At 63.4% G+C, this 56,567-nt stretch carries 58 protein-coding genes (1 of these 58 running past the window's edge); 28 read left to right on the forward strand and 30 right to left on the reverse strand.

The genetic code is table 11. From position 1 onward, the window contains the following. The first annotated feature begins 211 nt into the window (after positions 1-211). Genes KQ303_RS01945 through glnT form a run of 4 tightly spaced genes read left to right on the forward strand, consistent with a single transcriptional unit; the run spans position 212 to position 4,748 of the window. Entirely contained in the window at positions 212-1,477 is a 1,266-nt protein-coding gene (locus tag KQ303_RS01945; RefSeq protein WP_259729077.1) for an MSMEG_0569 family flavin-dependent oxidoreductase, read from the forward strand. A gap of 32 nt (positions 1,478-1,509) precedes the next feature. Then, entirely contained in the window at positions 1,510-2,478 is a 969-nt protein-coding gene (locus tag KQ303_RS01950) for a fatty acid desaturase (protein WP_399232621.1), read from the forward strand. Further along, positions 2,475-3,464 (forward strand): alpha/beta fold hydrolase, encoded by a 990-nt coding sequence (locus KQ303_RS01955; RefSeq protein ID WP_399232624.1) that lies wholly within the window; start codon positions 2,475-2,477, stop codon positions 3,462-3,464. Before KQ303_RS01950 ends, KQ303_RS01955 begins: the two co-directional genes overlap by 4 nt. Before the next feature lie 42 nt (positions 3,465-3,506). Then, positions 3,507-4,748, forward strand: coding sequence for a type III glutamate--ammonia ligase (glnT, locus tag KQ303_RS01960; RefSeq protein WP_259728932.1), 1,242 nt, complete (start codon positions 3,507-3,509; stop codon positions 4,746-4,748). Positions 4,749-4,750: 2 nt separating this feature from the next. Here the strand turns inward: glnT and KQ303_RS01965 are convergent, their stop codons facing one another. After that, positions 4,751-5,305: an antibiotic biosynthesis monooxygenase gene (locus tag KQ303_RS01965; RefSeq protein WP_259728933.1), complete on the reverse strand. Its 555-nt coding sequence runs from the start codon at positions 5,303-5,305 to the stop codon at positions 4,751-4,753. A 29-nt stretch (positions 5,306-5,334) separates the two neighbouring features. Between KQ303_RS01965 and KQ303_RS01970 the strand changes: the two genes are divergently transcribed. Both KQ303_RS01970 and KQ303_RS01975 read left to right on the forward strand, forming a co-directional pair. Continuing rightward, positions 5,335-6,522 carry an MFS transporter gene (locus tag KQ303_RS01970; protein WP_259728934.1) on the forward strand — a complete coding sequence of 396 codons (1,188 nt, stop codon included), beginning with the start codon at positions 5,335-5,337 and terminating at the stop codon, positions 6,520-6,522. Next, positions 6,519-7,787, forward strand: a complete 1,269-nt coding sequence (locus KQ303_RS01975; protein ID WP_259728935.1) for a chloride channel protein — start codon at positions 6,519-6,521, stop codon at positions 7,785-7,787. The genes KQ303_RS01970 and KQ303_RS01975 overlap by 4 nt, the downstream gene beginning before the upstream one ends. Before the next feature lie 5 nt (positions 7,788-7,792). Here the strand turns inward: KQ303_RS01975 and KQ303_RS01980 are convergent, their stop codons facing one another. From KQ303_RS01980 to KQ303_RS01990, 3 genes are read right to left on the reverse strand one after another with little or no spacing between them, the layout of a single operon-like run. Beyond that, positions 7,793-8,233, reverse strand: coding sequence for a hypothetical protein (locus tag KQ303_RS01980; RefSeq protein WP_259728936.1), 441 nt, complete (start codon positions 8,231-8,233; stop codon positions 7,793-7,795). Next, complete coding sequence (locus KQ303_RS01985; protein WP_259728937.1) at positions 8,233-8,544, reverse strand: DUF3721 domain-containing protein; 312 nt, start codon at positions 8,542-8,544, stop codon at positions 8,233-8,235. The genes KQ303_RS01980 and KQ303_RS01985 overlap by 1 nt, the downstream gene beginning before the upstream one ends. A gap of 25 nt (positions 8,545-8,569) precedes the next feature. Further along, a complete protein-coding gene (locus tag KQ303_RS01990) occupies positions 8,570-8,764 on the reverse strand; it encodes a hypothetical protein (protein ID WP_259728938.1) in 195 nt (64 codons plus the stop codon). Positions 8,765-9,015: 251 nt separating this feature from the next. Here KQ303_RS01990 and KQ303_RS01995 point away from each other — a divergent pair, with 251 nt between their 5' ends. Then, positions 9,016-9,816 carry an ARC6/PARC6 family protein gene (locus tag KQ303_RS01995; protein ID WP_259728939.1) on the forward strand — a complete coding sequence of 267 codons (801 nt, stop codon included), beginning with the start codon at positions 9,016-9,018 and terminating at the stop codon, positions 9,814-9,816. Positions 9,817-10,141: 325 nt separating this feature from the next. Here the strand turns inward: KQ303_RS01995 and KQ303_RS02000 are convergent, their stop codons facing one another. After that, the gene (locus tag KQ303_RS02000; RefSeq protein ID WP_259728940.1) at positions 10,142-10,531 is read right to left on the reverse strand and encodes a hypothetical protein; all 390 of its coding nucleotides are present in this window, start codon (positions 10,529-10,531) and stop codon (positions 10,142-10,144) included. Between the two features lie 612 nt (positions 10,532-11,143). Here KQ303_RS02000 and KQ303_RS02005 point away from each other — a divergent pair. The 5 genes from KQ303_RS02005 (at position 11,144) to KQ303_RS02025 (ending at position 19,316) form a co-directional block, all read left to right on the forward strand. Further along, a complete protein-coding gene (locus KQ303_RS02005) occupies positions 11,144-12,631 on the forward strand; it encodes a hypothetical protein (RefSeq protein WP_259728941.1) in 1,488 nt (495 codons plus the stop codon). A gap of 14 nt (positions 12,632-12,645) precedes the next feature. Continuing rightward, complete coding sequence (locus KQ303_RS02010) at positions 12,646-13,182, forward strand: hypothetical protein (protein WP_259728942.1); 537 nt, start codon at positions 12,646-12,648, stop codon at positions 13,180-13,182. Between the two features lies 1 nt (position 13,183). Next, a complete protein-coding gene (locus KQ303_RS02015) occupies positions 13,184-14,689 on the forward strand; it encodes a hypothetical protein (RefSeq protein ID WP_259728943.1) in 1,506 nt (501 codons plus the stop codon). Positions 14,690-14,750: 61 nt separating this feature from the next. Then, positions 14,751-18,044: a hypothetical protein gene (locus KQ303_RS02020; protein WP_259728944.1), complete on the forward strand. Its 3,294-nt coding sequence runs from the start codon at positions 14,751-14,753 to the stop codon at positions 18,042-18,044. A gap of 30 nt (positions 18,045-18,074) precedes the next feature. After that, positions 18,075-19,316: a hypothetical protein gene (locus KQ303_RS02025; RefSeq protein WP_259728945.1), complete on the forward strand. Its 1,242-nt coding sequence runs from the start codon at positions 18,075-18,077 to the stop codon at positions 19,314-19,316. A gap of 7 nt (positions 19,317-19,323) precedes the next feature. On the opposite strand, the gene KQ303_RS02030 is transcribed toward KQ303_RS02025, so the two are convergent. After that, positions 19,324-20,037, reverse strand: coding sequence for a hypothetical protein (locus KQ303_RS02030; RefSeq protein WP_259728946.1), 714 nt, complete (start codon positions 20,035-20,037; stop codon positions 19,324-19,326). 660 nt (positions 20,038-20,697) lie between these two features. Between KQ303_RS02030 and KQ303_RS02035 the strand changes: the two genes are divergently transcribed. The 6 genes from KQ303_RS02035 (at position 20,698) to KQ303_RS02060 (ending at position 24,492) form a co-directional block, all read left to right on the forward strand. Then, positions 20,698-21,864: a hypothetical protein gene (locus KQ303_RS02035; RefSeq protein WP_259728947.1), complete on the forward strand. Its 1,167-nt coding sequence runs from the start codon at positions 20,698-20,700 to the stop codon at positions 21,862-21,864. 2 nt (positions 21,865-21,866) lie between these two features. Continuing rightward, on the forward strand, positions 21,867-22,469 hold the full coding sequence (locus KQ303_RS02040) for a hypothetical protein (RefSeq protein ID WP_259728948.1): 603 nt from the start codon (positions 21,867-21,869) through the stop codon (positions 22,467-22,469). 1 nt (position 22,470) lies between these two features. Further along, on the forward strand, positions 22,471-23,133 hold the full coding sequence (locus KQ303_RS02045; protein WP_259728949.1) for a hypothetical protein: 663 nt from the start codon (positions 22,471-22,473) through the stop codon (positions 23,131-23,133). A gap of 95 nt (positions 23,134-23,228) precedes the next feature. Then, the gene (locus KQ303_RS02050; RefSeq protein ID WP_259728950.1) at positions 23,229-23,753 is read left to right on the forward strand and encodes a hypothetical protein; all 525 of its coding nucleotides are present in this window, start codon (positions 23,229-23,231) and stop codon (positions 23,751-23,753) included. After that, positions 23,750-24,013, forward strand: coding sequence for a MoaD/ThiS family protein (locus KQ303_RS02055; protein ID WP_259728951.1), 264 nt, complete (start codon positions 23,750-23,752; stop codon positions 24,011-24,013). Before KQ303_RS02050 ends, KQ303_RS02055 begins: the two co-directional genes overlap by 4 nt. Positions 24,014-24,018: 5 nt before the next feature. Then, positions 24,019-24,492: a molybdenum cofactor biosynthesis protein MoaE gene (locus KQ303_RS02060; protein WP_259728952.1), complete on the forward strand. Its 474-nt coding sequence runs from the start codon at positions 24,019-24,021 to the stop codon at positions 24,490-24,492. A gap of 9 nt (positions 24,493-24,501) precedes the next feature. Here the strand turns inward: KQ303_RS02060 and glp are convergent, their stop codons facing one another. Genes glp through KQ303_RS02075 form a run of 3 tightly spaced genes read right to left on the reverse strand, consistent with a single transcriptional unit; the run spans position 24,502 to position 26,866 of the window. Beyond that, positions 24,502-25,773 (reverse strand): gephyrin-like molybdotransferase Glp, encoded by a 1,272-nt coding sequence (gene glp / locus KQ303_RS02065; RefSeq protein WP_259728953.1) that lies wholly within the window; start codon positions 25,771-25,773, stop codon positions 24,502-24,504. 13 nt (positions 25,774-25,786) lie between these two features. Continuing rightward, positions 25,787-26,290, reverse strand: coding sequence for a cyclic pyranopterin monophosphate synthase MoaC (gene moaC, locus KQ303_RS02070; RefSeq protein ID WP_259728954.1), 504 nt, complete (start codon positions 26,288-26,290; stop codon positions 25,787-25,789). Positions 26,291-26,317: 27 nt separating this feature from the next. After that, entirely contained in the window at positions 26,318-26,866 is a 549-nt protein-coding gene (locus tag KQ303_RS02075; RefSeq protein ID WP_259728955.1) for a DM13 domain-containing protein, read from the reverse strand. A gap of 30 nt (positions 26,867-26,896) precedes the next feature. Here KQ303_RS02075 and KQ303_RS02080 point away from each other — a divergent pair, with 30 nt between their 5' ends. The 8 genes from KQ303_RS02080 to KQ303_RS02115 all read left to right on the forward strand — a co-directional run bounded on the left by KQ303_RS02080 (position 26,897) and on the right by KQ303_RS02115 (position 36,886). Continuing rightward, a complete protein-coding gene (locus KQ303_RS02080; protein WP_255141487.1) occupies positions 26,897-27,493 on the forward strand; it encodes a sigma-70 family RNA polymerase sigma factor in 597 nt (198 codons plus the stop codon). Beyond that, positions 27,490-28,209, forward strand: coding sequence for an anti-sigma factor domain-containing protein (locus tag KQ303_RS02085; protein WP_259728956.1), 720 nt, complete (start codon positions 27,490-27,492; stop codon positions 28,207-28,209). The genes KQ303_RS02080 and KQ303_RS02085 overlap by 4 nt, the downstream gene beginning before the upstream one ends. 13 nt (positions 28,210-28,222) lie before the next feature. Continuing rightward, positions 28,223-29,221, forward strand: a complete 999-nt coding sequence (gene arsS / locus KQ303_RS02090) for an arsenosugar biosynthesis radical SAM (seleno)protein ArsS (RefSeq protein ID WP_259728957.1) — start codon at positions 28,223-28,225, stop codon at positions 29,219-29,221. After that, on the forward strand, positions 29,218-31,488 hold the full coding sequence (locus tag KQ303_RS02095; RefSeq protein ID WP_259728958.1) for an FAD-dependent oxidoreductase: 2,271 nt from the start codon (positions 29,218-29,220) through the stop codon (positions 31,486-31,488). The genes arsS and KQ303_RS02095 overlap by 4 nt, the downstream gene beginning before the upstream one ends. A 43-nt stretch (positions 31,489-31,531) precedes the next feature. Further along, the gene (locus tag KQ303_RS02100) at positions 31,532-32,779 is read left to right on the forward strand and encodes an MFS transporter (protein WP_255100421.1); all 1,248 of its coding nucleotides are present in this window, start codon (positions 31,532-31,534) and stop codon (positions 32,777-32,779) included. A gap of 52 nt (positions 32,780-32,831) precedes the next feature. Continuing rightward, positions 32,832-34,976: a polyphosphate kinase 1 gene (gene ppk1 / locus KQ303_RS02105; protein WP_259728959.1), complete on the forward strand. Its 2,145-nt coding sequence runs from the start codon at positions 32,832-32,834 to the stop codon at positions 34,974-34,976. 219 nt (positions 34,977-35,195) lie between these two features. Continuing rightward, complete coding sequence (locus KQ303_RS02110; RefSeq protein ID WP_094511236.1) at positions 35,196-36,173, forward strand: RpoD/SigA family RNA polymerase sigma factor; 978 nt, start codon at positions 35,196-35,198, stop codon at positions 36,171-36,173. A gap of 5 nt (positions 36,174-36,178) precedes the next feature. Beyond that, complete coding sequence (locus KQ303_RS02115; protein WP_399232641.1) at positions 36,179-36,886, forward strand: diacylglycerol/polyprenol kinase family protein; 708 nt, start codon at positions 36,179-36,181, stop codon at positions 36,884-36,886. Here KQ303_RS02115 and KQ303_RS02120 read toward each other — a convergent pair. Together KQ303_RS02120 and KQ303_RS02125 are read right to left on the reverse strand one after the other, a co-directional pair. After that, positions 36,877-37,191, reverse strand: a complete 315-nt coding sequence (locus KQ303_RS02120) for a hypothetical protein (protein WP_311134101.1) — start codon at positions 37,189-37,191, stop codon at positions 36,877-36,879. The two genes, KQ303_RS02115 and KQ303_RS02120, sit on opposite strands and share 10 nt — an antisense overlap. A gap of 159 nt (positions 37,192-37,350) precedes the next feature. Beyond that, the gene (locus KQ303_RS02125) at positions 37,351-38,439 is read right to left on the reverse strand and encodes a 3-deoxy-7-phosphoheptulonate synthase (RefSeq protein ID WP_259728961.1); all 1,089 of its coding nucleotides are present in this window, start codon (positions 38,437-38,439) and stop codon (positions 37,351-37,353) included. A 154-nt stretch (positions 38,440-38,593) separates the two neighbouring features. On the opposite strand from KQ303_RS02125, the gene acnB reads away from it, so the two are divergent. Continuing rightward, positions 38,594-41,224: a bifunctional aconitate hydratase 2/2-methylisocitrate dehydratase gene (gene acnB, locus KQ303_RS02130; protein ID WP_259728962.1), complete on the forward strand. Its 2,631-nt coding sequence runs from the start codon at positions 38,594-38,596 to the stop codon at positions 41,222-41,224. Positions 41,225-41,249: 25 nt separating this feature from the next. Here acnB and KQ303_RS02135 read toward each other — a convergent pair whose 3' ends face one another. The 19 genes from KQ303_RS02135 to KQ303_RS02220 all read right to left on the reverse strand — a co-directional run bounded on the left by KQ303_RS02135 (position 41,250) and on the right by KQ303_RS02220 (position 56,294). Beyond that, positions 41,250-41,570: an NIPSNAP family protein gene (locus KQ303_RS02135; protein WP_259728963.1), complete on the reverse strand. Its 321-nt coding sequence runs from the start codon at positions 41,568-41,570 to the stop codon at positions 41,250-41,252. Positions 41,571-41,780: 210 nt separating this feature from the next. Further along, positions 41,781-42,062, reverse strand: coding sequence for a hypothetical protein (locus tag KQ303_RS02140; protein ID WP_259728964.1), 282 nt, complete (start codon positions 42,060-42,062; stop codon positions 41,781-41,783). Positions 42,063-42,304: 242 nt separating this feature from the next. Next, the gene (locus KQ303_RS02145; protein WP_259728965.1) at positions 42,305-43,147 is read right to left on the reverse strand and encodes an ABC transporter six-transmembrane domain-containing protein; all 843 of its coding nucleotides are present in this window, start codon (positions 43,145-43,147) and stop codon (positions 42,305-42,307) included. 40 nt (positions 43,148-43,187) lie between these two features. After that, on the reverse strand, positions 43,188-43,475 hold the full coding sequence (locus tag KQ303_RS02150; RefSeq protein ID WP_259728966.1) for a hypothetical protein: 288 nt from the start codon (positions 43,473-43,475) through the stop codon (positions 43,188-43,190). Between the two features lie 49 nt (positions 43,476-43,524). Then, complete coding sequence (locus KQ303_RS02155; protein ID WP_259728967.1) at positions 43,525-44,388, reverse strand: DNA alkylation repair protein; 864 nt, start codon at positions 44,386-44,388, stop codon at positions 43,525-43,527. Between the two features lie 53 nt (positions 44,389-44,441). Next, the gene (locus KQ303_RS02160; protein WP_259728968.1) at positions 44,442-45,308 is read right to left on the reverse strand and encodes an alpha/beta fold hydrolase; all 867 of its coding nucleotides are present in this window, start codon (positions 45,306-45,308) and stop codon (positions 44,442-44,444) included. Between the two features lie 366 nt (positions 45,309-45,674). Next, positions 45,675-46,418, reverse strand: coding sequence for a hypothetical protein (locus tag KQ303_RS02165; protein ID WP_259728969.1), 744 nt, complete (start codon positions 46,416-46,418; stop codon positions 45,675-45,677). Between the two features lie 40 nt (positions 46,419-46,458). Next, positions 46,459-47,031: a CPBP family intramembrane glutamic endopeptidase gene (locus KQ303_RS02170; RefSeq protein WP_259728970.1), complete on the reverse strand. Its 573-nt coding sequence runs from the start codon at positions 47,029-47,031 to the stop codon at positions 46,459-46,461. Positions 47,032-47,461: 430 nt separating this feature from the next. Next, the gene (locus KQ303_RS02175) at positions 47,462-48,205 is read right to left on the reverse strand and encodes a hypothetical protein (protein ID WP_259728971.1); all 744 of its coding nucleotides are present in this window, start codon (positions 48,203-48,205) and stop codon (positions 47,462-47,464) included. Between the two features lie 632 nt (positions 48,206-48,837). After that, a complete protein-coding gene (locus tag KQ303_RS02180; RefSeq protein WP_259728972.1) occupies positions 48,838-49,788 on the reverse strand; it encodes a hypothetical protein in 951 nt (316 codons plus the stop codon). A 68-nt stretch (positions 49,789-49,856) separates the two neighbouring features. Beyond that, complete coding sequence (locus KQ303_RS02185; protein WP_259728973.1) at positions 49,857-50,738, reverse strand: CPBP family intramembrane glutamic endopeptidase; 882 nt, start codon at positions 50,736-50,738, stop codon at positions 49,857-49,859. A 563-nt stretch (positions 50,739-51,301) separates the two neighbouring features. Beyond that, complete coding sequence (locus KQ303_RS14695; RefSeq protein ID WP_399232725.1) at positions 51,302-51,574, reverse strand: VanW family protein; 273 nt, start codon at positions 51,572-51,574, stop codon at positions 51,302-51,304. 1,093 nt (positions 51,575-52,667) lie between these two features. Then, entirely contained in the window at positions 52,668-53,042 is a 375-nt protein-coding gene (locus KQ303_RS02190; RefSeq protein WP_259728974.1) for a hypothetical protein, read from the reverse strand. Between the two features lie 292 nt (positions 53,043-53,334). After that, complete coding sequence (mazF, locus tag KQ303_RS02195; RefSeq protein WP_259728975.1) at positions 53,335-53,694, reverse strand: endoribonuclease MazF; 360 nt, start codon at positions 53,692-53,694, stop codon at positions 53,335-53,337. Beyond that, positions 53,694-53,936 (reverse strand): AbrB/MazE/SpoVT family DNA-binding domain-containing protein, encoded by a 243-nt coding sequence (locus KQ303_RS02200; RefSeq protein ID WP_259729081.1) that lies wholly within the window; start codon positions 53,934-53,936, stop codon positions 53,694-53,696. The genes mazF and KQ303_RS02200 overlap by 1 nt, the downstream gene beginning before the upstream one ends. Positions 53,937-54,083: 147 nt before the next feature. Next, a complete protein-coding gene (locus KQ303_RS02205; RefSeq protein WP_259728976.1) occupies positions 54,084-54,362 on the reverse strand; it encodes a BrnA antitoxin family protein in 279 nt (92 codons plus the stop codon). After that, positions 54,349-54,648, reverse strand: coding sequence for a BrnT family toxin (locus tag KQ303_RS02210; protein WP_259728977.1), 300 nt, complete (start codon positions 54,646-54,648; stop codon positions 54,349-54,351). The genes KQ303_RS02205 and KQ303_RS02210 overlap by 14 nt, the downstream gene beginning before the upstream one ends. Before the next feature lie 153 nt (positions 54,649-54,801). Next, positions 54,802-55,161, reverse strand: coding sequence for a DUF6232 family protein (locus KQ303_RS02215; RefSeq protein ID WP_259728978.1), 360 nt, complete (start codon positions 55,159-55,161; stop codon positions 54,802-54,804). 245 nt (positions 55,162-55,406) lie between these two features. Beyond that, a complete protein-coding gene (locus KQ303_RS02220; protein ID WP_259728979.1) occupies positions 55,407-56,294 on the reverse strand; it encodes an integron integrase in 888 nt (295 codons plus the stop codon). A 184-nt stretch (positions 56,295-56,478) separates the two neighbouring features. Here KQ303_RS02220 and KQ303_RS02225 point away from each other — a divergent pair, with 184 nt between their 5' ends. Beyond that, positions 56,479-56,567: the 5' end (the start) of a radical SAM protein gene (locus KQ303_RS02225; protein WP_259729082.1), read on the forward strand. Its footprint extends 1,471 nt past the window's final position; 89 of the gene's 1,560 nt are visible here — the first part of the coding sequence; it begins with the start codon at positions 56,479-56,481; its stop codon lies off the right edge, out of view.

Below are 56,567 nucleotides of genomic sequence, written 5' to 3' on the forward strand. Positions count from 1 at the left end.
CCTCTCCTTCTCTTCCTCTCCTTCTCTTCCTCTCCTTCTCTTCCTCTCCTTCTCTTCCTCTCCTTCTCTTCCTCCCCTTCGCCGCCTGCCCGTGGGGTCAGCCTCCACCTCACCCGCCGCTTCTGCCGCTGAGACCATCGCTGCATCTCCCGGTGGCACACCTGCGCAGGGCGCGGCAACCGACGGCGCTGCCGCCCCCGTCACGGCGCCGGTGGTGGTGATCGGCGGCGGCCAGGCGGGGCTGTCGGTGGCGAGCTGCCTGCAGCAACGGGGCATCGAGGCGCTCGTGCTGGAGCGCCACCGGGTGGCCCACGCCTGGGAGCAGCAGCGCTGGGATTCCTTCTGCCTGGTCACCCCCAACTGGCAGTGCCGCCTGCCCGGCTTCCCCTACGACGGCGATGATCCCGACGGCTTCATGGGCCGTGAGGCGATCGTCGACTACGTGCGCCGCTTCGCCGAACGTTCAGCCATCTCCGTGCGGGAGGGGGTGAGCGTGGAACGGCTGGTGCCCAGCAGCAATGGCTACCGCCTGCTCACCAGCGCCGGCGTGATCGACACCGAGCAGGTGGTAATCGCCACCGGCGCCTACCACCACCCGCGCCGCCACCCGATGGCCGAGCGGCTGCCCGGCAAGGTGCTCCAGCTCGATGCCCGTGACTACCGCCATCCCGATCAGCTGCCGGAGGGCCCGGTGCTGGTGGTGGGCAGCGGTCAGTCGGGCTGCCAGATCGCCGAAGATCTCTTCCTGGCCGGGCGTCGCGTGCACCTCAGCGTGGGTTCGGCGCCCCGTTCGCCGCGCCGTTACCGCGGCCGCGACGTGGTGGAGTGGCTGGAGCGGATGGGGGTCTACGACACCCCGATCGACGCCCATGACGATCCCCGCGCCGTCCGCCACAAGACGAACCACTACCTCACGGGCCGGGACGGCGGCCGCGAAATCGACCTGCGCCAGCGGGCCAGCGAAGGCATGGTGCTGCATGGCCGGCTGGAGCTGATCACCACAGCGGGCCTGAGCTTTGCCGACAACCTGGCCGCGAACCTGGATGCGGCCGATGCCGTGTACACCCGCATCCGCGCCAGCATCGACGCCTACATCGCCGCCAACGGCCTCGGCGCGCCGCTGGAGCCGCCGTACCAGCCCTGCTGGCGCCCTGCCCCGAGCCGCGAGCTCAGCTTGATCGACCTCTACAAGGAGCCGCTGGCCGCCGTGATCTGGTGCACGGGTTACCGCTCCGATTTCAGCTGGGTGGAAGTGCCGGTGTTCGATGGCAGCGGCGAACCGGTGCACCACCGGGGCATCACCCAGGCCGAGGGGCTCTATTTCATCGGCCTGCCGTGGCTGCACACCTGGGGCTCGGGCCGCTTCTGCGGCATCGGCGGCGACGCCGATCACCTCGCCCAACGGATCCAGCAGCAGCTGCAGCCTCGCGGCAGCCGGACGGAGCCGCTGGAATGCACGGCACTGCTCGGCTCATGACGGCTGTGGACCATCCAGCGGCGACCCCTTCCGTGGACGACCATCCAGGGGCGACCCCATCAAACGACGCCAGCGCCCTGATCCCCGCCGCTGAGCTGCGCGAGCTCAATGGCCGCTCCGATCGGGCCGGCTGGCTGCAGACCCTCTCCCATGCGGCGCTGATCCTGGCGACGGGCTGGGTGTGGGGCGACGAGCGGCTCAGCCTGCTGCTGCGCCTGCCGGCCCTGCTGCTGTGCGGCTGGGGCCTGGCCTTCGCCTTCTGCGCCATGCACGAATGCGGCCACCGCACCGCCTTCGCCAGCCGCGCCGTCAACGACGCCGTGGCCTGGTGGGCAGGGGTGCTGAGCTTCTACAACGCCGACTTCTACCGCCGCTACCACCAGTGGCACCACCGCTACACCCACCAGCCGGGTCTTGATCCCGAACTGGAAGACCAACCGCCGACCAGCCGCTGGGCCTACCTGCTTGAACTCAGCGGCCTGCCCTGGTGGAACGCCAAGCTGCGCGGCCATCTGCGCGGCCTGCGCGGTGAGTTCAGCGCCAATCCCTACATCCCCGCCGATGCGGCGCCAGCGGTGCGCAGCTCCCTGCTGAAGCAGGCGGCTGTCTACGGCGTGCTGCTGCTGCTGTCGGTGCCGGGGGGCAACGGCTTTCTGCTCTGGCACTGGCTGCTGCCGCTGGCGCTGGGGCAACCGCTGCTGCGTTTCGTGCTGCTGGCCGAGCACGGCGGCTGCGACACCGGCACCAACGGCCTGAGCAACACCCGCACCACCAGCACCCTGGCGCCGCTGCGCTGGCTGATGTGGAACATGCCGTTCCACGCAGAGCACCACCTGTTCGTCTCGGTGCCGTTCCATGCCCTGCCGGCGGCCCACCAGTGGCTGGCGCCCCAGCTGCGTCATTTGGATCCGGGCTACCTGGCAGTGCATCGCCGCTTCCTGGCCGATCCGTCGCTGCTGGAGCTGCCCGCCGCCCCCACCCTCCAACCGCAGCCGGTTTGAGCGCCCCGGCGTCCAGCGGCGACCGCCACTTCCCGCTGGGGCCGTTCCGCTTCCACTGCGCCCAGGCGCTGCCGGATGCCTGGCTGTCGTACCGGGTGTACGGCACGCTCAACCCGCAGCGCTCCAACCTGGTGCTCTACCCCAGTTCCTACGGGGCCTGGCCGGAGGACATCGAATGGGTGGTGGGCCCGATCCTCGACCCGGAACGCTGGTGCGTGGTGCTGGTGAGCCAGTTCGGCAACGGCCGCTCCAGCAGCCCCAGCAACAGCGCCATGGGACTGGCGGAAGACGGCTGGGTGATCCACCACAGCGACAACCTGCGCGCCCAGCAGCAGCTGATCCAGGGGCTGTTCGGGGTGGAGCGGCTGGCGCTCGTGTACGGCTGGTCGATGGGGGCGCAGCAGGCATACCACTGGGGCGCCCTGGCCCCGGCGGCGGTGGAACGGCTGTTCTGCCTCTGCGGCACGGCCCACACCACCCCGCATAACCGCCTGTTCCTGCTGAGCCTGCGCCAGGCCCTCACCGCCGATCCGGCCTGGGACGGCCACCGCTTCCGCGCCAGGCCCGAGCAGGGTCTGCGCACCTTCGCGCTGATCTACGCCAGCTGGGCCGCCAGCCAGGCCTATTACAAGGAGGGGCGGCACCTGGTGCAGGGCATCGCCAGCGTGGAGGAGGCGGTGGAGCGCAGCTGGCTGCCGGCCTACCGGCGCCATGATCCCCACGACCTGATCGCCATGCTCGATGCCTGGCTGGCCAACGCCCTGCCGGCACCGTTGAGCGCCATCCGCGCCCGCACCACCGTGCTCGCCGGCAGCCACGACCTCTATTTCCCTCCCGACGACTGCGCCGCCGAAGCCCGTCAGATTGCCGGCGCCCACTTCGCGGTGATCGATTCGGTGCTGGGCCATCGCGCTGGCAACCCCCGCGACGCGCCAGCCGAACAGGCCTTCATCCGCAGTGCCCTGGAGCGGCTCTGCGACGACTGACGCCGGCCCTGACCCCCCATCCCTTTCACCCCCACCGCTTCGATGACCGACCTGGCCCGCTTCGCGACCGAACGCGGCATCCGCCACGTGCTCTTCTCGTTCACCGATCTGTTCGGCGTGCAACGGGCCAAGCTCGTGCCGGTGGCGGCGGTGCAGGAGGTGGCGGCCGCCGGTGCCGGTTTCGCCGGCTTCGCCGCCTGGCTGGCCATGACCCCCGCCGACCCCGACGTGCTGGGCCTGCCGGACACCTCCAGCCTGATGGTGCTGCCGTGGCAGCGGGATGTGGCCTGGGTGGCCACCGACCTGCAGGTGGGCGGCCTGCCGCTGGAGCAGTCGCCGCGCTGGGTTCTGAAGTGCCAGCTGGAGCGGGCCGTGCGGCTGGGGTACCACTTCCGCACCGGTGTGGAGGCGGAATTCTTCCTGCTGCAGCCCGGCGGCGCCGCGATCGCCGATGGCGACGACAGCCAGAGCAAGCCCTGCTACGACCAGCTGGCGCTGATGCGGCAGTACCCGCTGATCGGCGGCCTGCTCGATGGCATGGGCGACCTGGGCTGGGGGCCCTACCAGGCCGATCACGAGGATGCCAACGGTCAGTTCGAGCTCAACTGGACCTACGCCGACGCCCTGGTCACCGCCGACCGCCATGCCTTCTTCCGGGTGATGGCGCAGGCGATGGCCGAGCAGCACGGCGCGCGGGTGAGCTTTTCGCCCAAGCCATTCGCCTCCCTCACCGGCAACGGCGCCCACCTGCACCATTCGCTCTGGAACGCCGACGGCCACAACCTGTTCCACGATCCACGCGGGCCGCTGGGCCTGTCGGCGCTGGCCTACAAGTTTCTGGGCGGGTTGCTGGAGCATGCGCCAGCGCTTTGCGCACTCACCAACCCGGTGGCCGAGAGCTACCAGCGGCTCGGCGGTCTGCACACCACCTCCGGCTCCACCTGGTCACCGGGCTGGATCAGCTACGGCGGCAACAACCGCACCCACATGGTGCGCATCCCCGACGACCAGCGGCTCGAGCTGCGCCTCGCCGATGGCGCCGCCAACCCCTACCTGCTGCCGGCGGCGGTGCTGGCCGCCGGCCTCGATGGCATCGAGCGCAACCTCGATCCCGGCCCCCGCGAGGATGCCAACGCCTACACCGATCCGCCGATCGGCCGGGCGCGGCCTCTGCCGGGCAGCGTGGAGGAGGCGCTGGAGGCCTTCGCCGCCGACCGGGTGCTGCGGCAGGCACTGGGCGAACCGTTCTGCCAGGCCTATGAACAGATGCGGCGGCAGGTGTGAGCTCAGGCGCGCGGGTAGAGCCAGCGGCGGAACAGCCGCGTCACCCTTGGCATCACCACGTAGGTCATCAGGGTCACCGTCGAGGCGGTGACCAGCAGGGTGCGCAGCAGGGGGTTCAGCTCCCGCACCAGGGGCGAAAGCACCAGGCTGATCAGGTTGATCAGCAGGAAAATCGTCAGGGTGGTGATCACCACCATCTTGTAACGGGGCGGCGGCGGCACCCCCGGCTGCCGGGGCAGGGTGAACCAGGTTTCCAGCCCGCTCAGCACGGAGATCTGCGGTGGCTCCTGCGTGTGCTCCGCCACGCGAGCCAGCAGGGCCTGGCGCTGCGGCGACACCTCCCAGCGGCGCAGCTGGCTGAGACGCGCGAACTTGAACACGATCCGGTAAGTGGAATCGTGCTCATCCACCGGGCGGTACACATTCACGCCCAGATGGCCCTCACAGCGGCGGGCGGCGGCCACCAGCTCGCTCAGGGCCGCCTCGAAGGCTTCCGTGCGGCCAGGCTTCACCCGCTGCAGCACATCGACAGTGACGGCGGGATCCTCGTGGGGCATGCAGCGCAACCCTCAGCGGGTGAGGGCGGATGAGCAACCTGGCGGTGATTCTGTACGTGTGCCTGGGTGCGGCGCTCGGCCAAACCGGCCTGTTCATCGATCTGCCCTCCCTGCCGCAGCTGGCCAGTGACTTCGGCGTCGATGCCGCCGCCACGCAAACCACCGTCACTGCCTATGCACTCGGCTACGGCGCCTCCCAGCTGGTCTGGGGGCCGCTCTCCGATCGGCACGGTCGCCGGCCGATCGCCCTGGCCGGGCTCTGGATGTTCATCACCGCCAGCCTGCTGCTGGCCGTGGTGCCGGGCTTCGAGCCGTTCCGGCTGCTGCGGGTGGTGCAGGGGATCGGGGCCGGCTGCGGCACCTCGGTGTCGCGGGCGGCGCTGCGGGATGTGCTGAGCAACCGGGAGCTGGCGCGGGCGATGTCCTTCGCCAGCATCAGCTTCGCGCTGGCGCTCGGCTTCGCCCCCTTCGTGGGCGGCTTGATCGGGCGCGCCACCAGCTGGCGGGTGGATTTCCTGCTGGTGGCGGCGCTGGGGCTCGCCACCGCCCTCTACCTGGCCCGCGCCCTGCCAGAGTCGCTCAGCCGGGAGCTGGCGGCGGCCGCCACCCGTCCATCCGTGGCGGCGATCGGCCGCGGCTACCTGCGGCTCGCCGTGGATGCCCGTTTCCTGCTGCCGTCGCTGATCGCCACCGTCGCCACCGGCATGATCGCCCTGTACGACGCCGCCAGTCCCTTCATCTACGAGACGCGCTTCGGTTTCGACGCAGCGGGCTTCGGCTCCCTCTCGCTCGGGCTCACCGTGGCCTACATCGCCGGTGCGCTGATGGTGGTGCGGTTCGTGGTGGCCAGGGGGCAGCCGTGGCTGCTGCGCTTCGGGCTGGGGGCAATGCTGCTCGGTGGGCTGCTGATGGTGGGGCTGGGGCTGGGCGGCTGGTTTGACACCCTCTCCCTGTTCCTACCGATGCTGGTGATCACCTTCGGCGCCAGTGTGCTCGTGCCGATCGGGCTGGCGATGCCGATGCAATCCTTTCCCGCCCAGGCCGGGCAGGCCTCCGCGCTCACCGGCTTCCTGCAGCAGGAGGGCACGGGGCTGCTGGTGCTGATCGCCACCGTGCTGCCCGCCAGCTCCCAGCTGCCGCTGGCGCTCACGCTGCTCGCCCTGGCGCTGGTGCTGGGGCTGCTGGTCTGCTCCTACACCCGCCTCACCCCGGCATGAACCGCTTCGCCTTCCCGCTCTGCCTGTTGCTGGCCGGTGCGCTGATCGGCCTGGCGGAACTGCCCTACCAATGGCTGTCGGAGCTGGGCTTCCAGCTGCAGCGGCTCTGGCCACTCGGCGGCGACGGGGCGCTGGATCCCCTGCTGGTGCTCGCGCCGGCTGGGGCCACGCTGCTGTTTGTGCTGCTGGCCTGGGGGCCGCTGGCAGCGGGCCGGGGTGGTGGGCTCACCGGTGTGATGGCGCTGCAGACAGCCCGCAGCGACGCCGAGCGCGAGCGCGCCCTGGCCCCCCTGTCGCTGCGCCACCAGCTGGCCCGCCTGCCCCTGTTGGCCCTCACCCACCTGGCCGGGCTGAGCGTGGGCACCGAATCCCCCTCCGCCGCCCTCGGTGCGGCCCTGCTGCTGGCGCTGCGGCGCCGGCTGGTGCCGCTGCAGCAGCTACCGCTGGCGCTCACAGCGGCGATCGGCGGTGGTGCCGGTCTCGGGGCCGCCTTCCGCTCCCCGCTGCTGGGCGCCGCCTACGCGCTCGAAGAGCTCAGCGCGGTGTCAGGCTTCAACCTGGTGATGCCCACCCTGGTGCTCGCCGGCATCGGCACCCTGTTCACCACGGGTCTGGGCCAGCCCGCCCGCCTGGCGGAAGGGGTGGCGGTGGCCATGGCGGCCGAGCTGCTGCCGCTGGCCCTGCTGATCACTGTGCTGGCGGCGCTGGTGGGGGTGGTGCTGGTGCGCCTGCTGGTGCCGCTGGCCCAGTGGCTCGGCCCCTGGCTGCGCTCCAGGGGGCTGCCGCTGGCGGTGGCGATCGCGGCGCTGTTCACGTTGCTGGCGGTGGCCAGCGCCGGCATCAGCCTCAACGACGGCTCGCTGGCGCTCGGCCCGGCCCTGGCCGGCACGGCCGACAGCCCCTGGTGGGCGCCGCTGCCGCGGCTGCTGGGGCCCCTGCTGAGCATCGCGATCGGTGCACCGGGCGGCCTGATGCACGACTCCATGAGCCTGGGGGCGGTGCTGGTGGGCCCCTGGCTGCAGCAGTTGCCGGCGGAGCAGCAGGCGGCGCTGGCCGCGGTCGCCGCCGCCGCGGCGTTCAGCGGCGCCTGCCGCACCCCGCTGTTCTGCGGCCTGTTCGTGTTCACGCTGCAGGGCAATGCCGCCGTGCTGCCCTGGCTGCTCACCGCCGCGGCGATCGCCGCCTCCATCGGCCGCTGGCTCGGCGGCATCAGCTGGAACGAAGCCCAGACCGAAGCCTTTCTGCGGGCAGGCGCCAAAGGCTGAGGCCCCTAGTGCGCGCCGTGGCCGCCGGGATGTTCGCTGCAGGGCATCCACATCTCGCCCATGGCATGGACGCCTTCGCAGCCAAGTTCCTTCGCCTTCTGCAGCGCCGTTTCCTTGCTGGGGTAGGCCATCAGGGCTGCGGGCGGCGGCGCGGCGCCGTGGTGATGGTGCACGCGCGCCGGGATCGGCCCCTGCCGGAATGGCCCCATGCCCTCAAGGCCCGTCCACCACACGCCCATCACATTGACGCCGGCCACGACCACCCCCATCCCCACCACGCAGAGGTTGATCACCCCCATGCCCACGGCCCCGAGGCTGATCACCCCCATCGGCACCACACCGATGCTCACCACCCCCATCGGCACGATGCCGATCGAAATGATCCCCAGGGGGGCGATGCCGATGGCCACCAGCTTCGGCTTGGCGCCGCACGCGGAGTCGTCCATCAATGCGAGTGACCGCCATGCTGGCCGCCACTCTGTTGACCGCCTTTCTGGCTGCCGCCGGCGGGAGGGTGGCTGGCGCAGGCCATCCAGACGTTGCCCATGCGATGGGCCCCCTTGCAACCGAAGCGAGGCGCTGCTGCCTCGGCCTCCTGCTGCGTGGCAAACACGGCCTGCACGCCCCCGTCCTTGGCAGAGCTGGGGGTGCTGCTGGTGAACCCTGGACGGGCGGTAGCGAATAGAACAGTGAGTGCTGCCAGGGTCAGTGCGGGGACGCGCGGCCAAAAGCTTCCGGCAGGGAAAGAACGCGTCATCAGAGCGATCGTCATCGGCGGAAATCTAGAGGCAGTGGTGGGCGGGGGCCTGGCCTTGCGGGCGGCGGGACAGGAGCTTCGGGCAATCCACCAGGAAGATCACCGCGCACCAGAACATCAACAACAACTCAACGCAATCGACATCCAAGCGCCACGCCAGTGCTTCGATGCCGACACTAGACAGTGCGGAGGCCCAGCCGGAAAGAAAGAAGTCAGACAAGCAATTCTCCTGAAGGCCCAGGCAAACAAGCAACCTAGAGCCAACAAAAAGGAGAATTGCATGAGGCGGCGTTTGCAAAGACACTCATGCCCCACTAAGCTGCAGCATGAGAAAGTTTCACGCGCGGAAAAATGCGTCACATGGGTCAGAATCTGACAGCAGTGTCTTGGATTCTCAGAGCAGCAGACCGCCTACAAAAGCATCGCCTGAACTGAAGCCACAGGAATTCAGCCTGGCATTTCAAGCATGTCATGAGCAACCACAACGACCGCAACATTGAAGCCGCAAGCCAAGAAGCCGAACGCCTCTTGGCAGAACTGGAGACATTGGCTCCAGCCACCCACACGCAAGCCGGCAACTTCGCTCCACCACCACCGCCTCTGCCCTACACCTCAGCGCAGCACTCACCAGCAGCCCACGCATCCAGGCGAAAACTTAAAGGCTGGGCCTGGCTTCTGCTCATCGTGCTGGCTGGCATTGCTGGAACCCTGGGCGTCGTTAGGAGTCATTTCACAAGTCAGTCGAGCCCCTCCAACCCACCTAGCAAGCAGCCCACACATTCAGAGCCTCGAGAACCAGGGGAAACCAGCGAACCAAAAGCGCAAACCGAGCCCTACACGCCCAGCGTGTCCAGCGAGGCAACCAACCAAGAACCTTCAGCCGAAGCCCTGACACAAGAACAGGCCTTTTCCCTTATCAAAGGCTGGCTTGACGCCAAGCCCAGAGTCTTTGCCCCCCCATTCATCAGCCAAGCGGTGGATGCCTATGTTGCCAACGGCCCCCTTTGGAACGACATCACCAAGGCGGGCGGGTCAATTGACTGGCTGAAGGAGAATGACAGCCACTACTCCTATGCAAGCAACACAATCAACAACATAACAGACTTCTCCAGGGATACCGATGAACCATCGGTCACCGTTTCAATAACACAAGACATGGCCTTGCACAGCCCCAAAGGAACCAAGCCAACAAACTCAACTGATACATATCGATACACGTTTCGCCAGGAAGGTGGCAACTGGAAGATATGGGACTACAAGAAACAACAATAGCCTGCAGAGGCAAATGAAGAAGGGAGGCAGCTTCACCAGCAATCCGCTGAAGCATTGATCCCGGTGCAAACTCCACCTCTACTTGAGGTGAGTCTGCGGCAGCTGCTTCGCAGAAGCGGTACTACATGTGGCCAACAGATGTCGCGTACGGCCACCCTAATTGATTGATGTAGAGACCTAGAGTTCCACCCGATCATTCTGCGTGAGCCAAGCGACTTCCTAGTCCAGGTGGGCTTAGCACGGATCTCACAAAAGGCCTCGCTGCACTTGGCTGCAGGCCTCAACAATAGAACACGCATGGGCGGCGGCCTAAGCGGAAGTTCCACTAGCGAAGTCGATCATGTGGCAGAAGCCCATTGGCTTGCCATCCATCAAACCAATCCTGGCGTTCCAGCCAACACCACTTGAGCGCGATCAGGCAGGTAGCCCAGAGCCGGCATAACATTCGAAGAATAGCCATAAGCAGCTCATGCTGGCCAAAACAAGAGCAACAGTGCTTCCTCAGCACCAGCACCAGCACCAGCACCAGCACCAGCACCAGCACCAGCACCAGCACCAGCACCAGCACCAATGATGATTGCTGCCCTCCAGGGCGTGGCAAGTGCACGGAAGCTTTGCAAGTAGCTGCGGCTCCTGGAAAATGCTGATGCTGGCCATCTGAAGAATGCCAACGACAGAAGTCCTTGGCATAGTGGCTGCGGGAAGCTGCAAGCAAGCTCTTCTCAAGATCAGCAAGTACTGACCACCATTGCACCGAAGAGGAAGTAGCCGATCCGCAACTGTCACGAAATTGCGGCCTATCTTAGGCCGGAGGCAATGAAGCTAGCGATGGAGTGCTTGAGCCAAAGAAGTGTCTCGTTGAGCACAACCAAGTCGCAGAGCATCGCAGACAAAGGAACAAGAGCCGCAATGAACAGAAGAGCCTCATTCGGTGAAGCGTGGCTGGAGGTGAGTCCACGCAAACCAATGGATTCTCATCAGGACCAGCGGCAGATTTTTACACTTCAGGCCCCGCACAACTCAACCCGAAGGCGCTCAGCCTCACCTCAGGTTTTTGGATGTCGCTATCCACCGTTAAGCCCATAAACGCACAAAGACATGGGTTGCGAGACGGGAAGGCGAAAGTTGGGGCATCAACGTCGCAGGATGGAGGCACGTGAAGGCGATCAGAACCCCAACAGCAAAGAAGTCACTCGTCACAGCCTGATGCTGCAATTATCTACACTAGATTTCACAACAAGCCCTACAATAACTCAGCAACCACTCGTGTTCCAGTAGGCGCCACCAGCAGAGATGACCACACCAAAAAGTCAACCCCTACAACTCTGTGGCTGAAGATTCGCTCAGCTACCGGCCATGGCCTTCCGCTCACCCAGGCACATTCCTGCTGGCCATCTCCGCCTATCGTTGTGTTGGTCTAGGAGTTGATCAGGGTGCTGGTCACACTTCGCTTGGTCGCCCTGGGAAACAGATGACCTTTGTGAACACTCAAGGCCTGGCGGCCCTTTTGGCCATTCTGCCCCTGCTGGCAAGCTGCACAGGTGCCTCAATGCCGGATTGCGTCGAACATAGTGCGTCACCCAACAGCGGAACAGCCACGAAGACCAATCAAAATACGAAAAGTTCACCCCCAGTCACGGGGGCAGGGCCGCCATCAGGCATGGGCACAAATGCCAAAGAGATTCTGATCGGCATCGATGGCAGTGGCTCCATGCTCGGCCATGCCCGCGCGAGCGATGCGAGCCGTTGGCTCAGCCTGCTGCAGTCGATCAATCTCTCCACCCAAACGCAGGGCCTATCCGCCCGGGCTTACCGAATCGGCGCAGGCACGGCGCAGGCACTGAACAGCGAATCCGTCACAGCCGCCAGGAATCCCTGCTTCTTTCAGGGGTGCGCACCCTTTCCCGCCGTGGCCTCAAGCCTTCAGACCTTGTGGGAAGTCAACGCTCCCGCCGGTGCCACCCCCCTGCGCCTGCTGGTGAGCGACCTGGAAGTGAATCAGAACGACATCTCCACCTTGATCGGTGCCATCCGCACGGATCTCAGCAAAGGCGCTTCCGCCGGGATTCTGGCCCTGAAGCTGCCGTTTGAGGGGCAAGTCTTTGATGCCAGCGGCAAACCAGTGTTCAGCGGCAAGCTTGACCGGCCTGTGTACCTGCTGGCCACCGGCAATGCCGTTCAGGTGAGAGAGGTCCTGGAGGAGATTCGCAAGAACATGGCCCTCAAGGGGGTGAGCAGTCAGCAACTTTCGATTCTTGATGCGCAGTCGGAACCCAAGACTCTGACAATCAACTCGGCCACGCTGATCCCTCAGACTATTGGTCGCTCTGGCGAGCCTTTACGCCTGGGAGGCAACACATACAACCCTTCCAGTCATTCTCAATACCGATTCGCGAAGCTCAGGGATGGCTCCACGGGGATTGCCCTGGCCACGATTCAACCCTGGAGCGGCGGCGTCACCCGGCCTGATCTCGGCTTGGTGAAGCTGGAGCGGATCCAGCTTTCCCCGAACGACAGCACCGATCCAAGCGGAATCAGCCTCAAAAGCATGAGCGTTGCAGGGTCCAACCTCCGCTTGGAGCTGGAGATCCCCCCCTCAGCCCCAGCTGGGGCCATTCGGGCCACGATCCCACGCGGCAGCCTGCCCGAGCAGTGGTGGATCGAATGGGACAAGGATGATCCCAAAGCCACCAATGCCAAAGAAAAAACCGAAGGCCTACTGCTGCTCATGACCACCCTTGGCCAACAGGTACAGGCACAATCGCCCAATAAGGCTCCTGCCGCTGCTCTTTGCTTCGCCTTTCAGCACATCTGACATCCACTCTCTTCATGCCGTCACTTCGTTACATCTGGCTGGGATTCAGCTTTTTCCTTGGCCTCCTTTGGGTGTTCATCGGGCAGAACTGGATCTTCCTCAACCTCTTCGCCGGGCTGCTGGGGGGAGATGGACTTGACCTGAACAGCTATCTCCAGAGCGGAAGCAGCCCTTCCTTCACCGTGCTCTGGATCAGCTGCATCATCGCGCTGCTGCTCTGGCTGATCGTCACGAGCAGGGCACGGCCGCGCAACGGCGCTGAGGTTCGGCGAATGCGGCCTCTGTGGTGGACAGCCGCCACTGTCTTGGTGCTGCTCGGTTGCTTATATCAACTGTTCTTCACGGTATTCATTTGGCAGCTGCAGGGTCAGTCGCCAGTTGAGGGAAGTGCGATCAACTACTTCCCTGTGCCACCCACAGGTTGGCTGGTGCTGATCCTGTTTGTCGTCATTGATGTGGCCCTGCTGTTCTGGCTACCCACAGTGCTTGGATCCCCGCGAAGCTACCGATTGGTGGTGCCCGGTGCCGTTAAACTTTTCGGAGGTCGTTGAGATGAGCCTGTTTGCCATCGGTGTGGGCGGCAGTGGTGCCAAGTGCCTGGAAGCCCTCACTCACCTACATGCCAGCGGCCTGCTGCAGAACGAAGCCAACAACACCGTTCGCCTCGGCACCTTCCTGGTGGAACCGGATCTACAGAGCACCCTGCTGGCTCGCGCGGAAACGGCCATTGATCGCTACGGCAAGATGCGGCAGTTGCTGAGTCATCGGGCAAGCGATTTCGCTCGTGGCGAAGTGCGCCACTACGGCACCTGGAGCCCTCTGGGCAGTGCGGCGAGTGGCATCAGCCTGGCCCAGGTGTTTCCCAAGCCAGTGCTTCGTACCCAGGCCAGCGGCCTGGCCGCTTTGTTCGATTGCCTGTTTCCACCAGAAGAGCAAACCGTTGAGCTCGACGTGGGATTCCGTGGCCGGCCGCCGATCGGCTCAGCGGTGATGAGCCGGGTGGACATCGCCAGTGAGGCCCAGACGGGCCAATGGAAACAGATGCTGAGCGATATCGAATCAGCGGCTGGCGGTGGTGAAGCCCCCGTGATTCACCTGTTCGGCAGTGTCTTTGGTGGCACAGGCGCCTCCGGCGTGCCAACCCTGGGTCAGATGCTCAAGAGTTGGCTACAGGATCGGGGTTTGAGCAGCGTGCGCGTGAATGCCTCGCTGCTACTCCCCTACTTCGACTTCGACGGCCAAGCCCAGGCAGACACTGGCGTTCACGCGGAAGCCCGCAACTTCCAGCTCAATACCGATGCGGCTCTGCAGTATCTACGCACCAGTGGCACCACCTGTTTCGATCAGGTGTACCTGATCGGCAGCGACATCAAGGCCCGTTACGGCTTCAGCATCGGCGGCCTCAGCCAGAACAATTCCGCCCACGTTGTTGAGTTGCTGGCCGCTCTCGGCATGCGCCACGGGCTTGCTCCAGCCGCAGCGGGCTGCTACGCCCACTTCCTGAGTCGAGCCGTTGTCAATCAGATCAGTTGGGACGACATTCCCGACAACCAAGAGGTAGGTGAAGCCATGGCCCGATCGGCGCGGTTTGCTGTGGCCTGGCTCAACAATTTCAGTCTTGAAATTGATGCCGCGCAGAATATGGCGATGCCCACCTTCCTCAGCGGCGCTCCTTGGGCCAGTCAGTTCTTCCAGCCAAGTGGCAAGGCCAGCGGCACCCGGGCCGGGCGTCCGAGCATTTCCAGCACTGAGGAGCTGGAATTGAAGAGAGCCATCGATGCATACACTGTAACCCTGCTGCAATGGCTGCAACAATTCAGCAGCAATACCGGCACCGGCTTCAGTCAGGAGCTGTTCAACCCTCAGGTGCTGGAACGCAACGACACCCACGAAAATGCCCTCGACCGGGTGGTGAAGGGCTCGGCTCGGCCCACACACCAGGGAGCGAACGACACAGTTGAGGCCATCAAGGTGCGCATGGATGTGCTCAACCCCGCGGAGATTCCCCACAACGGAGTGGCCGGTCTGGCAGACACCCTTTGGCGGCTCAGCTACTGACGACATCTGATCTCTGGCTACTGCCCAGTCCACCCTTCACAACCAAAGCCACTGACCCGCCATGGCCCAAGACGCCGCCGCCGACAACAACAACATCCTTGTTCACCCCTGGTTTCCCAAAACCGATCCGGCCATGGCCGGCGGATCCCGATCAGGCGAGTGGCTGGGGCGCGATCAGGGAACACTGGGGACCATCGCCAATTCCCTGGTGTATGAGGTGGCCAGCAGCCAAGTCAACGCCCTGCCTTCCCCGTGGTCGCGGGCGCTGCAATTTGAGCAATCCGTGAGAAATCCCCGCTACCCAACCCGCGAAGCGCTGCTTGAGGAACTCTTCGGCTGCATCGCCACCTTGGGGCTGTGGGAAATGTTCGGGCTCAAGCTGGATGCAGAGAGGGTGGCCCTCGCCAACCTGGCCACCACGAAAGATGAAGCAGTGGGGCCATTTGCACGCAGCCTGATGAGCACCAAACCCAGCGGTGAGCAAACTCTCTATGCCTTGCCGGATCGCAGCAACCCCTGGGACACCCTGCACGTGCTGAAGGTGGAGGGTGTGGTGATCGGCTTCACCTCTCCTTCCACGGTGATCTGCCCTGCGGTCCACCTTCCCGCCGGCATTCGTGGCATGAACTGGACGGCCAACGGCCGTTTCGGCGTGCCAACGAAGTTCCTTAGCGATCAACAGCGAAAGGCTCTGGCCGATTGGATCCACTACCTGAGCCAAGGCCTCCTCAACGCTCCCGATCGGCAGAGTCAGGTGATGGCGGGACACATGGATGACGTGCTCAATCGTTTCATCAGGCAGCTGATCGACGGCAAGCCAAGCAATCCCACCCTCTCAGACAACCCCGTAGCAAGCCTGCCCACGAATCCCAGTGCGGTAGCCCTATTGCGGCGTGCTGCCAAGGGTGGCACCAGCCCGAGCCAGGCGACCCTGGAGTTGGGTGATCGCCGGCTACGGCCCCTGGATCAAACCCCGAGCTGTCCGGTGATCCTGGTTGATCCGGAGATGCCCAATCGGCTCGGATTGGCCGCCAACGACATTGCCTTGTACAAGGCTGCAACGCTGGAATCAGTGGGATTTGACAAGCAGCAATTGGAACGGCTGTACGGAAACGAGATCGAGGTGCTCACACCTGATGACGTGTTCATGCCGGAACTCTTCCTTTTACCTGGAGAGTCAGCGCTGGTGAATTCCTGGCTGCCCAACCGCCTAGAGGGAAGACCAGTGGTGAACGGCAGCCGCGTCACCCCCTTGCTGCCACTGAGAGAGCGGATGCGAGACTTGTTCAGCAGCGCAGAACTTGCCAGCCGCTGCACGCTGCGAATGGTGGAAACCGGAAGCGGCATGGAGATGGAAGTGACGGTGATGCTCCCACTTCAAGGGAATCGGTCGGCCTATCCAATGACACGATCCTTCCCAATCAAAGAACAAAACCTGATTGATCAGGATCTTCCCGTCATTACCCTTTGGCCAAACATCGCGGACACAGACTGGCAGCTTTTCTATATCTTCTGCGATGACAGTAGCTCAAGCCTCACCGTAGACGGCTTTGACGACTATGAGCTTCACAAAGGCCGAGAAGCGCAGGAAAGTGTAAAATACTACACCGCTAGGCGCTTTCCAGACCTGATCAAACTTATCGAGCGTGGAGAAGTTTGCGGGCTGATTCCCGTCAATCCACCACCACCTGCCACCAACCTGTCAGCCGCTTGGCGGGTGGGTATTGACTTCGGGACGTCCTTTACCAATTTCTTCGTTGACGATGGTTCAGGACCCGCCCGTAAACCACTAGACACTCGGGTGATCCCACTGACTCTTGCCGAGAAAGAAACACAGCTCAACCGCCTCTACAAATACTTCATCCCAGAAGTCCTGCTCCCAAAGGGAGCGAACCCGCCCACATCCACAGCACTGAATACATACGGCTGGCAAGAGGTGAAAGGCTCAGTTCCCGATCTCTATCATCAAGCCCGTGTGCAGTGGCCGAGTACCAATGCAAACGCCCTGCGTGGACCCAGCATCCGCACAGGTTTCAAATGGCGTCAGCCGCAATACCAAAAGCCGTTTCTCAAGGAAATGGCACTGCTGATCAGCAGCAATGCTGCCGCATCAGGGGCGAAAGAGGTGTCATGGTCCGTCTCCTACCCAAGCGCCTTCTCCCCCAACGAAGCACGCAGCTACCGCCGTTGCTGGACAGATCTATGCAACGAACTCTCCGCATTAACGGGCCTGAGGCAGACATTCAAGGACGAAGGAGGGGCCGCTGGTCTTCAGACCGAAGCCGTGGCCTTTGCCAGCTATTTTGGCAACTACCTGAACAGACAAATGGTTCACACCGCTTGCCTAGACGTAGGGGGTGGCACCACGGACATCAGCATCTGGGAAGAAAACCGCCTACTGCATCAGGTTTCCGTTCCCTTTGCTGGCAGAAATATCTGCACCAACGTACTGCAGAACAAACCAACTTTTATTCGCTTTCTTTTTGCACCTGGGATCACCGGCGAGATTTCCGAGAATGACGCAAAACTCCGACAGGATCCAAACTTCAACAGCTGGTTTGACAACTGCCTCCGCTACGAGTCTGATGAACTTCTACGTGACAGGATGCCAATTCACCGTGCCGATCAGGAGCGTCAGCTGATCGAGTTCGTGAGCATCATGGCAGTGAGTTTCGGAGGGATCTATCACTACCTTGGCTTGATTCTCAAGGCACTGGGGAATGAAGGCCTGCTTCGAAGGCAAGCACCTTTCCCCGTGTATATGGGAGGCAACGGCGCACGATTCCTGAACTGGCTGGATGAAAGCGGCTCCTTTTCACCGGGCTGCGATGCAGATGAACTCTTTGAGATCATGCAGAGTAAAAGCGCAGGCTTTGAATCCAGCTCTACGGGTGCCGCACGCACAACACTGTCTGGCGCCTTCAAGGATGAAACATCCTGTGGACTTATCAGCAGCGGGGTGAACCTTCAGGGAGATTTTGATCCGCGCGATGAACTAATGATCACAGGCGAAGAACTTGTTGTCAATGACAAAGTATTTGAGACACTTGATCGAGTCGACTTCAACGGAATCGACAGAGTTGAAAGCTACGCACTAGGAAGTCTTCGCGAGCTGAAGCAGTTTGTCAGCAACTACGATGCAGCGTTGAGCAGCGCAAGAATCACGACACTCCTGCCGATCAGCAATCTAACTTCACCCAACACACTCTGGAGTGACGTTGAGACTCAAGTTCGAGCAATCTGCCTTGAACGCGTGAACAAAGACATCAACGATTTGGAGCCAGAGCCAGGCTTTGTCCTCGCTCTAAGAGCTCTGATCAACACCTTGTCACGGCAATGGGCTGAACGCTTTTGAAGCCATTTCCCAGGCAATAACCTCTATTCCTTGCATCCTAAGATCATGAAGCATCGGTTTCAGCCCAAGGGCGCCAAAATCTTTCTTGCACTCATTGCGACAGGAATTATTACCGTCTACGGTGATTCCCAATTACACGCTAGCGCCGAAGGAGACAGGCCCTCTCTAATGCTTAGCCAAAGTCCAAGTCTCAAGCCAGGCAACATCGTCTCATATAGCACGGGAGAACAAGCGCATATAATTGCTACTCAACAAGAAAGTACTCAATCCACCGCCACCAATCCAATACAGGCTATTCAACAGCTCTCCAAGGAGGATGACGCCAAATGGTATCTTGTCTCGATCATTGCACTAGGCCTTCTTTTCTGTGGTCTTTATCTAGTCGTCTTCAGAGTGAACCATCATGGCACTTCAAGCCCTTGGGGAAGCCTTCGCAGGAGAAGAGATAGGCATAGCGTGGAAGCAGAGATGCCCGATGGCCACCCCATCAAATCCAACAAATACCACACAGATCAAGTTGATACGACAAGCTCAGACGACGAAGATAGCACACCTTTTATTGACACTCTCAAACAAACTGAGGCCAGAAACAATTCTGCAATCCGACAACTCCAATCGGATGTTCACGAGATGAAGGCTGAGCTAATCCGGCTTGCAGCCGCCATTGAAGAATCGCACAAGCCACAAGAGTCCACGCGTCAAGAAGTATCTGCAACAGCAGATCCCAGTTTCGCCATTCAGATTAAGTCGCCGGGTGGATCATCAAGGCCCCAACAACTCTTCCCGCAAGCCAATGAGAGTGCCTCCCCCTCTGCTGGTTTTGCAGCCTACCTGGCGGGCTTCACACAGGCAGACCAAGAGTCACCCGCCCAATCGACGACTCAAACACCCTTGGAAATAATAATCAAGGATTTCCAAGCAGCCACTCAGAATAGAGATAGAAGCCTACTGCGTAGGATTACAACCGCCGAATTGAATATCACCAGTGAATCTGAAGACAGCCTGGTTCGCGGCTCCCTCAGCCACACTACACAGTTGAGATCTGTCCCCGGAGGGGGGAGCTACGTACTGATCGCTGTGGAAACAAGGAACTGGCTGTTCCCCACCTTCCTTACCCTGGAAAGCTTCAATACAAACCAACCAGCCAAGGGGATCTTCACCTATGAACGCCAGCTCGTCTCCAGCGCTGAATTGAAGGTCCCGGCAGAAGTGAGGGAGGTTGGCGGTCTATGGGAGGTGGTGAAGCAAGGAACAGTGATCGTGCCGGGATGAATCACCCTCAGGCATTCGCCTCCAGCTTCGCCAAGCGCTGCTCCAGTTGCGCAATCTTTGCCCATGGACTGGCGTTGAGGGGGTCCGCAGTCGTGCTCAATGCGCCCTTCGCCTTCAGCTGCCAACGGCGACCGAACACCACTGACTCAGCCGACGCCGGACGAATCACGTGCAGCACTGCAGGCAGATCTTTGCTGCCGTCGACATCGTAAAGCCTTCCCAACGTTTGCAGCTGGGTAATGCGCCCCAAGGTGCCGGGACGCGGCAACAGCAACCACCCGTTGTCAAGGGTTTCAAGCGCCCATGTGGTGCCTTGGGCGAAGGCCTCCAATTCCAGCTCTTCGATCTCACCGCTAAGTGTGCGGCCGCTCACGCCACAGGGCCGAGCAAAAGGCTCCAGCAAAACGGGCGTGTTGCCATAAACATCCAGAATGGCCGCCACAGATAGATTGAGAACAGGAATCAGACGATTGGCAGTCTCTGGCCGTACAGGCAACTCGGGTGGGCTTGAGCGTCCACCAGTGGAGCTGTCAATTGCCCCTCCTTCATGCTGGCCTTGGGGAAAATGCTCCACGCGTTCGCGCAGATCGCTGAGATCCCCATGGATGGCGGCAATGGTCTGATTCAGCTCTGCATCGGCTTGGAGGAAGCGATCGCTGAGCTGCTTCACGCTCTTGAGCAGAAACTTGATCGATTGAACGATCTTGTCGTCCTCGGCCATTCGGTTCCACTTGGGCTCAGCTAGAGCTTCACCCTAGCGATTCCTGCGCAGACCTTCTCAATTCATGTCAGAGCTAACCGCTCGAACAATCAGTCAACCTCCCGCTGCCAGCCTCTACCATGAACTTCCTCCGCCACCACAGGCAGCAGCGGCCGCCACGACTTGATGAACGACCCAATCGCTGCTTCAGACCTGTCTGCGCTGATTGATCACTCCAAAGGCGTTGTTCTTGGACTTCAGCTGCTGGTGGCATTGGTTGCCCTCTGGTTGTCGTTGCTGCTGGCGCGGCTCACCACGCCACTGGCCACCAAGCTGGCCCAGCTCCACCAGGACGGCTCCCTCAACGATTCCAAGGTTGATCAACGGCTGGTGAGGATACGCACGCGCTACATCGCCCTGCTCACCCACGTCGACAACGTCGACACCGCTGAGTTCAGTGCGGGCGAGATCGAAACGATTTCACTGCCCTTCTTCACACGCAACATCACAGCCGCCGCCGCCCAGAGCTGGCTGCGGCAGGCGCCGGGCATCCTCATCTCCCTGGGGCTGCTGGGCACCTTCGCGGGCCTCACGGCTGGCCTCAGTGAGATCAGCGGAGCACTCGAGAAGAACGCCAGCACGGCAGACACCATCTCGGCACTGTCCGCCATTGTGGCGCCGATGGGCACGGCATTCGAGACAAGTCTGCTGGGCTTGTTTCTCAGCCTCGTGGTTCTGATCTGGACCCAGGTGACCGGCACCAGGAGCTGCCTGGAGCGCTGCGAAGCCCTTTTGAGCAGCTGGCTGGAAACGGTGCTCCCCCTGGAACTCGGCAACCAGGTGATCACCCCCCTACGCCAATCCATTCAAGATCTGAATGCTTCCACCCATAACCTGCCCTCAGCCATTTCCACCGCTGTGCAAACGGCCATGGGCGAGGCCTTCGCCGCCAAGCTCAACCAGATCTTTGATGTGAATGCAACCCTCGCGGCTGAAGCGCAGATCGCGGTGCGTCAACTCGGCACGGTGGCCAATGCCTTCAATGAAAGCGGACAAGACTTCGTTCAGGCTGCCCATGCCTTCCGCGACAGTGACTTCGCCACAACCCTGCAACACGCCGTGCAGAGCCTGCGCGACTCCAGTGAGCAGCTCACGACAAGCAGCGATGGGCTGAGCGCCCGCTTGGTGGATGTGCGCGATGGCCTTTTAAGCACGCAGAATGAATGGCAACTGCTAGCCAAAATCGCCGAGCGGGAACTGGAAACCTGCCGCAGGGCCAGCCAGGAGATCCACAACGAAATCAAAACCCTGCAACAGGTCGGCACCAGCTTGGACGTGGGCACGCAAGCAACGAAAGAAGCTGCAAAACAACTGCGCGAAACCCGCCTGGAGGTGATGCGTGACCGCAAACTCGCCATCGAGATCGCCGAAGCTGTGCAGAGCCGGCTCACAATCGATGGATCCGTTGCTGAGAGTTGCCAGGTCTTCGCTTCCGCGCTGGAAACAGCCCTCACCAACTGGAACCGCAATGTTGAACGCCTTGATGGCCTCACCACAGCCTTCGTGACTTCGGTGCAGCAGGCCAAGATGGAAAGTGATGAGGTGCTGGCTGAGCGCAGTCAAATGGCTCGCCTGAAGATTGAACAGTTGGGCCAACAGCTACAGGGTGATTTGGCTAGCGCCATCCAACGCCAGCAGGCCGCACTGTCTCAGCTGGGTGAGCCAATGCTCTCTGCCAAGGCCATCTCCCAGGATCTGCTACAGCAGCTCTATCACTTGCAAACCCGCGTGGCCAGTATCAGCGCACTGGAGCCACATAACGACAACAGAGCTGAAGGGGGCCGCTGACCATGGCCCGTAAGGCTCGCCGCACCAGTGAAGATGACACGAACTACTGGACTGGCTATACCGATTTGCTCAGCAGCAGCCTTCTGATTCTGGTGCTCACCATTGCGATCTCGGCCCTTGCACGCTCGGATAACGAGAAGCCACCACTGGTGCGGCTCACGGAGCGCGAATCCTTTCGCTTCCCCACCGGCAGTTATGTGCTGAGCCCGGAGTTCATCAAGGCCTTGGACAGACGCGTACCTGAAATTCTTGAAACAATCCAGAAATACCGGATCGACAGTGTGGAAGTGATCGGACACACTGACGGCCAGCCCTCACCAGGTACCAGCAACCTTGATCTGCTGATGCCCAAGGCCAACCGCTCCGCCACCCTCAGCGGCTACAGGGCGGGATCCAATGCCGACCTCGGCCTACTGCGCGCCCTGGCAGTGGCCAATCACCTCAAAAGCCGGCTCGATCCAGAAGGCAAGATCGGGTTGACGATCCGTCCTTATTCCGCCGGCAGCCTGATCGCCAATGATGGCGCCTACGCCCCGGCCGACACAACCGATCGTGCCGATCGGCGCCGTATCGAGCTTCGCTTCACCCGGCAGCAGGAGGGTTGAGATGAGCACCCTTCCTTCACCGCTGGAGCGCCTTCTGCATCTTGAGCAACACGTCGAACAGCTTCTGTCACAGCAAGCACAGCCGCCACTGCCGCGGGATCACGAAGGCCAGCCGTTGCCCTCCCGCCATCTCTGGCCTGTCGACGAACTCCTGCTGACCCGGCTGCTGCGCCGCTCGCCCCAGGCCATTGGCGCGTATCAAGCACCTGCCGAGCTCACCCGCACCGATCCACACGGATTGCTCCTCACCACCGCCGAAACCGGATCGACCTTCCAGCTCTGTGAACTGATAAGTGGGGATGCCGTGGTCTGGGTCTGCACAGATCCCCCCTCCTGGGTGTGGGGGAGTGAAACGTTCCAGCAGCTGTTCCGCACGCCGCGGGGCACCGACAGCAATGAAGATCTGGTGCTGCAGTCGTTGCCTGTCTTCAAGCCTGTGGTGAGAGGAAGGAAGTGGACCCTCATCCGGCCAGGTGAAATGGTGCCCCGCGATCGCCCTTTTCCCGAGCAGGAGGAGCAACTGATGCTGCTGCGTCGGATTGAAACGCTGGAGCGTGAACTCAGCCGCCAGAGAATCCAGCAGAACGCCGAAATCGGTGAACTACGCACCCAGCTGCGTCTGCAGCAGAATCTGCTCGAACGGGTGCTTCGCATCTCCGGCTGATCCACGCGGCTCGATCCGGCGCGCCGCCACAACGGCATCAACACACCACCGGGAGCGGCAGGATGGCCGTCCTGCCTTGTGAGTTCAGCGCAACGATGACCTCCGGCGCCAGCACTCCCCCCAACTGGGTCGATGACCGCACGGCGCTGGGGCGGCTGATTGCTGCGGTGCTGGCGGTGGAACCGCTGCGGCAGCTGCTGTTTCTGCAGGCGCGGCGCATGATGATCCGCACCGCCGAAACCCGGGGCATCCCCTGGCGGCAGCGCCGGGAGGAGTTGCGCCGCCAGGCGGAGCCGCTGCAGGAGGCCTGCACCAACCCGGCCACGCAGATTCCCGCCTACTACCGCGCCCTTTTCCACGCCTACCAGGAGGGCAACCTCTGCTGGCTCGCCGACTGGCTGGAGCGGCACGGGCATGGCGACGTGCGGGTGAGCGGGCTCGCCGAGGCCATCCGCTCCATGCCGCCGCCGCTGGCGACCCTGCTCAAGAGCACCGAGCCCTACCTGGAGGACTGCTTCCGCCTCGACCTGCCGCCGGCACTCAGCGAGGCCGGTTTCGTGGGGCTGCGTCGCGTTGCCTCCGACCATCGCCACCGGGTGCTGGTGACCACACGGCCGTGACCGCCAGCGTGAACTCCACCGTGATCACCGTGCGGCTGTTCGCCGCGCTCCGGGAGCAGGCCGGCTGGGCGGAGCGCCGTGTGGAGCTGCCCGCCGGCGCTCCGGCCCCCACCCCGGCGAGTCTGTGGCAGCAGCTGGGGCTGGGAGAGACGCTGCCGGCCCAGGTGCGGGTGGCCGTGAACCAGGTGTTCGCCGGGGTTCACCAGCCGCTCGCGCCCGGCGCCGAGGTGGCCTTCCTGCCACCGATCAGTGGGGGCTGAAGCCGGTGGCTGATCCGCTCCCCGACACCGGCGCCCTGCAGCTGCAGCTGCACCCGGAACCCTTCGATCCACTCGTCACGCTCGCCGCCTGGCAGCAGAGCCTGGCGGCCGGCGGCGCCGAGCCCGCTGCTGCCGAAGCCCATTTCATCGGCCGGGTGCGGGGCATCACGGCGGCAGGGGCGCCGCTGGAGGCCCTGGAGCTGGAGCACTACCCCGGCATGACGGAAGCGCAGATCGCCCGCCTCGCCGCCGACTGCGCCCAGCGCCATGGCCTGCGGGCGGTGCGTGTGGATCACCGCGTGGGGCGGGTGCTGCCAGGGGACACGATCGTGCTGGTGGCAGTGAGCGCCGACCGCCGCGGCCCGGCCCAGCGCGGCGGCCAGGAGCTGCTCGAAGCGCTCAAGCACGAGGCCCCCTTCTGGAAGCGGGAGTGGAGCGGCGGCGTGGGCACCTGGGTGTCCGGCAACACGGCCTACTGAGATAGGCGCTCAGAAGATCGGCAGGCGCAGCAGCTGGGCCCAAAGCACGCTGCCGGCCGCCAGCGTGCCCAGCTCGGCCGGGATCTCCAGCAGCAGGTCGGCGCCCTGGAGCGAACCGATGCGGGAGGAGGCCTGGCTGCCCTCCACCAGCGCCAGCAGCTCCCCCTCCGGGCCCACCTGCAGCCGGGCGCGGGCCAGCTCGGGGCGGCCGGCTCCACGCTTGAGCTCCGCGGCCAGCCGCACCTTCAGGCGCGGCAACGGCTGCACCGGCGCCCCCTCCAGCACCTGCAACGCCGGCACCAGCAGCTGCAGGGCGGTGATCGCCGCGGCCACCGGATTGCCGGGCAGCCCGAACAACGGCACGGTGCCGTCTGCGCCGAGCCGCTGCAGCTGCCCGAAGGCGAACGGGCGGCCGGGCTTGAGAAACAGCTTCCAGAAGCTCACCTGCCCCAGCTCCGCCAGCAGCGGCCGGATCCAGTCGCTGTCGCCCGCCGACACGCCCCCGGTGCTCACCACCACATCGCAGCTGGCGGCCAGCTCCAGCAGGACGGCGCGCAGGCGCTCGGGAGCATCGGCCACCACCCGCTGCTCGGCCACCTCCACCCCCAGGCGCGCCAGCAGTGCCGCCAGCAGGGTGCCGTTGCTCTCCCAGATCTGACCCGGCGCGCGCGGGCTGCCGGCCGGCACCAGCTCATCACCGCTGATCAGCAGCCCCAGCCGGGGCCGGCGCCGCAGCGCCAGGGTCGCCACACCGCAGCTGGCCAGCCGGCCCAGATCAGCGGGGCCCAGCCGCACCCCGGCGGCCAGCAGTTCCTGGCCGGGTGCGGCCTCTTCGGTGGCGGCGCGGATCCAGGGGTTGGGGCCCGCCTCTCGCACCAGGCTCAGGCGCTCGCCATCGGCCTCCACCAGCTCCTGGGGCAGCACCCGGCTGGCCCCCTCCGGCAGCGGCGCACCCGTGAGGATGCGGATCGCTTCCCCCTCCAGCAGCGGCGCGGCGTAGGGGGCGCCCGGCGCCGAGCGTCCCACCAGGCGCCAGGAGTGTCCCACCTGCGGGACACTGGCCGCGGCCAGGGCGTAGCCATCCATGATCGAGGCGCGGAAGCCCGGCACCGCTTCAGCCGCCAGCACCGGCACCGCACTCACCCGGCCCAGAGCCTGCGCCAGCGGCAGCGTCTCGCTGCCGGCCAGGGGCGTGAGCGCGGCCAGCACCTGGCGGCGGGCCTCCTCCAACGGCAGGCCTTCGCGGGGGTAGGGCTCAAGCGGGGCCGCGCTGCTGCTCATCGGGGGTGACGGCTCAGGAGGGCACGGCGTCGGGATGGCACCAGGCGCCGTGGCGTCCCCCCGTCTTGCTCAACAGCCGCACCGGGCCTATGGTCATGGCCGGATCAGCGGATTTGACCATGTCGTAAAGGGTGAGCAGGCCCACCTGCACGGCAGTGAGCGCCTCCATCTCCACGCCGGTGGGGCCGGTGGTGCGGGCGGCGGCCTCGACGCGCAGGCCGCGGCCATCGGCGCTGGGCTCGATGCGCACCTCCAGGCCGGTGAGTGCGATCGGGTGGCAGAGCGGGATCAGCTCCCAGGTGCGCTTGGCGCCCTGGATCGCCGCCACCCGCGCCACCGCCAGCACATCCCCCTTGGCGGCGCGACCTTCGAGCACCAGCGCCAGCACCGCCGGATCCATGGCGATGAAGCCCTCGGCCACGGCGCGGCGATCGCTGGCGGGACGGTCGCCCACCTCCACCATGTGCACCTCACCGCTGGCGTTGAGGTGGCTGAGCTGGGTCGGGGCCGCATCCATGGCGCCGATCATGGCGCCTCCGGGCGCCTATTTCGCGGGCTGGATCGGTGCCCAGGCCATGGTGGCGTTGAACTGGCGGCACCAGATCAGCACCGACTTCTGCTTGCTCAGATCGATCGAGGCGGGGATCACGTAGGTCTGGCCGCCCTTGCTGGCCTTGAGCGGCGCCAGCACCGTGTAGCTGCCGGGCTTGAGCGGGTAGGCAGGCGGCTTGCTGCCGGCCAGGGGGGTGGCCGAAGGGCTGAAGGCCACCTTGAGGTCGGGGGCCATGTCGTTGGTCTTGAAGTCCCTGCTGAGCATCAGCAGCCGCTTGCCACCCTCGTTCTTGATCACGAAGCCGCCGCTCACCGGTGCTTCGGCCTTGATGAAGGTGCCCCGTTGCTGCTGGGGCTCCATGGCCTGCGCCGCCAGCATGGTGGAGCCGCTGAGCACCAGCGCCGCGGCAGCGCGGCTGACGCTGGAAAGGGAAAACGTGATCACGGAACGTTCGAGGCCAAAGGGTGCGGAGGGGATACCGGTGACCGGCAGCGGCGGTTTGCCGGCCGCCGCTGGCCAACGCCGCTGGCCCCGCCCCATCCGATCCGGGAAGTCAGCGGTATCCCCACCATGCCGTTCCGATCCACCCTCACCGTGCCCGTGAGCCGCTCCGAAGCGGAGGCCGCCGCCACACCACCCCTGCCTGCCGGCAGCGGGCAGCACCAGGATCTGGCCGCCCTTTACGACAGCTGCGGCGCGCCGGTCTACCGGCTGGCGCTGCGCCTGTGCCGCTCCCCGCAGGAAGCCGAAGACCTCTGCCACGACGTGTTCGTGCGCTACTGGCAGCAGGGCCGCTATGACCCGAAGCGGGGCCCGGTGCTGGCCTACTTGCTGCTGATGACCCGTTCGATGGCGTTCAACCGCATCCAGCAGCGCCAGAACCGCTGGCAACTGGTGCAACGCTGGTCGTCCCAGCTGTTCCCGGCCGCCGTGCGCAACCCGCAGGACTGCGCCGAAGCCGACGACCTGGCCGGGCGGGTGCGCTCCGCCCTGGAGACGATCCCCGCCAACCAGCGCCAGGTACTGGAGATGGCCTATTACGAGGGCCTGAGCCAGTCGGCGATCGCCGAACGGCTGCAGTTGCCGCTCGGCACCGTGAAAACCCGCGCCCGGCAGGGGCTGATCCGCCTGCGGACGCTGCTGATCGATTTCCACCCCCAGCCATGAGCAGCGACCACCCGCTCAGCCACCACGACGCTGCAGGCGAACCACTCGACGTGGAGGCCCTGCTGGCCGGCCACGCGCTCGGCGACCTCGACGAAGCGGAGCGCGTCCAGCTGGCCAAACTCCTGCGCCAGCAACCTGCCCTGCGCCAGCGGCTCGATGAATTCAGCACCACCCTGGAGCTGCTGCCCCTGGCCCTGCCCGCCACCAGCACGCCGCCAGCTGCCCTGCGGCAGCGGCTGCTGGCGCGCCCGGCCACGCCACGTCTGCCCGGCCTGATCGCCGCCGCGCTCGGCCTCGGTCTGCTGGCGGTGGGCGTGCAGCTGCACCGCACCCAGACCCAACTGGCCCAGCTGCAGCAGCAACTAGCCAATGGTGCGCCGCTCAGCGCGGTCAGCCGGCAGATGCCGCTGCGGGCCATGGCGGGCGCGGGGGCCGCCAGCGGCACGGTGATCGTCACCGGCAACCCCAGCCACAACATGCTGCTGGTGGACGGGTTGCCGCCGCCGCCGCCTGATCACACCTACCGGCTGTGGGCCAAGGTGAACGGCCGCCTGGTGGGCTGTGTGCCCTTCGTGCCCGACGCCAGGGGCCATGTGGCGATGCCCATTCCCACCTCCCCCACCAGCCAGGCCAGCAGCGTGTCGGTCAGCGTCGAGCCGCTCGGTGGCCACGGCGCCAGGCCCGCAGGCCGTCAGGTGCTCGGCGACACGATCTGACCCCAGCCGCGCGATGTCCGCCCCGTCCCCCAGCCCCATCCAGCCCGCCCTGGCCGCCACCGCCTTCCCGGCGCTGCACCGCCAGGGGCTCGACACCCTGCAGGTGAACCTCACCTACCGCTGCAACCAGGCCTGCGTGCACTGCCATGTGAACGCCGGGCCCAGCCGCACCGAAAGCATGACGGTGGACACCCTGGCGCTGATCCCGCCGGTGCTGGCGGCCCGCGCCGTGCGTTGCCTCGATCTCACCGGCGGCGCACCGGAGCTGCACCCCCAGTTCCGGGACCTGGTGCGCCGCGCCCTTGCCCTGGGGGTGGAGGTGATCGACCGCTGCAACCTGACGATCCTGCAGGAGCCGGGCCAGGAGGATCTGGCCGCCTTTCTGGCCGCAGAGGGGGTCACGGTGGTGGCTTCGCTGCCTTGCTACCTGCAGGACAACGTGGAGCGCCAGCGGGGCTCCGGCGTGTTCCGGCGCAGCATCGACGGCCTGCGCCAGCTCAATGCCCTCGGCTACGGCCAGCCGGGCACGGGCCTGGAGCTGAACCTGGTGTTCAACCCTCAGGGACCGGTGCTGCCGCCGGAGCAGGAGCCGCTGGAGGCCGACTACCGGCGCGTGCTGGCGGCCGACCACGGCGTGGTGTTCAACCGCCTCTATGCCCTGGCGAACATGCCGGTGCAGCGGTTCGCGGCGGTGCTGAGCGCCCAGGGGCAGCTGGAGGGCTACCTGGAGCTGCTGCGCCGCAGCCACCGCGACGCCAACCTGGAGCAAGTGATGTGCCGCCAGTTGATCAGCGTCGACTGGCAGGGCCACCTCTACGACTGTGATTTCAACCAGCAGCTGGGCCTGACGCTCGCGGGTGGTCCTGCCGCCGCGGCGGATCCTGCCGGTCGCCCCCACCTGCGTGATCTGCTGCGGCGTGACCCCAGCGGCGACCCGATCCAGGTGGCCGACCACTGCTTCGGCTGCACCGCCGGCAGCGGCTCCAGCTGCGGCGGGGCGCTGGCGGCTTGACGCGGACTGCCGGCCAGGGCGGTCCCGGCCGCAGCACCTCCGGGCGCTGGCTGCTGATGCTGGCGCTGGCAGGGCTGGTGGCGCTGTTCTTCCTGTTCGACCTGCCCCGGCTGCTCAGCCTCGACGCCCTGCGCGAGGCCCACGCCGGCCTGCTGGCCTGGCGTCAGCGGGCCCCCATCAGCAGCGCCGTCCTCTATGTCCTCGCCTATGTGCTGATCACCGGGCTCTCCCTGCCGGGGGCCGCCGTGCTGACCCTGGCCGGAGGGGCGGTGTTCGGGCTGGGGCTCGGCACCCTGCTGGTGTCGTTCGCCTCCAGCGCCGGCGCCACGATCGCCTTCCTGCTGGCCCGCACCCTGCTGCGCCAGCCGGTGCAGCAGCGTTTCGGCGCGCGGCTGGCGCCGATCGAGGCGGGCCTGCGCCGCGACGGGGTGCTCTACCTGCTCAGCCTGCGGCTGGTGCCCGTGGTTCCCTTTGTGCTGGTGAACCTGGTGATGGGGCTCACGCCGCTGCCCGTCCGCACCTTTTACCTCGCCAGCCAGATCGGCATGCTGGCCGGCACCCTCGTCTACGTGAATGCCGGCACCCAGCTGGCGCAGCTGCGCGGCCTCGAGGGAATCCTCACGCCGCCGCTGCTGCTGTCGCTGGTGCTGCTGGGGGCCTTCCCCTGGCTGGCGCGGCTGGGGCTGGCAGGCTGGGAGCGCTGGAGGCTCTACCGCCCCTGGAGGCGTCCGGCCCGTTTCGATCGCAACCTGATCGTGATCGGCGCCGGCGCGGCGGGGTTGGTCACGGCTTACATCGCCGCCGCCGTGAAGGCGAAGGTGACCCTGATCGAGGCCGATCGCATGGGCGGCGACTGCCTCAACACCGGCTGCGTACCCAGCAAGGCCCTGATCGCCACGGCCCGCCAGGCGGCACGCATGCGCCGGGCGGATCGTTACGGCCTCACCCCCCACAACCCCAGCGTGTCGCTGCCGCTGGTGCTGGAGCGGGTGTTCGCCAAGGTGGCGGCGGTGGCCCCCCACGACAGCGCCGAACGCTACGAAGGGCTGGGGGTGGAGGTGCTGCGCGGCCATGGCCGCCTGATCGACCCCTGGACCGTGGCGATCCACCGGGCCGACGGCAGCGAGGAGCAACGGCTCACGGCGCCCGCGATCGTGCTGGCCACCGGCGCCCGCCCGGTGCTGCCGGATCTGCCGGGCGCCGACGCGGTGGGTCTGCTCACCAGCGAAACCCTCTGGCAGGCCCTGCGCGACTGTCCAGTGGCGTCGCCGCGCCTCGTGGTGATGGGGGGCGGACCGGTGGGTTGTGAACTGGCTCAGGCTCTGGCCCGCCTGGGCGCCCGGGTCACCCTGCTGCAGCGGGGCCCGCAGCTGCTCAGCCGCGAAGACCCCGACGCCGCCGCGCTGGTGCTCCAGGCCCTGGAAGCCGACGGGGTGGAGGTGCTCACCGGCTGCACGGTGCGGGGCTTCGAGCGGAGGCCGGCGGCGGCGGCACCGACGGCCCCAGGCTGCCCACAGGGACCTGACGGCGGGCAGCCTGACGGCGAACACAAGGTGGTGCTGATCAGCACCGGCCCTGCCGGGGCGCCCGTGCACAGCGAACGGCTGTGCGATGAGGTGCTTTGCGCTATCGGCCGGCAGGCGCGGCTGAGCGGCTACGGCTTGGAGGAGCTGGGCATTCCCACTGGCCGCACGATCGACACCAACGGCGCACTGCAGACCCTCTTCCCCAACATCTACGCCGCCGGCGATGTGGCCGGCCCCTGGCAGTTCACCCACACCGCCGCCCACCAGGCCTGGTACGCCAGTGTCAACGCCCTGTTCGCCCCGTTCCGCCGCTTTCAGGTCGATGGGAGGGTGATACCGCGCACCACCTTCACCGATCCGGAAGTGGCCGGGGTGGGGCTGAATGAAGCGGAGGCCGCCCGGCAGGGGGTGGCGGTGGAGATCACCCGCTTTCCGCTGCAGGAGCTGGATCGGGCGATCGTGGAAAGCGCCGAAACCGGCTTCGTGAAGGTGCTCACCCCGCCCGGCAGCGACAGGATCCTGGGGGTGACGATCGTGGCGGAGCAGGCCGGCGAACTGCTGGCGGAATTCGTGCTGGCGATGCGCTGGCGGCTCGGGCTCGGCCGCATCCTCTCCACCATCCACGCCTACCCCACCTTCTCGGAAGCCAGCAAGTACGCCGCCGGAGCCTGGAAACGGGCCCACGCCCCCCAGCGCACCCTGGCGCTGCTGCAACGCTTCCACAGCTGGCGCCGCGGCTAAGGGCTCCCATGGGAAGGTATGGGCACTGCCGCGCGTTGATGCCATGGGTTGGCCGCGCCCTTCCACCCGCTTCTGCGTCTTTCTCACCCTGCTGAACGACAGGCTGGGCGAAAGCATCGTGTTTCCGCTGCTGCCCTTTCTGCTGGCCAGCTTCACCAGCGATGGCCGCACGCTGGGGCTGCTGGCGGGCAGTTACGCCCTGGCCCAGTTCCTGTTCACGCCTCTGATCGGCGCCCTCAGCGACCGCTTCGGGCGGCGGCCCGTGATCGCCGGCTGTGTGGCCGGCTCGGTGCTCGGCCTGGGCGGCTTTGCGCTCACGCTGGCGGTGCCCTGGCCGGCGGGCAGTGCCTGGCCGCTGCCGCTGCTGTTCGTGGCGCGGCTGATCGATGGCGTGAGCGGCGGCACGGCCGCCACCGCCGGTGCCGTGCTGGCCGATATCAGCCCACCGGAGAAGCGGGCCAAGGCGTTCGGCCTGATCGGCGTGGCCTTCGGCGTGGGCTTCATGCTCGGCCCTGCCCTGGGGGGGCTGCTGGCGGAGATCAGCCTCACCCTGCCGTTGCTGGTGGCCGTGGCCGTGGCGGCGGTGAACCTGGTGCTGGTGCTCACCGCCCTGCCGGAAACCCATCCGCCGGAAGCACGCCAGGCGCTGCCGCGCAAGCGCGAACTCAACCCGCTCAGCCAGCTGGGCAAGGTGTTCAGCAACCCGCAGGTGCGGCGCCTGTGCCTGGCCTTCTTCCTGTTCTTCCTGGCGTTCAACGGCTTCACCGCCGTGCTGGTGCTCTATTTCAAGGAGATGTTCGGCTGGGGGCCGGGCCTGTCGGCCGCGGCCTTCCTGGTGGTGGGCGTGGTGGCCACGCTGGTGCAGGGGGGCCTGATCGGTCCGCTGGTGAAGCGGTTCGGCGAATGGCGGCTCACGATGGCGGGGCTGGGAATGGTGATCGCCGGCACGCTGCTGGTGCCGCTGGCCACCCCCGCCACCGCCCAGCCGCTGGTGTTCGTCGCGGTGGCGGTGCTGGCGGCGGGAACCGGTCTGGTCACCCCCAGCCTGCGCAGCCTGGTGTCGCGGCGGCTCGACAGCGGCGGCCAGGGCGCTGCCCTGGGCAGCCTGCAGGGCCTGCAGAGCCTGGGCAGCTTCATCGGCCCGCCGCTGGCGGGGGTGGCCTATGAACTGATCGGCGAAAAGAGCCCGTTCTGGTTGAGCATCGTGCTGCTGGCAGGCGTGGCGGTGCTGATCGCCTTTGGGTTACCCCAAGCCGGGGCGCAAAGGCAAGCAACCGCTGTACAGAAGTGATGCAGGTTGCTGGCTACCTTGGTGCCGGCACAGGTCCTGAGGGCAGTGGGTGATGCGTGAACCAGTGGTGGCCCCGGAGCTCTACATCAACCGGGAGCTGAGCTGGATCGCCTTCAACAGCCGGGTGCTGGCCCAGGCACTCGATCCCCGCACGCCGTTGCTCGAACAGGCGAAATTCAGCGCCATTTTCAGCAACAACCTCGATGAATTCTTCATGGTGAGGGTGGCCTCGCTGAAGTCGCAGCTGGAGGCGGGTGTGGACACCCTCAGCGACGACGGTCTCACCCCGAAGCAGCAGCTGCAGGCGATTCATGAGCGGCTGCGGCCGCTGCTGGAGCAGCAGCAGGCGCACTATCGCGGCCACATGAAGCGCAGCCTGGCGGAGCACGGCGTGCACCTGCTCGACTACCAGCGGCTCAACAAGGCCCAGAAACAGTGGGCCGACGACTACTTCAAGACGGCGATCTTTCCGGTGCTCACCCCGCTGGCTGTGGATCCGGCGCACCCGTTTCCGTTCATGAGCAACCTGAGCCTGAACGTGGCGGCGTTGATCCGCGATCCGGACACTGGCCAGCAGCAGTTCGCCCGGGTGAAGGTGCCGCAGAAGAACCTGCCGCGCTTCGTGGAAATCCCCACCGAGCTCAGCGGCCGCAACGCCAAGGACGTGGTGTATTGCGCCGTGCCGCTCGAGCAGGTGGTGGCCTTCAACCTGCAACTGCTGTTCCCCGGCATGACGATCGAGGGGCACTACTTCTTCCGCATCACCCGCGACGCTGACCTGGAACTCCGGGATCTGGAGGCGGACGATCTGATGGAGGCGCTGCAGGAAGGCTTGCGCAAGCGGCGGCGGGGCGGCGAGGTGGTGCGCCTGGAGGTGGCCGATGAGATGCCCGAGGAGGTGGTGGAGCAGCTGGTGGAAGCCACCGATGTGGAGCCGGAAGACCTCTACCGGATCAATGGCCCCCTGGGCCTCGACGACCTGATGAGCCTGCTGGCCATTCCCCTGCCCCAGCTCAAGGACAAACCGCACATCGGCCGCACCAACGCGGCCCTGGCACGCACCCAGAAGAGCCGCCTGGAAGATGGCTCACTCAAGGCCGAAGACTTCCAGAGCATCTTCGCGGTGCTGCGCCGCAACGACGTGCTGCTGCACCACCCCTACGACCTGTTCGCCACCTCGGTGGAGGAATTCATCAACCAGGCCGCCGATGACCCCTCGGTCATGGCGATCAAGATGACCCTCTACCGCACCTCCAAGAATTCACCGATCATTTCGGCGCTGATCCGGGCGGCCGAGAACGGCAAGCAGGTGATGGCGCTGGTGGAGCTGAAGGCTCGCTTCGACGAGGACAACAACATCCAGTGGGCCCGCCAGCTGGAGCGCTCCGGCGTGCATGTGGTGTACGGGGTGCTCGGCCTCAAGACCCACACCAAGATCATGCTGGTGGTGCGCAAGGAGAAGGAGCGGTTGCGCAGCTACGTGCACATCGGCACCGGCAACTACAACTCCAAAACCTCCAGCCTCTACACCGACATCGGCCTGCTCTCGGCGAACGAGGACCTGGGCAAAGATCTGGTGGAGTTGTTCAACTACCTCACCGGCTTCTCCAAGCAGCAGAGCTTCCGCCGCCTGCTGGTGGCGCCGGTCACGCTGCGCAAGGGCATGGAGGGGCTGATCCAGCGTGAGATCGACCATGCCCGCGCCGGCCTCGGCGGCTCGATCCGGGCAAAAATGAATTCGCTGGTGGATCCGCCGATCATCGCCCTGCTCTATGCGGCCTCCCAGGCCGGGGTCACTGTTGAGCTGGTGATCCGGGGCATGTGCAGCCTGCGGCCGGGCGTGCCCGGCGTGAGCGACAACATCAAGGTGGTGAGCGTGATCGGGCGCTTCCTGGAGCACTCCCGCCTGTTCCGCTTCGGCAATGGCGGCGAACCGGAAATGTATTTCGGCAGCGCCGACTGGATGCCCCGCAACCTGGATCGGCGGGTGGAAGCGGTGGCACCGATCAAGGATCCGGCCCAGCACCTAGTGCTAGATCGGCTGCTCGATACGTATCTCAATGACAATGTCGCCGCCTGGGACATGCAACCCGACGGCACCTTCATCCAACGGCAGGCGGAAGGGGAGGAGCATTGCGCCCAGCTGGATCTGATCAACGGCTGGCGCACTTCGCTGCAACCCGCAGCAAACGCCTGAGCCCGGATCAGGGTCTGCGCACAGCGGTGGCCGCTGCCCCTGGCGGGCGGCCGACACTCAACGTGGCGAAACGCAGGCCACCACAACAGCCACGCCGCACGCGAATAATTGAGAAACAAAGATGTGACGACTTATTTGTGGCGAAAGTAACCGATTCATTACCCTTTTATCGGTATGCCTCTGCTATGTTCCGGCCACAACTAGCAGGAGGCCGGGGTGATGGGGACACCTCCGCGATCCACATCTGCAGCTTCGGCTGCGGGCGGCGGCATCAAGCCACCGCCGCGGGTGGGTCAACAGCGGTCCAGTGGGCGTTTGAGCGTCGATTCGATCGGCTGGTATCTCAGCAACATCGGCCGTGTACCACTTCTTACGGCGGCTGAAGAGATTGAACTGGCGCATCACGTGCAGGGGATGAAACGCCTGCTCGAATTGCCTCCAGAGAGTCTCACCGTGCGGCAGCGGCACCAGATCCGCATGGGCACCCGTGCCCGCGACCGCATGATGGCCGCCAACCTGCGGCTGGTGGTGAGCGTCGCCAAGAAGTACCAGAACCAGGGCCTCGAGCTGCTCGATCTGGTGCAGGAAGGGGCGATCGGGCTGGAGCGCGCCGTCGACAAGTTCGATCCGGCCATGGGCTACAAGTTCTCCACCTACGCCTATTGGTGGATCCGCCAGGGCATGACCCGGGCGATCGACAACAGCGCCCGCACGATCCGGCTGCCGATCCACATCTCCGAGAAGCTCTCGAAGATGCGGCGCATCACCCGCGAGCTGTCGCACCGCTTCGGCCGCCAGCCCAACCGGCTGGAGCTGGCCCATGCCATGGGCATGGAGCCCCGCGAGCTGGAGGAGCTGATCGCCCAGAGCGCTCCCTGTGCCTCCCTCGACGCCCACGCCCGCGGCGAGGAAGACCGCAGCACCCTGGGTGAGCTGATCGCCGATCCGGCCAGCCACGAGCCCATGGACCACATGGACCGCAGCCTGCAGAAGGAGCACCTGGGCGCCTGGCTCTCCCAGCTCAATGAGCGGGAGCAGAAGATCCTCAAGCTGCGTTTCGGCCTGGAGGGCTCCGAGCCGCTCACGCTCGCCGAGATCGGCCGCGCGATCAATGTGTCGCGCGAACGGGTGCGCCAGCTGGAGGCCAAGGCGATCATGAAGCTGCGGCTGATGAGCAACTTCCAGCAGGCCGCCTGAGGCCCTTGGCGCTGCCGCTCTGGTGGGAGGGGCTGGGCGAGGAATGGCGGCAGGCCCTCGGGGTTGCCGCCGTTCTGTTGTGGCTGGCGCTGGTGGTGCTGCTGGCGTTGCAGACCCGGGCGCGCTGGCCGCAGCGGGCGGAGTGGAGCCGCAAGGTGCTGCACATCGGCACCGGCCCGGTGGTGCTGATCGCCTGGGGGCTGGGAATCGAGCGCTGGATCGCCCTGCCGGCGGCGGCGGCGGTCACCGTGGCGGCGGCGCTCAACCACCGCTTCCGCCTCTTGCCGGCGGTGGAGGACGTGGGCCGCGCCAGCTACGGCACCGTGGCCTACGGCGCCGCCATCACCACCTTGCTGGCCCTGTTCTGGCCGCAGCGCAGTGATGCGGTGGCGGCCGGGGTGCTGGTGATGGCCTGCGGCGATGGGTTGGCGGGCCTGCTGGGGGCGTCGATCGCGTCGCCGAGCTGGACGATCGCCGGCCAGCGCAAATCACTGCTGGGCACCAGCGCGATGGGGCTGGTGAGCCTGGCGGTGATGGCGGCCCTGCGGCTGGCCCTGCAGGCAGGCGGCGGGCTGGGCCCATCGCTACCGGCGCTGGTGGCGATCGCGGCGGCGGCGATGCTGCTGGAGCAGTTCGCCCTGCTGGGCATCGACAACCTGGCCGTGCCGGTGGCGGTGGGCCTGCTCTGGAGTTTGCTCGGCGCTCAGGCCTGAAGCATGCGCTCGCAGCGGTGGCGCCAGTCGTCGCGGGTGCCCAGGCCCGCCACGATCAGCCGGTCGCTGGGCTCTTCCCGCAGCCGCAGCTGCCACTGACGGATCACCTCGGCGCGCTCCATCCACACATTCAGCACGGTGCGCTGAATGCCTTCAGGGTCCCAGCCCCGCTGCTGCGAGGAGGCCAGAGCCCAACCGAGCAGGTCGTCGAGCTGAAAGGGGCGAAAGCCTGCGAAGACGGGGCCGCTGTGGTCGGCGGCGGAAGATGTCTGCTCCAGATAGAACATCTGCAGCGGCTCTGACAATCCGCAGAATTGCAATAGATAAGACATACCGCCTTCCCTGCAACGTGGTGAAGGCAAATTAGGGAGATTCACTCCAGCGACTGTTCCAGCTGAACAGTTCGTTGCAGAGCATCAATCTGGCACTCACGATTAGAGAGTGCCAGCTACACCATCAGGCGGTCAGACCGCTGCCAGCACCTCGCCGGTGGGCGCCTGGCGCTGAGCCTCCTTCACCGCTTCGGCCAGGCCGGCGAGCACCTCGCGGGTGGTGTCCAGGTCAATGCAGGCATCGGTGATGCTCTGGCCGTAGGTGAGCTGGGAGAGATCCGCCGGGATCTTCTGATTGCCCGCCACCAGGTGGCTTTCGATCATCACGCCCATCACCGGGCAGGAGGCCTGGCGCAGCTGCTCACCCACCTGAGTCAGCACCTGGCCCTGCAGGCGGTAGTCCTTGTTGGAGTTGCCGTGGCTGCAGTCCACCATCAGCCGCGCCGGCAAGCCGGCCTTGGCCAGCGAGGCCGCCGCCGCTGCCACCGCTTCCGGGTGGTAGTTGGTGCCGCCCTTGCCGCCGCGCAGCACCAGGTGGCCATCGGGGTTGCCGGTGGTGGACACGATCGCCGCATGGCCCTGGCGGCTGATGCCGAGGAAATGGTGCGGGCGGGCGGCCGCCTCCATGGCGTTGATCGCCGTCATGACGCTGCCGTCGGTGCCGTTCTTGAAGCCGATCGGCATCGACAGACCCGAAGCCATCTCGCGGTGCGTCTGGCTTTCGGTGGTGCGGGCGCCGATCGCCGTCCAGCTGATCAGATCGGCGATGTACTGGGGCACCACCGGATCGAGCAGCTCGGTGGCGGCAGGCAGGCCGAGCTCTGCCAGATGGAGCAGCAGGCCGCGCGCCAGGCGCAGGCCGGTGTTGATGTCGTAGCTGCTGTCGAGATGGGGATCGTTGATCAGCCCCTTCCAGCCCACGGTGGTGCGCGGCTTCTCGAAATACACCCGCATCACGATCTCCAGCTGATCGAGGTGCTCGGCCCGCACCCGGGCGATGGCAGCGGCGTACTCCTGGGCGGCTGTCACGTCGTGAACGGAGCAGGGCCCCACGATCACCAGCAGGCGCGAATCACGGCCGTGCAGGATTGCCTTGATGCGCTCGCGGGCGCCGGCCACCACAGCCGCCGCCGCTTCGCCGAGGGGCAGCTCCCGGTGCAGCACCGCCGGCGCCACCAGCGGCCGGGTCTCCACCACATGGAGGTCGGAGGTGGGGATCATGGCGGCAGGCGGAGGGGCGCTCGAAGACCCACCCTAGAAGCCGGCTGTCACGCCCCCTTACCGCCACCGTTCTGCAGCCGATGCCACCGTTGGCGGTCCGGCGGCCGCAAAGAATGGAAGCCTCCCGTACGTTCAAGGGATGACCCCTTCTCCTATGGCTTCGTCCCCCATCGCCGCCGCCGATCTGCTGGCCACCTACCGCTCTGCCGCTGCGGAGCGTGAGGCCCTCGGCGTGCCGCCGCTGCCGCTCTCGGCGCCTCAGGCCCAGGCCCTCACCGAGTTGCTGGAGCAGCCGCCCGCCGGCGAGGAGGCGTTCCTGCTGGATCTGCTGAGCGAACGGATCCCACCGGGGGTGGATGAGGCGGCCTACGTCAAGGCGGGCTGGCTGAGCGCCGTGGCCCAGGGGCTGGCCACCAGTCCGCTGGTGGATCCGATCGCGGCCACCCGGCTGCTGGCCACGATGATCGGCGGCTACAACGTGGGGGCGCTGATCACGCTGCTGAGCCACGCCGATGCGGCGATCGCCGCCGAGGCCGCCACGGGGCTGAGCGGCACCCTGCTCGTCTACGACGCCTTCAACGACGTGCTGGAGCTGGCGGAGACCAACCCGTGGGCCAAGCAGGTGGTGGAGAGCTGGGCCGAGGCCGCCTGGTTCACCAAGAAGGCGCCGCTGGCGGAGGCGATCACCGTGACGGTGTTCAAGGTGGAGGGGGAAACCAACACCGACGACCTCTCGCCGGCCACCCACGCCACCACCCGCCCCGACATTCCCCTGCATGCCCAGGCGATGCTGGAGACGCGCCAACCCGGCGGCCTCGAGCAGATCACTGCCCTCAAGGCAAAAGGCCATCCGGTGGCCTATGTGGGCGATGTGGTGGGCACCGGCAGCTCGCGCAAATCGGCGATCAACTCGGTGCTGTGGAACACCGGCACCGACATTCCCCATGTGCCCAACAAGCGCTCCGGCGGTGTGATCCTGGGCGGCAAGATCGCGCCGATCTTCTTCAACACGGCCGAGGATTCCGGCGCCCTGCCGATCGAATGCGATGTGGCGGCGCTGAACACCGGCGATGTGATCACAATCCGCCCCTACGAAGGCACGATCGAGCGCGCGGCGGGTGAAGCCGGCGCCGGCGAGATCGTGGCCCGCTTCGAGCTCAAGCCCAGCACGATCACCGATGAGGTGCGCGCCGGCGGCCGCATCCCGCTGCTGATCGGCCGCTCCCTGACCGACAAAGTGCGCGCCCGCCTGGGCCTGCCCGCTTCCGACCTGTTCATCCGTCCGGTGGCACCCACCGACACCGGCAAGGGCTTCACCCTGGCCCAGAAGATGGTGGGCCGGGCCTGCGGCCTGGCCGGAGTGCGGCCCGGCACCAGCTGCGAACCGCTGATGACCACCGTGGGCTCGCAGGACACCACCGGGCCGATGACCCGCGACGAGATGAAGGAACTGGCCTGCCTGGGCTTCTCCTCCGACCTGGTGCTGCAGAGCTTCTGCCACACCGCCGCCTACCCGAAGCCGGTGGATCTCAAGACCCACGCCGAACTGCCCGATTTCATCAGCTCCCGCGGCGGGGTGGCGCTGCGCCCCGGCGACGGCATCATCCACAGCTGGCTCAACCGCATGCTGCTTCCAGACACGGTGGGCACCGGCGGTGACAGCCACACCCGCTTCCCGCTCGGCATCTCCTTTCCGGCCGGCTCGGGCCTGGTGGCCTTCGCCGCCGCGATCGGCGCCATGCCGCTCGACATGCCCGAATCGGTGCTGGTGCGGTTCAGCGGTTCGCTGCAGCCGGGCGTGACCCTGCGCGATGTGGTGAACGTGATCCCGTGGGTGGCGATCCAGAAGGGCCTGCTCACGGTGGCGAAAGCGGGCAAGAAGAACGTGTTCTCCGGCCGCATCCTCGAAATCGAAGGGTTGCCGGATCTCAAGCTCGAGCAGGCGTTTGAGTTAACGGACGCCTCTGCCGAACGCTCCTGTGCCGGCTGCACGATCAAGCTCTCGGAAGAGACGGTGGCGGAATACCTGCGCAGCAATGTGGCGCTGCTCAAGAACATGATCGCCAGGGGCTACAGCGATGCCCGCACCATGGCCCGCCGCATCCAGGCGATGGAGGCGTGGCTGGCGGATCCGCAGCTGCTGAGCGCCGATGCCGACGCCGAATACACCGAAGTGATCGAGATCAACCTCGATGAACTCACCGAACCGGTGCTGGCCTGCCCGAACGATCCCGACAACGTCAAGCTGCTGAGCGAGGTGGCGGGCGACCGGATCGATGAGGTGTTCATCGGCTCCTGCATGACCAACATCGGCCACTACCGCGCCGCCGCCACGGTGCTGGATGGGGCCGGCACCAGCGCCGCCCGGCTGTGGGTGTGCCCCCCCACCCGCATGGACGATGAGGTGCTGCGCGCCGAGGGTTACACCGCCAAGTTCGAAACCGCCGGCGCCCGCATGGAGTTGCCGGGCTGCTCGCTGTGCATGGGCAACCAGGCGCGGGTGGAAGACAACACCACGGTGTTCTCCACCAGCACGCGCAACTTCAACAACCGCCTCGGCAACGGCGCCCAGGTGTATCTGGGCAGCGCCGAACTGGCGGCCGTGTGCGCGCTGCTGGGCCGCATTCCCACGCCAGCCGAATACCTGGAGATCGCGGCGGCCAAGATCGATCCCCTCTCCGACCAGCTCTACCGCTACCTCAACTTCGACCAGATCGACGGCTTCAGCGACGCCGGCCGCGTGGTGAGCGTGGAGGAGGAGGAGAAGGTGCTGGCGGGGGTCTGAGCGCTGGCAGGCTCGGGGCCTGCTCTCAGAGCGGCAGAAACTCTGTGAGCAGCTCCACCGAAAGCAGGCGCTCGGGGGAATCGGGCGTGGCCTCGAACAGCGCCCGCCATTCCGGGTTGCTGGCTTCGTAGGCGGCTCGGGCGCCGTAGGCGGCCATGTCGTCGTATTCGATGTGAAGGATCAGGCGCTCCGTGTCAGGCCCTGGCACGGAGCAGCGGAACAGCTTGAACGCCCGCGGCATCACAGGGCTGGTGAACCGGGGCGAACCGGCCTGCGCCAGCTTCTCGAGAAAGTCGCCGGTGCGGCCCGGCTTCACTTCGTAAATGAAGCGAGCGAGGACTGTCATTGCGGCCAATGTCGAGATGGTCCGCTGAGCTTAAGCCGCAGGAAGAACGCAGGCCGTTGAAACGTTTACCGAAAGGATTGGATCCCTTCAAGACTGGAGCGTGAGTGGCCAGGTGTAGGTGCACGGAGAATCAACCGATCAGTTCAAGCACGAGAGGTCACACGCTTGTAGCGGATCCGAATGATCAACGCCTCCCTTATCCATGAGGCGCTAGATGGAATTGCTGATGCGTATAGCAGCAACGATGAGGGGAGGAATGCCCAAAAAGAGTGTCGAAAGCCAAAGCCCTAACACTGACCCACGTTTTGCACTGCACGCCAACGCCGTACCCCCCACGCCAACCAACGCCAATGCGAAGAGCAGAAAGACAACGGCATAGGCTATCTCGCCATCTCGAGAACTTGCCATCAGCGCCCATTGCACCATGAAGGCCAATCCAACCGTATCGATCGCAAGAAAGAACCAGCCGAACGCTTTGAGAGTTTTCGCCATGCAACCTGCTCCGGGATACTCATGACTGATTCTTGCAAAAGCCGGTGCTGGCATGGCATGAATACCACGCAACCATCACACAGTCTGAGCCGCAAAGATGAAATGACGCAGCATCGACACCGATGACAGCGGACAACCGAACAACTTGCTGAACAGACACGCTCCACGTCCTGTCAGCAGCGCACGAAAGGGGGTGCCATCCCATCCTCATCACTTCAGCCCATGCCGGGAGCAATTGTTGCTCAGCGTGCCAGTCGCGCCCGTATGTCCTGGAGCCGGGCGATGTTGTTCACGATCAACGGAGCGCTGTCGAGGCCCTCGAGATAATCGAACACATAGGCGAGCACGGCATAGATGGCGCCGGCACTGAACACCTGCGATCGGGTGAAGTCGATCAGCAGCACCACCAGCGCCACGATCGTGGCGAGTTCCGTCACGGTCCAGGTCCACGACTCGCTGTCGGAGAGCTGCACATGCCAGCGCCGCACCCGGCCGAAGTGGCGACGCAGGCGCAGCGGGCGCGCCGCCTCGATGTCCGCGATCTCGCGCTCGATCTGGTCGTTGAGGCCGCGGTGCAAGCGCAGGGCGCGCCGCCAGTACCAGGCGTTGACGAGCCCCATCGGCAGCAGCACCGCCATCGCGATGAATCCCGCCTGGAGGTCGTAGGTGAACAGCATCACCAACGAGCCGACCACGGTCACCACCTGGGAGAACATGGCCGGCACGTCGGCCTCGAAGAAGCCGACCATGTCGCGCATCATCTCGACTCGCGCCGACACGATGCTCGTGCCGTGGCCCAGGTGCTTCTGCTCAGCGACGGTGAGCACGGCAAGGCGGGCGTAGAGGCCCATGAAGACCCGGGTATCGAAGCGCTGCCGCACGAAGGCCGTCACCAGGTGCACCAGCCACACGGCGATCAGCGCCGATAGTCCCCGGTAGCTGCCCTTCAGCAGCCCGTCCACCGCCCAGCCGGTGATGGCCGGATAGGCGAGCATGCAGAGGTTCTCCAGCAGCGTCAGGGTGTAGGTGCCGGCGATCGACAGCCGTTCACTGCGGGAGAGGGTGGAAAGGAGCGTCTGCGGCATCACCTGGCCCTGATGTCACCAGCCTGGCTGCTTGGGAGGCTCAGAGCCGCGACCAGCGCAGCAGGCTGATGCCCCCTAAGGCGATCGGCAGCAGTCCCGTCACCACCACGAACCAGGTGCCATCGTCTGGCGCGCCCATCAAAGCCGCCTTGGCCTGGAGCAGCACCAGCGCGCCACCCAAAACCGCCAACAGGCCAGCCACCACGATCCACCGCTGGCGCCTGCGGCCAGGGCGTGTCCGCGCAAAGGCCAGCAGCCCCAAGCCCAGGGGCAACGCGACCAGCACGTAGTGCACCACCAGAGGAATAAGGAAGGAGAAGAACGTCATCGCTCGGATGGCATGGCTGGGATGATGGGTCAGGCCATGGTGGAGCGCCTTACAATGCGCTGCCCTTGGCTGCTGCACGTATCTTCAGCGCACGTGTATCTCCCTGCTTGGCGGGATAACGAACCGCATGCCGGATCAGCCACTGCAGCTCAGCGGAGGCACCATCCCACAACCAACGCTCACAGGTGGTAAAGACGAGTTCTGGATGGTCTTTGGCGATGTCCCCCAGGTGGTTGGCAACGCTGCGGCGGACGTAAAGCGATGAATCGTTCTTCAGAGATTCAAGGATGGGAAGCGTTGGCCTCGGATCGGCCACAAACGAAGGAATGCGTTTCCCCCAAGGGAGTCGTGGCCGTGTCCCCTCGCTGCAGAGGCGCCTTACATGCGGATTAGGGTCGGTGATCCACTGATCAACCTTCTCCAGAGTGCGCGCCTGCTGCTGGATCAGAAACGTGCGGATGGCGAACTCCGAGGTGAACCGCATGGTGAGGGCATGCAAAGCCAGCATCGACGTCTCAAAAGGGTCGTTGCCGCTGCTGTGATGGCCATCCTGCCCATACTCAGAAATAAAACAGCTGTGTGGAAGATAGAAAAAGCCTGCCAGCCCCATCTCTTCTGCTTCTGACTTCGCCGGCGTCAAAGAAGCCATGAGGACTTGAACAGCCTCCTCATAGTTCTCAGGCAGGACTTCACGAAGCGCCCTGGCGATATGCAATCCTCGCTGCATGATGGCCAACGGCTCAATGCCTGCCCGTGCGGATTCGCAGAATCGGCCAACCGGAAAGTCTGCATCAACAATCTGCAGGTTGTTCGCCAGACACTCAATGGCCTCCTGGCCCAGCAGGTGCTTCAGAGGCGTGCCCTTCTGAATGGATCGGGGCGCTGCAGGGATCGTGGGTACGCGAGGCGTCATCAAGGCCCGATCAATGCCAAGGCCCATCCAGATGGGCCATCGGCTGTGTGGTGTCAGGTTGGCGCCTTGGCAAGATCGCTGGCCACCTGAGCAAGAATCTCGTTCGCATGGCTGATAGCAATGAAGTGGCCTCCTCCGCTGATGGAACACCAGATGGCACCAGGGGTCTTGTCCGCCACCATCCGATTGATGGGTTCAGGCACCAGTTTGTCATCAGTTCCCTGCCAGAAGTAGACCGGACGCGTGACTTTGGTCATGTCAAACGGCCAAGCCTCGTAGAGCATCATGGCGTCAGCAACAAGCCCCTCAACGCCCTGCCGAAAGCATTCCCGTGATGCCTCCAGAAAGGATTGACAGACCTGCTCATCTGCCAGGACCTCCTGATCAGAGACACCCATCGACTTCTTCAGAGCCTGCAGATAGTTGGCTTCAAAGTGGGTAGCACTCAATCCAAGCAGTTCATACATGAGCCTGAAGCCAGGCTGGAAGTGCAACGCGAGGCGCCCGCCAAGCGCATCCACGCTGCTTTGGTACTTCACAGCCCAGTTATCTCCAAACGTTCCGTAGCTGGCACCAGCAATGCATGTGACATGGGCAAGGCGACCAGGGTCCAGATAGGCTGCGGCGGCAAGAGCCCACGGCCCTCCTTCAGACCAGCCGGTCACCGCGAACTGCTGTGCACCCAAGGAATCAGCCAATGCCTGGAGATCATTCGCCCATGACTCGAAGGTGCGCCCTGGCTGAAGATCGGACCCACCGATACCAGGCCGGTCAACACAGACAAACCTCAGCCCATGGGCACTTGCATAGGAATCGAAGAGCAAGGCCTCCAAGCGGCTGGATGGCCCACCGTGATGATGGATAACAAGTGGTCCGCCATCGTCACCCGTTTCAAGATAAGCCAGCGTTCGGCTCCCCACTCGGGCAACTCCTTCACGTGCCAACGCCTCTTCCTCTTTTGACCCTCTCCAGTTTAGTGGGAGTTAACACCTCAAACCAACGCTCACGATCACCGGGCTTCGAGATTGTTCACGTCTTCATGAGCGGCATGCTTCATTCCTATGCCCAGATTCAACAGTTCAGCGCCGGCTCTGGTTGGTGCCGGCAGCATTCCCCCAAGGGTGATCGGCTCCGTAGCGGCGTGTCGATAGCGTCACCCAGGTACCGGGTTGGAGCAGGCTCTTCAGGGCCACCAAGGCAGCCAGACCAGCTGCCCCCTGATGAAGTTGCAGGGAATGGCACGAACCGTCGCCCCGGTCACCGATGGCATCGAGGCGGCAGAGGGCTCAGCCCCCCACCACCAGGGCATCGACGATCTCATAGCGTTCAAAGTTCTCGCCGAGACTGAGCACCGAGCTATCCCCGCGCCGCTGCACCGAGAGCCGCTCAGGTTGATCCGAAGCAACCGCCTTTCCCTTCACGAACAGGAACTGACGCTTCTGCCCCTCGGGGTTCGTCACCACCACCGTGGCACTGTTGTTGGCCCTGCGCATCACGAAGGCCTTACACCTGGTGGCCTTGCCGCTGCTCCCGGACACACAGGGAACCTCCGCCGAAGCGTGGTAAGGAGTGCCGGGGATCAGGGCATCGCGGGAAGCGGGCACAGGGGCGAGAGGGGCACCGCCGATGCCAACCTTCAGGCTGTAGGTGCTCGTTTCGTTGCGGCGCGCCGCCGGCCGCATCAGGTACACCCTCACCCTCACGTCGCCATCGCTGGGCAGGAGGCCACGGAAGCGGTTGCCGGAGCTGCTGCCGATAAACAAGGCGGTGTCGGTCCCGGCCGCCATCACATTGAAGTAGTTCTGCGGATTGGACCCCTTGAGCTCCACCGTCAGGGTCTGACCGGCGCCGGCCCGCAGTTTGTAGTCGACGGTCTGGTCGCCCTTGAGCTGGCCCTTGAGCAAGGCGGAATCGGCGCCGGCTCGAAACGTGACCCTTTGACTCTCGATCGCCACCTGGGCCAGGGCGCCCCCAGCGGGGAGGCTTATGGCCAGGAGGCCAGCGCCCAGTGAGGCGAGTGGAAAACGCATCGGATGCTTCGGGGTGAGCATTAATAAACCTACTTCGCTTTCACTCCGGAATGTTGTTGATCGCCGATGGCCTGACTTGCTGGGCTTGCGCATTCCGCCCCCGAAGAAGGACTGCGATGACGCAGATGATCGCGATGGGGTAGACGGAGTATTGAATAGGGGAGGGTTCTGCGCCAACAGCGACGTTAAGGAACAAGGCACTGTCCCAAAGTCCATGGAGAATCATCGATAGAATCAGGGTGCCGGACATGCGTCGAATGGCGTAGAAGCCACTGCCCATGATGAATGTCAACAGCACCTGTACAGGCATGGCCCATAGCGGGAATCCGAAGAGGACGTTAGGAAGATGAAGGGCGGAAAACAAGAGGGAACTGATCAGCCATACCTTGCCCTCGCTAACACGACTTCGAAGGCCCACGATCAGACTTCCCCGAGTGATCATTTCCTCGCCGAATCCAACCCCCACGGCTCCGAGCATTGACCAACCAAGAAGCTCAAAGGTGGGCTGCTTCGGCACTACACCCAGGAAGTTCATCACAATGACCCCCGCCATCGCGATAGGCAATATCCAAACCCACTGAGGGCCGGATTTCGTTTGTTCGAACAGAACCATGCGCCACCATCCCAGGGCAGTGATGGCAACCACAAGGAATGCGGATCCAAAAAGAGTTGGAAACGCATACCACAGCTTCGTGGTTAGCGCATTCTCGCCAATCCGATTGTAGTCGACCCCATTGATGATCCATGTGACAAAGAAGATTGCCAGATAGCCCAGATATAATTGAACTCCGATCCATGCAGTTGGCTTGCGGCTCGGGGCGTTCCGCTCAGCAGGCGGAAGACAGCGAATCGGATAAGCGCGCCTAGCACTGCACTGGCAGGGGAATCACCTCGCGGTCGTACTGGCCGTTCCAGAGTCTCCCATTGATTCCGTGGCTGGATTGAAGGCGGTCTATGTCATTCTGGATGTCACAGGTCAAACCCAAGGCCGCCGTCCGGAGGGCCGGCGGCCAGAGCGATCAATGGCCTGAGCGTTCAGGCGATCACCTGCACTTGCTGGGTTCGGTATAGGTGATCGACTGATAACGTCCGTTGGTGGTACGCACAGCCACGCAGCTGTTGGTGCGGGGCTGCTCCCAGTAGGTGAAGGCACTGTCGCCGATCTGGTCGCCACCGCGGTAGGTGTACCCCTTCCTGGTCATCTCGCTCTCGGCACTGGCGCCCTTTACCCCCACCAGCGGCTGCAGTGCGCTCACCGGGGCTCCCACGCGGGCGGGTTCGCTGCTGCCGCCCTTGTCCGATCCGGCAATCAGAGCGCCGATCAACCCTCCCAGCGCGACACCGACCAGAGTTGCGCTGGTGGCCTTCTGGGGCCTGTCCTCGAAATCCACGTCAGGATTCTGCACGCTGTCGAGCTTCACCGAGAGGCGATGATCTCCCCCATCTGTGTTCCACAGGAACACATCGTGGTCGGGCTTGGCGTTGTGGCGCACGTTCACGATCCCGGCGTAGGTCTGCAGTTGCAGGGCCTGAGGGTTGGGGCCAGAGAAGTTGAAGTCGGTGCCGTCATCGAGCTTCACCACAAAGGCATCGGTGCCACCAGCCGCCTTGTGCTTGAAGCTGCAGTGACCGTTGAAGAGCTCATTGCCCGCTCTCTCCAGCTTGCAGCGGCCCGCGGCTCGCACCAGCGTTTCGGCGGACGCGACCTGGTGGAACGGGGCGGACGCCGTGAACAGCAGGAGGCCAGGACCCAGCAGGGCACCGGTGCGTTGGAGGCGAGTCTTCATCGAGATAGTAGATGGAGGTATGTCCCAGTGCGATTCGACTGGAACATCCTGAGCGTATTGGCGGTCTGCCGCCTCAATCGAGCCTTGTGACTGAACGCTGAGATCCGCCGGACAGCATCCGCAGCCGGCATCCAGGCCATCACCGTCACGGATCGAGTGACCTCATCCCGCAGCGTCGGTTCCCTGCTCCAGGTAGCGACGCCCGTCGAACACCTGCCGCACGTCGGTGGCTGGCGTACGGACCCTGCAGACAGGCGCAGTTGTCGGCGGAGGCCAGGGTGCGGCAGGAATGGGACCACCTGCGCGCTGGAACGACTGACCTGGTGGTCAACGCCAACGGGATACCACCATCCGCCTGGACCAGACTTGTCTGATGGAGCAGCAGACCGGCACCGATCGCATCCTCGACCTGGCCCTCATCGAGGTCGCAGCTGAGGCACCAGCGGTCCATCAGCCCCAGGATGCAGCTCTTGCTCCTTGCCTCCCCTCTGCCGCTCAGTGCTTGGCTTTCGGTTCGACTCTTGGGTCTGAGGATAAAGACAACTGTGGGTTACCTAATCACTTCCGTTGAGGTGATCTCATTGGCTTGCCGAACGCTGCCGTAACCGGGCGGCGAGGAAAGCCTGTCCATTTCAAATCCGCCCGACTTCGCCGCTCCGGTTCACGACTTTGGTCGTCGGCTTCTTCGGTTCTCGCAGCGGTGCGACAAAGGAAGCGAGATTCGCTATCAGCAACCGAATCTTGATCGCTGACCACATTACCATTGTAACGATCGAAATGCGGAAAGGTGTGGCACGCACATCAACTGTCAGCAGCAACATCCGTACCGCATACCGAAGATGTTTCCAACGATAGAAGCGATACACACGAGAAAGATACCAGTTCGCCTCCCTTCGCCCGAAGATCGTGTTATTCGCGCGGCCTGCAACGACACAGGATGCAAGCATGATTTGCGCATCTTCAAGCTCGAACACCCGCTGTAATGCGAACCGGCACCTTGCAAGAATACCAATTCCGTTATTCATTATTGCCTCAGCGTTCAGCATTTTCAGGAACATTCCATAGTGCCTTGCTTCGTCCTGCCCGAGTGCAGAGTAGACAGCACTTGCATTGCGATCGAGTGTTGAATCCGCGAGAACACGGTAAAGCGTGCTTGCGAGTGCCTCGACCACACACCGAGACACCATTTCAGCGGCTACTGAACCACGCACCGACTCTCCTGTGGGCGCGTGGTAGGTCACCAAGGACTTATACTTCGACATGCAAGAATCGAAGTCAAAGTCGTGATCTCCCGCCTCGCAAACGACACGCAGCGTTACGCCGTGCTGACATTCTTCAAAGTTCCATCGACTGATTGCTGATGTCCAGGCGTAACTGCGATCACGAAGAAGTGCCTGCAAGTATTCTGCGTAATCGTCACAGCGCGACTCAAGCAGGCAAATTGTCTTCGTGATGTGTAGCAGCGATTCGTCAAGGCTGACCTTTGACAGGTCGAAGTCGCCAGGCTTCCAGTGATTCGGCGATGGTCTGATAAAAGTTGCGGTCACAAGCTCGGTTCCAATTTCGATCCGACGAACGCTCATGATCAGCGGCTGGCAGTAGTTTGTTGGACTAATCAGGGATCTTTGGACCCGACTGCTGCATCTTGATGCTAGGTGTCCAAGTCCATGCGAGTGATCTTGCGTTTCCATGACGGTGGCACGATTGTGCCGCGCCGTACCGCCAGAATCAGCATGACCACGGTGAACGCAGTAGTCACCAGCATGGCGATCAGCGATCCCTCCATACCAGCGCTGCCGCCGGTGAGCATTTCCGGGCCTTGGAAGCTGGTCTTGAGTAGTCCCGGAGAGGTTGTATTGCCGGATACGGCACCGGAGAAAATCTTGCCCATGGAGTAGTTCCAGGCGAGGTGGAGGCCAATGCCTATCCACAGGCGGCCGGTAACCATAAAGGGCACAGCCAGCATCGGACCGTACACGACGGCGATAGACGCGACACCTGCAAAAGTTTCACCTGCGTTCCCAGCGTGCACGAAGCCGAACCACAGGGAGGAGAGAACCAACGCCACCCAGCCGCCGAACACGCCCTCAAGAATGCGAAACCACACGCCGCGGAACAGCAGCTCCTCGCCGAAGGGTGTTGTGAACGTCCCCCCTGTCACCCCTGCCACTAAGTTCTGCCAACGATCGATACCCTCGATGCGGTAAAGGCCGAGGGCCATGGCAATCAAAACGCAGGTCGTGAACAGGCCTAAGCCGAGCAGCAGGCCAATGCCGAGTTCGCGACCCATGGGGGGCAGGGATAGTTCGCTGACCGCTCGGCGTTCCACGAAATGCGCGTAGCTCCAATACACGAGCAGCAGGTTGGCGATGATAAACGCGCCCGTGAACAAGCCTGATGGGAGGAAAAGGGGCACTCCCAGGCCTGATGGGAACGTCAATATGTAAGCGTTGCCTGACCAATGCACATATAGCAAGAGGTTGTTGAGCGCCAGCAGGCTGATAAACGGGTTGCGCAGGATGCGCAGTAACAAGCGGATTCTCGAATCGGCTCGTGTATTGACTCTCGAATCGACTTGTGAATCCATTGATCATCTCCGTTTAGGAAAGCTGGCGGTTTGAGGGGCACCTTACGCTCATCATGACCCGTCTGAGGGATCTACCGCAAGAGTGTAGATCTCTCCGACGGGTCGGGTGAATGATGATGTTATGCGGCATTGGACAGTAAGCGCCTCTGAAGACCGTCTATCTGGCCACAACTCTAATCAATCGATTCACAAAGTCTAGCCGGTGGCTGCTTATCACCGGCAGGACAAGCCAATCCCACCAAGTGACCTCCTATGATGAAAGCGATTGAAAGATCATCCTTCTGCAGCTGACTTGTTCGATTCTGCCGGAAGAAAAGGCTCAGACATGAGCCTGGACTCATTGTTCACCATAAGACATTCAGATACCTCGCCGTTTATCACATCAGTTTCGATACGCCATAGCTCATTGCGACGTGTATATGTTCCCGGGCCATCATGAGTAACAATGTGAGCGCGCTCCTCGATTAGATAGTTAAACCTGCTAGGATGACTTGATGACCAAGATCCCTTCAGCACGCCTTCGGCAACGAATAAAGATAGCCTAAAAGGCTGGTTGTGTGGTTCACGATTTGAAGATCAAGAATCGGCCACGAACAAGTTGCTCCACTTCCGAATAGCTGGGTACGATTAGCATCTGGAAAAACATCAATACTATGCCTCCAGCGTTCTGCAACTGTGAGTGGAGTATGCAACGTCATCCAGTAGATTAGATTGGTCATCTGAGAAAGACCACCTCCTACTCCTGAAGTTAGCTGGCCTTGCTTAAGAACCAGGCCATCCAGAAAGCCTCTACCTTAGGTTGGCTTGCCAACCAACTTCCAAAAAGAAAGGCGCTTACCCGGGGCTAGGATAATCCCATCGAGAAAGCCTGAAGCGATTCTGAGATTAACTATCTTGTTGTGTTGCAGCTGCTCATCAAGACGAAGTAGAGGTCGGATCAGAGGGGTCTCGTGTGTAGCTACTACAAAAGGTAACGGTGCACTTGTTCGCTGGTATGCAAGCTCACCTCTGACTGAAAGCCACTGCATCTCCCTGAAGAGCCTTCTATAAGCAGGTCCAAAGAAAGGCCTCAATATGGCGCGAAGTTTGGTATGGAGTATGGCTACCTGTACGACTAGCTGTTTCCTGGAAGTTTCGTTACCACTTTACTTCGCTTAGGTCATCAAAGTTGATTGGAGCAACAAAGGTAGAGTTTGCCCTGACGATGCACTGAACGGCCTGACTATTTGCTCTTGAAGCCAGATCCCTTACCCTCCATGTGTATTGTGAGATTACGCGAAGCCATGTTTGACCATTATGGATGGAAATAGCATCATCGCTTGGCTCATAATGTTCGGCGCGAATTACATCACCGTATTGAAGCACGGCATCAGGCTGGCTTGTATGCGAGAGCCTACAATTGAGGCCGGCTGGATCGCTATCAACAACAAGCCAGTACAACTGTTGGTAGAATCCTCTATTGCCCTGAACTCTACTTGAGCAAATGTTTCCAGTTTTATCTACCTCATGAACATCAGCACGTTGCGCAAGGGTGGGGCTTGTCCACGCGCAGGAAGCTATTGCTATGCTGAGCCTGATGAAGATAGATGTAATTCTTGGCATGCAAGCAGCTATGATGATGTTCATAGCCAAATCGTGCCACCCATAGAATAGTGGGTGGGGGGTGGTGCGGGGATTGATGAAGGAGTTATTAGCTGTGTCCCCGGCTTAACAGATCGTTGCTCTTAAGCATAGCGGTGGCATTGAAGCTGCTGCAAATAACTCAATAGCCCGTGGACTGTTAATCAGAACTACGCCAGTTCTGCTTGCGCTAAACGCATATCTTGGCCTGCGAGATGGGACTTTGCATTGCCAGCTTTAGCCTGCAACTCACCTTTACTCGTTGATATTATCCAAACCTTCAAATCTCCAGCCCGTTTCAGACTGTCCAAAGAAATATCTTATTGGGCGATTCTCACTTGATTCAGGCAGCTGCTTGAAGGTACAGTAAATAGCATAACCATCTCCCTCGTGGCGCGGTTGCGTTGCATTAAAACATCTCTTGGCGTTGGCTTCCATATTCACAATACTGTCGTAGCCCTTCAGGAGTTCGGACTTTGTTGTTACGCTTCTAACTCCAAATGGCATCTTAAGCGGAAACCTTGTTAAGCCTGCAACTGCTGCCTGATCATTAATGAGAACTGCATTTTTAAATCTTTTCCAAAATACACCAAAGTCAGTTTGAGCTGAAATGTTTACAGGTACAAACAAGAAACCAGCACAGTATGTGCCGATTAGGAAGATTCTGCTTTTGCGCATTAGTCTAAGTCCATTCCGTTTGGATAGCTTACATGTCTCGATCTCGCCAAGCGTATCTAGCGCATCGAGCTTGGCAAGCCATGAGCTCAAAACAAAGCGGCGTCACTTTCAAGTTTAATGAAATCGCTCGGAAGATGCAATCATGTTCGCATAACGCTGGCCATCACCTGCCCGCAGAGAGCCATAGGAGAAAAACTCACAGGGCACAGTGAATCTGCGGTGGCGGGTCAGGTGCATGGCCGTGTTAGAGAGTGGCAGCATTGTCAGGAACAAGCAGAGGCAAGATCCTTGCCGTAACCATCGCCAGAAGCTCATACGATGCTCGCTCAATCAGGTTCGCCTTCCTGGCACGCCAGTTAAGGCTCTTCAGCTGATCTGCAAGAACGACACCGATCACCCCACTACCCTCTGGCAAGACCACCTCAAATGGATAACCCTTGACCCGGGAGGTCACAGGACAGAACAATGCCAGGCCAACCTTTCCGTTGTAGGCCTTCGGTGAAATCACCAAAGCTGGTCGCCTTCCAGCCTGCTCACTACCTGTCTGCGGTGTGAATTCAAGCCACACAAAATCTCCTCGATCAGGGACGTATGCGGCTGTCACTAGAAGATCTCCGCCCCGACAGCCGGTCCCGTATCAACAGACGAATGAATATTACTCTCTGAGACGCCTGCCAAGAGATCATCAAGACTGAGCCGAGTCGGGAGAGCTGGCTTCACAACAAGCTGGCCATCCTTGGAGCTCAGGCTTACTTCAGTGCCAGCAACCAGGCCAACCTCCTCCGCCAGTCCACGCGGGATCCGCACCCCGAGACTGTTTCCCCATTTTTGGACCCGCGTCTGCATGGCAATCAAGCGGCTATACGCTGAGTATACCGGCTTTGGGCTGCAACTGCTTCGCCCCCATCTCCCTAACGCTGCCCCTGAGTGGCAGGCAAGGATTGAATGCCGGAGCAAGATGCTTTAAGGAAGCGTGTCCACTCGAGGGGCTGGTTAGGCCCCCTTTGCATCATCAGCAGAATGACTTTGCACATATTCCTTCAAAACAGCATCCATGCGAGCTTGCCAACCCGCTCCAGAAGATTTGAAGTAGTCAATGACCTCTGGACTATACCGGATTGAAATCAATAGCTTTTTATTTCCCAGTTTTGGCCGTCCACGCAAAACTCTCATCGGCACCATCCTTTCCATCTGCTCATCCGTAAGAGGAAGGGCGTCGGGATCTGATTCAGCTGATGCTGTAATCAGTTGATCCTCCTCAACTGTCGGCATCTTCAAATTGATCTTCTTCGATGGCTTTGACATAGTGGTTGATCTCACGACGATTTGCTCTGCGTAGACTAATTATCCTCCTTGCAGACTCCCGATCAACAAAGGCCACGAATAGGAGAGTGTCCCCCAACGGCGCCAGCGCGACCATTCTCACTTCGCCATAGTCTGCCCGGTCATCAATCCAGACAAGCGCCGCATCCCAACTGAGCTGAGCTGCAGCCGCCAAGGAGAAGCCGTGCTTGCTCAGATTGGTCGCGTCCTTACCAGGGTCGAAATCGAACTGCACGCTTTATCGTAGCTACAGAAAAGCTGCCCGTCAACTTCGTCTCATCAAGCGGCCTTCAGGTGGGCCTAACGCGCCGATGAGCGGCGCCAGAGCGCGCAGCGCGGAGGCGTCCGCTCCATTGGCTGGTTAGGCGTCACGGCGGAACAGTCATCGTTAGCCGCGATGAACAATGGCTTCGTTTAGGGCCGCAACAACCTTATGCAAATACTCTTGCTGGTGGGTATTGAGCGCACTTGTCTCTCCGCCGGACGTGGAAAGCATGACGTGATAGACAGTCTTCTGCATATATAGAATGAGTACGGCACCGGCCGATATAGCAAGGCCGACGGCTTGATCGCTAACTGCGATGACCAAGCCGATGATCAAAAGCAGGATGCCCCAGAAGCGCTTTGGTCTCTGTTCGAATGCCTTGACTGAGGTGACATTGCTCATTGCAAAGGTCTGGCTACCGCTGATGAAACGGGCATTCGTCACCTTGACGTCTCCAGATTCAAAGAAGGTGTGCTCGGCCATGTGTTCGTAGTCTCCCCGAGGTAGTAATGCCTATTGTGTAGCATGCGCCAGACGACATTAAAAGCTGACGCCTAACGCTGATTGGACGGACCCAGTGAAAGCCTCGCTGTGCCTACCCAGTGAAGCCTAAGAGAGGAAGGGACTGAAGCCAAAGAAACACAAACCCAGGCCAGACCAATGATCCCAGGCTTTCCCAGCCAAGGGACCCAGGTTTTCGGCGGACCCGTATAAAACAGTTCGATATGTTACAAAAGGTCGGCCGGACTGCTGACTCCCAAGGGCCCGCGGTTCAGCACATGCGTATAGATCATGGTTGTCTGCACATCCTTATGCCCCAGCAATTCCTGGATCGTGCGGATGTCCTGGCCCCGCTCCAGGAGATGGGTGGCAAACGAATGGCGAAAAGTGTGGGGTGACGCAGGCTTGTGGATCCCTGCAGCAAGCACCGCTCGCCGCACGGCCTTCTGAATCAGGCTGGGATCGAGATGGTGCCTGCCCTGTTCACCCGTGGCCAGATCGCACCATCGGTGGTGTTGTGGAAACACCCACTGCCAGCCCCACTCCACCGGAGCGTTGGGATACTTCCTCCCCAGAGCATGGGGCAGTGGCACCCGGCCATAGCCCTCGGCGAGATCCTGGCGATGCACCCGCCGCACGGCCACCAGGTGGTCCTGCAGCTGCTGGCCCAAACGGTTGGGCAGCAGGGTGCGGCGATCCTTGCCGCCCTTGCCGTTGCGAACCGTGAGTTCGCGCCGCTGGAAATCCAGATCCTGCACCCTGATGCGCAGCGCTTCCATCAGCCGCAGCCCACTCCCGTAAAGCAGCCCGGCCACCAACCCCTCCACGCCAGAAAGCCGCTCCAACACCGCGCCTACCTCCTGGGGTGTCAGCACCACCGGCAGCCGCTGCCTGGTGCGAGCCCTCACCAGCCCCTCCAAGTCCAGATCCTGCTTCAGCAGCTCCCTGTAGAGAAACAACAGTGCCGCCAGCGCCTGGTTCTGGGTTGAGGCACTCACCTGCAGGTCCACCGCCAGGTGATTGAGGAAGGCATTCACCTCGGAACTGCCCATCTCCCGCACCTGCAGCTCCTCGCGGTAGCGCTGGATCAAGCCTGCAGGGCGAGGGGCGGTCATTCGCTGGCCTGAGGAGCACACCCCAAGGATTCCCGCGGCCGTCCATTTCCTCCCCCATGGGCCATGGCAGCCCACCCGGCCGCTCAAGCTCCAGACTGACCACTCCCGGCCGGCGCCTCCACCCCTGAATCAGGAAACCCTGCTGTTTGAGCCCGCCGTGCCGGAGGTGGGGGCGCTGAAGGCGGTGCTGGCCTTTCCGAGTACCTATTCGGTGGGCATCACCAGCCTGGGCTACCAGGTGGTGTGGGCCAGCCTGGCCAGCCGCAGCGACGT

This window comes from Synechococcus sp. CS-1333 (assembly GCF_025128015.1).
In the GTDB taxonomy this organism is placed as follows: Bacteria; Cyanobacteriota; Cyanobacteriia; order PCC-6307; family Cyanobiaceae; genus MW101C3.

Excerpts from the sequence above, each read along its gene's own strand:
- KQ303_RS01975 (WP_259728935.1), top strand. The coding sequence starts at position 6,519 with ATGAACCGCTTCGCCTTCCCGCTCTGCCTGTTGCTGGCCGGTGCGCTG.
- KQ303_RS02125 (WP_259728961.1), bottom strand. The coding sequence starts at position 38,439 with ATGATCCCCACCTCCGACCTCCATGTGGTGGAGACCCGGCCGCTGGTG.
- KQ303_RS02040 (WP_259728948.1), top strand. The coding sequence starts at position 21,867 with ATGGCCCGTAAGGCTCGCCGCACCAGTGAAGATGACACGAACTACTGG.
- KQ303_RS02135 (WP_259728963.1), bottom strand. The coding sequence starts at position 41,570 with ATGACAGTCCTCGCTCGCTTCATTTACGAAGTGAAGCCGGGCCGCACC.
- KQ303_RS02140 (WP_259728964.1), bottom strand. The coding sequence starts at position 42,062 with ATGGCGAAAACTCTCAAAGCGTTCGGCTGGTTCTTTCTTGCGATCGAT.
- KQ303_RS02220 (WP_259728979.1), bottom strand. The coding sequence starts at position 56,294 with ATGACCGCCCCTCGCCCTGCAGGCTTGATCCAGCGCTACCGCGAGGAG.
- glp (WP_259728953.1), bottom strand. The coding sequence starts at position 25,773 with ATGAGCAGCAGCGCGGCCCCGCTTGAGCCCTACCCCCGCGAAGGCCTG.
- arsS (WP_259728957.1), top strand. The coding sequence starts at position 28,223 with ATGTCCGCCCCGTCCCCCAGCCCCATCCAGCCCGCCCTGGCCGCCACC.
- KQ303_RS02215 (WP_259728978.1), bottom strand. The coding sequence starts at position 55,161 with ATGGCCGAGCACACCTTCTTTGAATCTGGAGACGTCAAGGTGACGAAT.
- KQ303_RS02045 (WP_259728949.1), top strand. The coding sequence starts at position 22,471 with ATGAGCACCCTTCCTTCACCGCTGGAGCGCCTTCTGCATCTTGAGCAA.
- KQ303_RS02030 (WP_259728946.1), bottom strand. The coding sequence starts at position 20,037 with ATGGCCGAGGACGACAAGATCGTTCAATCGATCAAGTTTCTGCTCAAG.
- KQ303_RS01995 (WP_259728939.1), top strand. The coding sequence starts at position 9,016 with ATGAGCAACCACAACGACCGCAACATTGAAGCCGCAAGCCAAGAAGCC.
- glnT (WP_259728932.1), top strand. The coding sequence starts at position 3,507 with ATGACCGACCTGGCCCGCTTCGCGACCGAACGCGGCATCCGCCACGTG.
- KQ303_RS02200 (WP_259729081.1), bottom strand. The coding sequence starts at position 53,936 with ATGCAGACGCGGGTCCAAAAATGGGGAAACAGTCTCGGGGTGCGGATC.
- KQ303_RS02205 (WP_259728976.1), bottom strand. The coding sequence starts at position 54,362 with ATGCCGACAGTTGAGGAGGATCAACTGATTACAGCATCAGCTGAATCA.
- KQ303_RS01965 (WP_259728933.1), bottom strand. The coding sequence starts at position 5,305 with ATGCCCCACGAGGATCCCGCCGTCACTGTCGATGTGCTGCAGCGGGTG.
- KQ303_RS02100 (WP_255100421.1), top strand. The coding sequence starts at position 31,532 with ATGGGTTGGCCGCGCCCTTCCACCCGCTTCTGCGTCTTTCTCACCCTG.
- moaC (WP_259728954.1), bottom strand. The coding sequence starts at position 26,290 with ATGGATGCGGCCCCGACCCAGCTCAGCCACCTCAACGCCAGCGGTGAG.
- KQ303_RS01985 (WP_259728937.1), bottom strand. The coding sequence starts at position 8,544 with ATGACGCGTTCTTTCCCTGCCGGAAGCTTTTGGCCGCGCGTCCCCGCA.
- KQ303_RS02110 (WP_094511236.1), top strand. The coding sequence starts at position 35,196 with ATGGGGACACCTCCGCGATCCACATCTGCAGCTTCGGCTGCGGGCGGC.
- KQ303_RS02170 (WP_259728970.1), bottom strand. The coding sequence starts at position 47,031 with ATGGTTCTGTTCGAACAAACGAAATCCGGCCCTCAGTGGGTTTGGATA.
- KQ303_RS02050 (WP_259728950.1), top strand. The coding sequence starts at position 23,229 with ATGACCTCCGGCGCCAGCACTCCCCCCAACTGGGTCGATGACCGCACG.
- ppk1 (WP_259728959.1), top strand. The coding sequence starts at position 32,832 with ATGCGTGAACCAGTGGTGGCCCCGGAGCTCTACATCAACCGGGAGCTG.
- KQ303_RS01980 (WP_259728936.1), bottom strand. The coding sequence starts at position 8,233 with ATGGACGACTCCGCGTGCGGCGCCAAGCCGAAGCTGGTGGCCATCGGC.
- KQ303_RS02085 (WP_259728956.1), top strand. The coding sequence starts at position 27,490 with ATGAGCAGCGACCACCCGCTCAGCCACCACGACGCTGCAGGCGAACCA.
- KQ303_RS02150 (WP_259728966.1), bottom strand. The coding sequence starts at position 43,475 with ATGACGTTCTTCTCCTTCCTTATTCCTCTGGTGGTGCACTACGTGCTG.
- KQ303_RS01970 (WP_259728934.1), top strand. The coding sequence starts at position 5,335 with ATGAGCAACCTGGCGGTGATTCTGTACGTGTGCCTGGGTGCGGCGCTC.
- KQ303_RS02035 (WP_259728947.1), top strand. The coding sequence starts at position 20,698 with ATGGGCACGGCATTCGAGACAAGTCTGCTGGGCTTGTTTCTCAGCCTC.
- KQ303_RS02145 (WP_259728965.1), bottom strand. The coding sequence starts at position 43,147 with ATGCCGCAGACGCTCCTTTCCACCCTCTCCCGCAGTGAACGGCTGTCG.
- KQ303_RS02155 (WP_259728967.1), bottom strand. The coding sequence starts at position 44,388 with ATGACGCCTCGCGTACCCACGATCCCTGCAGCGCCCCGATCCATTCAG.
- KQ303_RS02020 (WP_259728944.1), top strand. The coding sequence starts at position 14,751 with ATGGCCCAAGACGCCGCCGCCGACAACAACAACATCCTTGTTCACCCC.
- KQ303_RS02180 (WP_259728972.1), bottom strand. The coding sequence starts at position 49,788 with ATGAGCGTTCGTCGGATCGAAATTGGAACCGAGCTTGTGACCGCAACT.
- KQ303_RS02010 (WP_259728942.1), top strand. The coding sequence starts at position 12,646 with ATGCCGTCACTTCGTTACATCTGGCTGGGATTCAGCTTTTTCCTTGGC.
- KQ303_RS02175 (WP_259728971.1), bottom strand. The coding sequence starts at position 48,205 with ATGAAGACTCGCCTCCAACGCACCGGTGCCCTGCTGGGTCCTGGCCTC.
- acnB (WP_259728962.1), top strand. The coding sequence starts at position 38,594 with ATGGCTTCGTCCCCCATCGCCGCCGCCGATCTGCTGGCCACCTACCGC.
- KQ303_RS02015 (WP_259728943.1), top strand. The coding sequence starts at position 13,184 with ATGAGCCTGTTTGCCATCGGTGTGGGCGGCAGTGGTGCCAAGTGCCTG.
- KQ303_RS02080 (WP_255141487.1), top strand. The coding sequence starts at position 26,897 with ATGCCGTTCCGATCCACCCTCACCGTGCCCGTGAGCCGCTCCGAAGCG.
- KQ303_RS02075 (WP_259728955.1), bottom strand. The coding sequence starts at position 26,866 with ATGGGGCGGGGCCAGCGGCGTTGGCCAGCGGCGGCCGGCAAACCGCCG.
- KQ303_RS02165 (WP_259728969.1), bottom strand. The coding sequence starts at position 46,418 with ATGCGTTTTCCACTCGCCTCACTGGGCGCTGGCCTCCTGGCCATAAGC.